Here is a 57671-nt window from a genome sequence, read left to right as displayed (position 1 = left end):
CGAATTACTTGCCATATATGGCAGAAGACGGGTAGGCAAAACCTTCCTTATAAAAACCTATTATAAAGACAATCTTACCTTCTCTTGCAGTGGACAATACCAGGGGAAAACAAATGAACAGTTAATCAATTTTGCCATTCAGATCGGAACTTGTTTTCCCGAACATAAACCGCCAGTTACACCCTCCAGTTGGCAAGCTGCTTTCCAGTTATTAGAAAATTGTCTGGATACCAAAAAAGACCGCCAAAAGAAAGTGCTTTTTTTTGATGAACTGCCCTGGCTCGACAGTCACAAATCTGGGTTCCTTTCTGCTTTTAGCTATTTCTGGAATATGTATGCGTCTAAAAGAACAGATATATTGGTTGTTATATGCGGCTCAGCAGCTTCCTGGATTATCGCTAAAATACTCAATAACCGGGGAGGCTTACACAATCGTGTAACGCAACGCATTCGGTTACTCCCATTCACATTGGGTGAAACTGAAAAATACCTAGCCCATAGAAATATAAAACCCGACAAATACCAGTTACTTCAATTATACATGACTCTGGGTGGGATACCACAATACCTGAATGCCATTGAAAGAGGCAGGAGTGCGGCACAGAACATTGACAAAATATGTTTTTCCAAAGACGGTGCTCTGACCAATGAATTTGACAATCTGTACCAAGCTCTTTTTAATAACCCGGAAAAGCATATTCAGATAATAAAAGCACTGGCAAAGAAAAATAAAGGACTTACCAGAACAGCATTACTTGCAACAGGTAAGCTAACCACGGGTGGCGGTATCACCACAGCACTCAACGAACTGACAGAAAGTGGATTTATCCTAAAAATTTACCCCTATGGCAAACAGGAGAAGAATGCCTTATATCGTCTTACAGATGAATTTTCGCTCTTTTACCTGAAGTTCATGCAACATACCAAAGCCAATGAAAAAAACAACTGGCAACAACTCCACACCACTACAGCTTACCAGTCGTGGTGCGGATATGCATTTGAAAATCTCTGCTTCACACATATAGAACAGATTAAAAAAGGGCTGCAAATAGCGGGCATTCACTCATCTTACTATTCCTGGCAGGTAGCAGGAAGCAGCGCTGAAACAGGTGCGCAAATTGATTTGCTGATTGACAGGGCAGACAATTGCATTAATATTTTTGAAATGAAATTTAGTAATACTGAATTTACTATTACAAAAAAATACGCCGATGAACTATCCAACAAACTAACCAGTTTTCGAAAACAAACAAAGACCAAAAAGGCATTACTACTCTGTATGATTACCACCTATGGTGTGTTTGAAAACGATTATAAAACACAGTTGATGGAGAATGAGTTAAAGATGGATATATTGTTTGATTGAAGCCAGTAACCTTTCACATCTCACCTCAACATCTTCACCTCTACCTTACTTTTCTCCAGAAATCCTTTGTAATCGCTGAGATGAAGCATGTCGTAGATCGCCTGCTTTTTGTCGCTGGCTTCCTCGAAATAGGCTTTACAAATCTGATAACCTACCCAGTAACCCAGATCAGCGGGCCAGTCTGGCCTGTTCTGACTACTATTAGCGATCCAGTTATTATATCTGTCGAGGTACATTTCTTTTTTAAAGGCCTCCCAGATACGTTTCTCATTCCCTTTTGCCCAGTTAATCTGAAATTCATTGGCGGTTTTACCGGAGATCAGTTCACCTATAAAATCTGCCATGCCTTCTACTATCACATATTTAAGCAATGTTGTATCTGAACGCATGCTGTTTTGCTGTGCATGAATTAATTCATGTGCCACTACATATTTCAGGTTACTGAATAGCACGGAATTATTTTTTTGCCAGTCGTCCAGCTCCGATTTGTCGGTATCTGGATTGTTGGCATACATATCTGCACCAACGTGTAATCCGTAATCTGATACGGTACCGCCCGAACTCCATCCACCAATATGAAAACTGAGTGTTGGGAAAATTGCATCCGGGTACCATACTTTCAGTTGCTGATAAATGGCTCTGATACTATCGGTAAGTGAAGCGACTTTTTTTGTGTTTTCTCTTATGCCCGCATAGAATCTGGGCATTTTTTTCATGTTATTCGCAAATCCTCTGACACCTCCGATATTTTTTGTTTTAACCCTGTAATATTCCTGTAATGCAACGGTACCTTTTTCGAAATATTCAGTTAAAAAAAGATTTGCTGCCTGCGATGTATCTTTTATAAAACGGTCATACACTTTCCAGAATAAACTGATATCACTGGTATTGATTGTAGCTGTTAGCGGGTTCTTTTTTGTTGCTTCATTTTTTTTCAACCTGCTGATTATTTTTTTATACAATCGTTTATCAGCAAGTGATAACATTAGACTATCGCTGGTTAAAAATTCTACACCGGCAAAACCATATTTCCTGGTAGCGAGATCAAGTGCATACAATGCACTGTCGGGCATTTGCACCATGCTATAATAATAAGCCGCATTAATAAGCGCCGACTTTTTGAAAGGCTTCATGGTTCTTGCCTGAAATTCTTTCATATATAAACCTGCGGCGGCCCTGTAAGCATTCTTGTCTGCCAGACTATCAGCAGAAACCTTCAATGCAATAGCCCTGGCATTACTACTTTGTGCAGTGGCATTGTTCGTATAACAAAGATGAAATAAGGTTAGTAACACTAATAAAAAGTACTTACAGGATTTCTGAAACATACGAATGGATTTCAATGACAATATAATCTGAAAATTCAAACTGAATAGCTCGAATTTAAAATTAATTGGCAGACCCTGATTATGCAAAGCCTAGATTCTGCGATTAACTTATTTATGTTAAGTGCACTACACTGAAAAAAATATTGAATTTCGAAGGATGAAAATTTTAAAGCCACAGATTCACAGATTAAAGCGGATTAATCTGTGAATCTGTGGCTTTAAGATTTTATTACTTTTATATTTCAAAGGTAACAGTAATAACAGATTTATTTTGTTACCATCAACACAGTATAGGTTTTAACCACACCCTTATAATCTAACTTCACCACTGCCTTTCCGGATAGGGAAGTTGATTGGGTTACGGATACTTTTACCGAAGGATTATTGGTTTTTGCTGTAACAACCGGAATACTGGAAGTACCTGCAGGCAGCGGATAGCTCACTTCATATTCCCCATAGTTTACCAAACCATTTGTATTATTTGAACGTACGGGTGTTTCAGGTAAGCTGAGGTCAGTTCCATTTACTGTAATGGTTACCACTGGTGGAACAGGACGGGTAATTTTCTTTTTTAAAGAACTAAAACCTAAACCCTGTATATCAAACAGCAGTTCCGATTCTGCTCCTTCAGCAACCAGGTAAATAGCATGTTTTTTATCAAGATGATCTACAAACGCAGCAACATCTATCGTAAACTGTGTACTCTCTTGCTTTGCATTTTCAGGAACTACAATCTCACCTATTTTTTTGCCTTTCCAGGCTGCATTGTCCCATGGACCATCCAACCAAACATTTACTTTAAATGATTTGCTTGTTTTAGGTGTGAGGAAAAGATTGAACGCTGTTTTATTTCCTTTTTTTGTTCCCTCAAAAGCCGGCAATCCTTTGTTGTTTTTGGTTAATCCGCCAAAACCAAAATATTTATAGCCGATGATATGTCCATTTTTCACTTTGGTAATGGGCATGTGGTTATCCCAAATATCCCATGAGTCTTGTTGAATACTGTTATCGGATAGATAGCAAGCATAACCCGCAGAATAATATCGGTATGGGTCCAGTCCATAAAAATGAAAACCTTCAGAAGTTACTTCTGCTCCTTTGTATTCTTTTCCTGCACTGTCTTTTACTTCATGTATTTTGTTAGGTGCATAAGGGTCAAAAGCACGCATATATACCATACCACCTTCTGAAACAGGTTTCTCATCCCATGTTATTGAAATTGGCGCAACCATTGCCTGACGTGCAAAACCAAAGCCACGTGGGGGACGGTGATAAAACACATACCATTGTCCATTGATCTCCTGAATACTGCCATGTGTATTGTGTCCGGCATTAGTGGTTTGGATAGCAGACCCTGTTTTATTTAATACAGGTGCACGTGAATCAACCAATACACCACCACTTTTCCATGGACCTAATGGCGAATCACCTACAACATAACGCAAAGTGGAGTTAGAACTTCCTACCCCATATTCCGGTCCTGAATAACCGCTATAGATCGACACGAATTTATTACCCACTTTACGGATAGAGGAAGCTTCAAAGAAGTTGAAAGTACCCAGGTCTTCGCCTGGATAAATTTGTGGATATACAGTACCCTGCGGATCGCGAAGCATCCCATACCTTGAACTGGCAGGTAAAAACCGATCGATGATTTTAGTACCTGGTCTGAGTGAATACATTGTATTCTGATCCAATTGCGCTGCTAATGATCTTTGAAAACCCCAGTATGCATAGGCACGAAAGCCTATTTCATAGTCCGGGTCTTTCGGATCAGTCACATATTCAATATAAATGGCGGGATCGAAACCTAAAATGCTTCCAGGTACTGTACGCTTTCCGTCTTCTGTAAGATTAACAGGTGTGAATGGTCCGTCTGGGCGACTAGATTTTGCAACCATGGGTTCTCTGTTTGGACCACGGCTATGCGGATATAAATAGTATTCCTTCTTACCATTCTTTCTTTTTACTTCTACCAGATCAGGTGCATACATTACATCCCATTTATCCTCTGACTGATAAGTAAAAACAGCACCTTCATCGCGCCAGCTTGATAGGTCTTCTACTGGTGCAGACCATATCCTGATATCAGGACCACAATAACTGGTAAATCTTAAATCATGTGAGCCAATAATGTATGCTCTGTACTTTCCCGGTTTATCCGGATCCTCAAATACCCTTGGCTCACCATCAGGTAAATGCTCCCACAGTGGCAAATAAGGATTACCCATGGCATGGTGCACAAAGCGTTGGCTAACTTTGCTGTTTGGAACTAGATTTTTTTGGGCCTGTAAACCGCTAAGGGTAATCAGGAACAACACCATACTCAACAACATCCTGTTCGGGATGCCTATGGTAGGTCGTGTGTTTTTCATCATTGGGATAACTCATTTGTGGCGCTTTGGTTATTAGAATACGTTGGTTGGGTTAAAAATAGTGTTTATTCGGAAATAATTGTCATCCTTACGTTTATTATACCAAAGCACGACCCAGTTAAAGCCGTGTTTATTTAAGCGTAGTATTCCGTTTTCCCATAAATTATTGCATCCGCAACACCACATGCCTGATAACAGCTCTCTTCGCTGTGTAAACAATATGGATATTATTTTTCGCATCCACTATAATTGCCGGATAGCTATACTCACCTTCTGGATGATCTTCCAGTGTATAGACATCTTTCCAGGTTATACCATCCGTTGAAGCGGCTACTTTGAGTACACTTCTTCCCTCCCACCAATTGGCCCCTGCCTTAAGCGGATTGTACACCAACAGTTTTGTGCCATTATCTAAGCTTACTGCATCAATACCCGAATTAGGATTAGGTAAACCTGTGGCAGTTGGCACCGACCAGTGTTTACCACCATCGGTCGACCAACTCTGCACAATCATATTTTGCCGGCTACGAAATAGTGCCTGTATGCGTTTGTCTTTGTACTGCAACAATGTAGGTTGAATGATGCCAAATTCGGTAGGAGGTAAAGAATAGCTTCGCCAGTTCAAGTTATCGGCCGATGATTGTTCAAAATGAGCTGTCCAGTTTTTTTCATCTTCACTCTCTCTACTGGAAGGATAAAGTATATCGCCATTTGAAAGTATTAGTGGCTTGTTTCTAATAGGCCCTAATAAACTATCCGGTAATTGAGAGGCTGTTGACCAGGTAAGTCCATTGGTTGTTGAAGTTTTATAAAATGCTTTCCAGTGACGTGGGTCGGCGCCTACTTTATAATGCAGGAAGAGTTTCCCATTTTTACCAGTAAACAATACAGGATTCCAGCAGGCATATTGTTTGCCATTTAAGCTACCGGTGGCAATTTGAACAGGTGTGGTCCATTGGTTGTTCTTATAAAAGGAACCCCAGATGGCTACTGATGAGTCACCTTCAAAATTGCCCCCGAACCAGGCGGCCATTAATGTGCCGTTGTTGAGAGAGCAGATGGTTGCTGCATGACAGGATTTGAAGGGTGCGTTTGCGAATATATTTTCTGCTGTTACCAGACCCAATACTTTTTGCCCATGCAAAGCAGCAACGGGTATACTAAACACAAAAATGGTAATAATCCGAAAAGGTAAGCGCATGAGATAAAAATAAGTATTTGCTCCTTTTAACCGGTATTATTCATTACACCATTTGACTGTTTATTTTTTATTAAAAAGGATTAAACGATATTCCTAACTGCATATTTAATCCCTTATCATCTATTCTTCTTACAGGTTCGGCTCTTTTACCAACGGGTATGGTGATGATGGTCCACGGAGTCTCCTGTGTGTCGTTATAAACCCTGTATGATTGTTTCAGGTTCTTACCTGCTCCAATTCGGATATGCCATGCACGGCTTAAGCGATATTCCATTAAAAATAAACCTGTCCATTGTTGCGCCTGTATAAACTGATTGTTTTTTTGTGCTGCTGATAAACGATAGCTGGAAGCCTCCCCTGCAATTTCAAGTCCCAGGCTTATACGCTTATCAGCATGATAGAGGATTTTTGGTCTTACAGGAAACTGTCCGGAAATTGTCCATTTATCATTTGGATGATAATCGATATCTATAAACGGAATGATTTGATGTCCGAAAAACTGGCGGGAATAGGCAAGCCCCCATCCTGTACTTAAATTTTCCCTGTGTTTTATGCGATATCGCACTGCAAATGTAAAACGGGTATCTTTTGCACTGATATCTGTCATATCAGAAAATAATCCTATCTGCGCCATTACTGCCAGGCTCTTTTTTGCAGATCTTTTGTACAACCAAATTGATTGTGCTGTAATACCGTAAAGATTTTTTGTAAACAGATCCGGAAAATGATTTAACTGCAATTGCTTATATCCCATTGTAGCCATCAGTGTATGTTTACTATTTGCCCACAATGGCAATCTTAAACGTAAGTCAAACGACTGAACACTTGCGCTTGTATCATTGTAATCAAGTTTTGAACGGCTTTGCTGAACTGTCAGCAAATCTCTTTCCTGTGCAACCGCAAAACAGGGTAGTAATAAAAACACTAAAATACTAATCTTCATTTTTATTTTTTTTAGTGGCAACAGAAAATCCCAGCCCAATATTTACCGACCATCCTGTAAAAGCAGTCACTGAGCCAAGTGGTTGTTTCAGACCAGCTATCATAAACTGAAGCTGTGAAGTGAGATAAAATAACCTGCTTAACTTATACTCGATACCAGTTGTTGGTCGGATATAATGCGTGTATTCTTTTTTCTGGATAATATTGGTTGTGTTTCCGCCACCTCCACCACCGATGGTACGTGTGGCAGTACCACCTCCTGCAATGGCTGTTAACCTGCCTGCGGACAGGTTCAAAAAAACGCTAAACCGTTCTTTCTGAATTGGCAACCACCCGACTGTTATGCCATAGCGAATCATTGCACCCGCCTGTCCAGAACCTCTTACGGTAACACCACCCCCGCTTCCCCAGTCGATATTGTTGATTCTTTTTTGCTTACCTGAATACATGATACCTATATCGAATGCTCCATGAAAGTGTTTAGCGAAATAATACCCTATTTGTATACCCCATAGTGTCTTAAGTTTAGTAAAATCAACCATGGTAACGGTATCCGTAGCTGTTTTGTATTGCTTGTCTATCTGATGTCTGCCAATAGTTAAAGCAAAAAACAGGTCCCCTTTTCTATGTTTATATGATTCCAGTATTTCCCTTCTGTTTTCTTCTTTTGTTTTCTCTTCCATATCCTGCACCCTGGGAATTGTGTACTGTTTTTTTGTTTGCTTATCTCTAACTGATAACCATACCATTTGCGCTGTGAGGATGGGTTTTATTATTGTTTCGCTACTAACCAATGAATCAATTGTAGCTGTTTTGTGCAGCAAAGTATCTGCCAGTTTATCGTTCTGCCATACCAAATGAACCCTGTTTCTGTCGATAAGATCCTGTTCATAAAAAAACCCAATCAGTTGCGTTAAAAAAGGAGCCAAAGGTTCGTTATTTAAAAACGCATCTTTTTTCAGGAAATAGAAACAACTATACGAGTTCATATCTTTTGCAGGGTATCTATGTATTTCATCTGCGTCAAAAATTTCTTTGAGTGTTTTTGCACTATCACCTATAATGATAAAAACCTGCATACCCGGAAATGAAAAATGTTCCTGCATCCGGTTGTTCCATGCCATCATGGTAATATCATTACCATTGTACGGCATTACCCTTGTTACCTGCGAATAAACGGTAAGCGTTCCAAGCAAAAAAAACAGGATGCATATCCGGTATTTCATGATCTGATAATTTGTCCGTCCAGCATTTCAATAATCCTGTCGCTCCTTTTAGCAAAATCATTGTCGTGCGTAACAGTTATGATGGTTTTATTGTGTTCAGTGGTCAGTCTTCGGAACATATCAAACACGATACCGGCATTCTTACTGTCAAGGTTACCAGTAGGCTCATCTCCCATAATAATGGCAGGTTCATTTATCAGTGCCCTCGCAATTGCTACACGCTGTTGTTGTCCACCGGAAATTTTTGATGCATCCTTTAATGCCTGGTCTCCAACTCCAAGCAGTTTTAATTTTTCATACGCCCGGTGTTCTATTTCCTGCTTGTTTATTTTACCTAATCGTAAAGCAGGAATCATCACATTTCTGAGGCAACTGAAATCTGGTAACAGGTAATGAAACTGAAACACAAATCCCAGGTATTCGTTTCTAAATGCTGCAAGTTTATTCTGATCCAGGCCTGTAACATTTATTCCATTCAGTTGAAGTTCTCCTTCATATTTTGTATCCATTGTTGAAAGAATATAAAGCAGGGTTGATTTGCCGCAACCAGATTTACCTGTAATTGAAACAAATGTTCCCTTTTCCACTTCAAAGCTTACCTGTTTTAGTGCCTGGAATTTTTCGGGAACAAAGAAATATTTATCGATTGCGGATGCTTTTAAGGCTAGTTCCATAAATACCTGATTTATTTTATCCTCTTATGATGGCAACAGGGTCTACCTTCGCCGCACGTACAGCAGGTATATAACCTGCAAGAAATGCCGTTATCATTCCAAAAATTGCTCCCTGTACATAATGTTTTGCATGAAAACTGATGGGCAGATAGGTGAGGTTGCCTAATCCGATATACATTTTCGAGACTGAATAAGACAGTAACCAGCCGGCTAATAACCCTGCACAAACCCCTATTATCCCTATAAATAATGCCTGACTAATAAATATTTGTATTACATGTTTTCCTTGAAAGCCTGTTGCTTTGAGAATGGCGATCTCCTTGATTTTTTCATAAATAACCATATTCAGGATATTGTAAATACCAAAGCCTGCCACTATTAATATCGTAATTACTACTGCATTGGCAATTATGTCTCGTATTTTCTTTCCGGCCAGTGATTGTTCGTTACTGTTTTGCCATGTTTCCACTGCATAACCGCTCTGCTTTTTTATACTGGCAGAAAGATTAGCAGTTTGATTGTAATCATTCGTATGAATGTAGATATCTGTGATAAAATTCCTGTCCTGGTGCAGCAACTGCTGCACTATCGGAATAGCTACATAACTTTTGGTATTATCTACCCCTTTAATAGTGGTTTTAAAAATACCCACCACTTCCAGTCTTTTAAAAGCATTTTGTCCAACAGTAATGATCACATAATCGCCTTTCTGTACGTTGAGTTTTTCAGCCAGGCCGATACCAAGTATGATACCATTCTGGTTGGCGGCTAATGCCGCTGTACTGCCGGATATCATGGTTGATGATATATCGAACATTTTGTCTTGTTCTAAAATATTCACACCAAACACAGTTCCGTTTTCGGTGATATTGCCGTGCGAATAAATAACACTACTGTTTACCTGTTTACTCACCGACATTACCTCTTTATATTGTGTGAGCATATTTACTACACCATCCGGGTTAATAATTTTGTTGGTAGTATTTACCGGCTGAGGGTTACTGATGAGATTAACCGTTCGGTCACCTATAAACCTGTTCAGCATTCGATGATCATTCATCTGATAATCGCGGTATAGTCTAAGGTGTGGTGTACTACCCAGCATTATTTTTTCCGACCATTCATTACTACCGGTAATCAATGAATTCATAAAGATGAACATGCTGATACCAAAAGTTACCCCGAGTGCAGCTACTATTGTCTGTTTACGCCTGCTTATCAGATAGGTAAAAGCGATTGAGGTATTTATATTTATCTTCATAATATCAGGTATCTGCTTTCCATATCTCAGTATCGGGATGAAATTCTTTCCAGCCAAACCACCAGTGTTGCTGAAAATTGAGCGGCTTCCCGGAAAAAGTTTCCCAACCTCTTATCGTATTACTAGCTAATACATATTCGATTTTAACAGGAACCCCCGCTATAAAATCGTTAAAGCTGTTTCGCTTTTCCAGTTCAGTCAAAGGATAAGCTTTCGATCCTTGTGGCAGCGTTGTACCCCAAACAAATGCCCTTTCCGGGAGTCCTTCCAAATCTGTATAACCAGGAGCAATTATTTTCTCTGTAACTTTTAGCAAACGCATCAGATATTCTTTTGAAAATAATCCCTTAGGCACATTTTCGGCCTCCCTAGCAACCATGGTTAAGGGGTATTGTTTCGACCATTCAAGTAAACTGGTTTGCTGATAAGACAGGTATTTCAATTGTTTACCTTTTAATTTCCCATATACAGCTTCACCTGTACCCTGTTGCCAGATGGTTCCTGTTTGACGGTCACGCATGATCATATTTCTCCTGTAAACCCCGATTACTTCAAAACTGAGGTGCATACCATTTACTACAGGATAAAACACCATGGCACTTTTACAGGCAGCACAGTAGGAAATTAAAAGGGGTGTTTCACACCAGACATCATTCAGAATATGCCTGGGTATTACCATTTCCTGAACCGGATAACAAATTGCCTGGTTATGATCGTTTACAAAACCTATTACTTCTGTGGAAATATAATAGGGAGATGATTTCTCTTTGACAATCATTTCTTCTGATAAGTCGATAAATACTTTCGGGTTTGCATTCACCATCGATAAACCAAGAAAGAACAGAAAAGGCAATAGTGTAAGCAATATCGCCCATAATGGTGGTTGTTCATATAAAAACAGTACCAAAAAAATTACTGCCCCGATCCTGAACAACCATCTTTTCCATTCAAACTGGTGAGACCAGCCATATCCCAGAAAAAGTAAGAAAGTAGGTATCTGCAGATAAGCGGCTGCAATAATTGCCAGCAGAATACTAAGAAAACAAAACAGGAAAATCATGCTTATTATAATTTATAGGATAACCCGACAAAAAATCCATTACTATCGTGTGAGGGGTTTCTTTCTACCCCCTTTTTATTGCCATTAGAAATATGCAGGTGTCTTGCCCCGAACATTAATGCATAGGATGGATTGATATTCAGTTCTGTCCCTATTCCATATTTTGTTACGCCATTCCATTTTGTACCAAGTCGCGAATCCTGATCTGTAGGCTGAGGAAATTCATTCAACATATAAATGATTCCACCACCTGATTCAAAATACATCCGCCATTTTTGATTGTTAACCGGATAAAACCGGGCGAAGGGTCTGATTGCAAAACCTGTGGTTTTATTAAAATCATCCCCCGGGGTATATACACCGAATTCAACACCCACAGACATATATTTTCTCAACTGAAAATTGATGCCGGTATTATTCTGTGGCATGAATGTTTGCGGGTATTTATACCCCCATGATAACCCGGTTTCGTTATACACAGTTAAACGATGCCTTAAGCCTGTATCTTTTTTTGTGAGAAGAAGAGTTACACCTACCGCAGTAGCAGGAACCAGAAAGCCCATTCCGGTATGCAGTTCAAGTGGTTTAAATCCTAATGGGTTATTATACCATTTATCGCCATAAGCAAATTGTGCTTTAGACTGAAATACCATTGCCGATAAGAACAGCATTAATACGATTCCTTTTTTGTACATATACTAAAAATGTTGCGTTATTTTATTATGGAGTTCAAGACCCGACACTATTTCCACCCATTCATTGGATATAATTCCTGTGGTAACAGGTATCGTATCCGTTATTTTATTTTTTTTTATCCTTACAAGATTATCAGGCCCAAGGCTACTTCTGGGTATCAGCATAACATTTGCTTTTTGTGCCACAATAATATTGGCCTGAGCCATTGTGCCATTGATTACTTCCGGTGCCCCATTATCGAATTGCACTTCTACTTTATAAGACTGAGACGACTCATCAAAAACCGGGTATATATGTGAAACCTTTGCTTCGAATATTTTACCTTTCGCTGTATTCATCTCCACCAGTGTTTTCTGACCACTTTTAATTTTATCTATACTAGATTCATCTACATTCAGTACAAGCTTTTTACGTTTCGGATCGCCAAGAATTGCCAGCGGATCTCCTTTTCTTACCAACTCCCCCCGGGTTTTAAAAAGACGATAAACCCTATAATTTCCCATTGATCGAACCTGGTAATAATTTGTATTCTGCCTTGCTATCTGTTGTTCTCCCTCAGCACTCACGATTGATTGTCTTAGGTTTTGTTGGGTTGTGCCAATGGTATGCCTGATGGTTTTAACTTCACTGGCACTGGCTTCATACAATAATTTTGCATTCTCCACATCTGTTTTTGCTACAGAACCCGTTACATACAAACGCTCCATTCGCTCAAACTGGGTTTTATTAATTTCTAGTTTCTTCTTGGCCAGTTGCTCCTGTTCGTATAATTGCTGCATCAGGGATGATTTTTCGGAAGCCTGTTCATGCATAATACCAAGTAAGGAATCTGCCATTGCAGCTTGTATGTCTGCATTGGTTTTATCTACCAGGAATAATAACTGATTAAGTTTTACGCAGTCATTTTCTTTTACAGGCAAAGTGGTAATGTAGCCATCTACTGATGCCTGTAGTGTAAACTGATCTTCAGCCTCTATATAGCCAGAGGCGAATACTGCTTCTGTTACAGGCGCCATTACGGGTGATACCCATGTTTCTTTTTTCTTCTTGCAGGCCGAAAATATCACCCCGAGAAAAATAATTCCCAATAAAATTCTGTTCATTGTATACTAGTTATCTGCCTTATTTTAATCCGGTATTGTTGAATAAAAAGATCACTAAGTTGTTGCAGGTACTCTTGTTCTCCCTGATTCATATCGGTATAATATTTCAAGCGCTCATCAAGAGAAATAATCCCTTCTTCCAATCGCTGGTGGGCATGCTCATCATTGTTCTTATAAAGCGCCAGCATCTTTTCTGTCCGCTGCAATGACAACTGTGACTGTTGCATGGATAGTTTTAAATTTTCATTTTCAATCCGGGATTCCTTTTTCACCTGTTGATATACTACATTGCTGGATGCAAAGTCGTTCTCTGCCTTTTTAAGCTGGTTCTTCTTCAGGTTACCGGAAAAGATGGGAACAGATAACCTTAAACCCCATAACTGCTGAGGTAAGGTGTTACTATTATTAAATTTTAGAAAATCATCTGCTGCTATTTGTGTATTATATTGATAAATGGCACTCAGCGTGGGCGCAAACGAAGATTTGGCAATCTTTAACTGTTGTTCAGCTAATAACATTTTCTTTTGTGCGATTGCTGTTTCCGGATCTGCACCGGTTAATGCCGTATCAATTATTAGCAGCGCTTTCATCTGATCACCAATTGTTATCGTATCAGTTATTCCGAGCATTAGTTTCAAGTTGTTTAATTGTACTGCTTTGTTATTTAATGCTTCTTCCAGATTTTTTGCGGCCCTTTCCCTGTTAATGGCTGCTGTATTTATGGTTAATGTGTTGATTACTCCTTCCCGCAATTTTTGAGTAGCTATTTCATAAATTGAATTTGCAGAAGACAGGTTTTCCCTGAAAAGTTTCTCTGCTTCAACAAGCAACTGGCAGGAATACCAGGCACTGGCAAGCTGCTCATAAACAGTACGCTTTGTTTTAATTATATTCAAAGCCTCAATTTCATCATTCAACCTGGCCGCTTTTATACTAAACCAGTCTTGCAGGTTTAACAGGTTCCATTGCACCGAAAGACTTCCATTATACAGGTACCTTTTCCCGAAGCTGGCTTCCGAATAACTGTTTGAGGGAGCAGCCGGATTAAAAAGGCTTGCGGGAATCAGTGTAGGCTGGATATTTACATTGTCTGTAAACCCACCATTGGCCTGCACTGTTGGCAGGAGTGCTCCATAAGATTGCTGAACTGAAATACCGGATGTAATTTTCCCTGCCCTTGCTAACCTGATCTGTACTGCGTGCTGATCTGCATACTGCCATACATTTTCCAGTGAAGCAAAATGTAATTGTGTATAAGCCAGTGTTTGTGAGATCAAAAGCAAGGCCAGGCATATCCAAAATTTAAGCTTCTTCAGTGCGGACATTTCTTTTGCTTTTTTTTAGAACATTTCATCTCACTCTCGACCATACCTGGCTTCTGCTTACAAACCCTGCTTTGGCCGCTAGTTCAAGATTACCGGTGCTGGTAATACGCAAAGTGCAGGGTAGATTTTTACCGCGTTTTGGTAGATATACTTCTCCTTTATAGAGTCCATTGTTAAACAAAAGCTTTGTGATTTGTTTTTGTCCTATCAGGTCTTGATCGGGGGCCTGCCTGATAATAGCTTCATACGCATTGCCATTTTTTACAAACTCGATGATACGAGTTCTGTCTTCATTGGTCCATTTACCCAACAGTGTATCAGCATTTGCTGTCTGTGCTTTGCCTTCCTGTATAAATCCCGTTAAAAGGAGAAGCAGTACCAGGCAGCTTAAGTTAATCAGATGTTTCATGTCGTTCAATTTATACCCAAAATTGAGGCAGACCGCTGTGTGAAGAAAGAGAATATGCAGTGAAGCGGGCAAATCGGGGGTTGATGCGGGCGAAGCTATTATAGGTATTTCCGAATAAAGCTGCCGGAGACATTTTCAACAACAGGCATACTGTTCAGATTCCAGACAACCACTGGAGGAATTCAGATGCTTTAGCCTTGCTGATCACAACTGTTTCTGGTGTTTGTACCGTTAATCTTACCACCAGTTTACGCGCAAAAAATCTTTCGGCATTAGCAACAGAGGTTCTGTTAATCAGGAACTGCCTGTTTGCCCGATAGAATGAAGACGGATCTAGTGATTTTTCCAATTCATCCAGGCTTGAGGAGAGATAATACTTTTTATTGGCAGAAGTAGTAACAGACAGCAATGATTTATCAAGATAAATGAATGCTATATCTTTTACCTGTAAAGGGATAATCTTATCTTTTTCATGTACCAGCAATGCTGTTTTATATTGATTGCGCAACTGTTCGAGCAGCACATTAAACCCTGTATCCTGTTGTTTATTAAAAACAGATCTGAGTGCATAAAATTTATCCAGTGCTTTTTCCAGTTTTTGTTTTGTGATGGGTTTCAGCAGATAACTAACCGTATGCATATCAAAAGCATTCATCAGGTATTCATCAAATGCAGTACAGAAAATAACAGGACTTTGTACCTGAACCTTATTATAAATATCGAAACAAAGACCATCTGCAAGCTGTATATCTGAAAAAATTAAATCGGGATGATGATTACTGTTCAGCCACTGAACCGACAGTTCAACAGAATCGAGTATGGTAAGGATTTCAGCATCTGGATCTACTGCAGTAAGCATAGATGCCAGCTCTCTGGCAGCTCTTGCTTCATCCTCTATAATCAGTATACGAGTCATACAATAGGAAGTTTTACCGTAAAAAATAAATCAGATTTTTCGATAATAATTTCTTTTGAAAACAAAAGATGGTAACGCTGCATTACATTACTCAATCCGATGCCTGTTGAAAAAGGCACTGATGATTTTGGCTGAATATTATTTGTTACGACCAGGTATTCCTGTTTTTCATTCCTAATGCTGATTTTTAATTGTCTGTTGGTAGAAGCAACATTATGTTTAATAGCATTTTCAATAAGTAATTGCAGTGTTAAGGGTGGAATAGCAGTTGATAGCACAGAATCATCAATATTTAGTTCTACCTGTATCGCTTCTTCGAGTCTTGCTTTTATAATATAGAGGTATGATCCGATAAATGCAATTTCCTGCTGAAGTGTTGCTTTATCAATATCCCTGTATTGTAAAACATAACGGTATACACTTGCCAGTTCAGCTACAAAATCTTTAACCGGTTGTTCTTTTGTAAGTGAACTTAATGTATTTAATGTATTAAAGAGAAAATGAGGGCTTAGTTGTTCTTTTAAAGAAGAAAGATTTGCTGCCAGCTGCGCCTGTTTGAGTTTTTCGATTTCCAGGCTGTTTTTTTGCTTTTCAGCCCATACATAGAGATAATAGGAAATAAAAAAATAAAGGCCGCTGATTAACATCCCGCGCAACAGCAACAGATACGGTCTTTTATTACCGATTACTTCCGGAAACTGCAAAATATGGTCGGAAAAAAATGAAAAAAGATAATCGTAGATAAACGAGTATAACCCGATACTGATAATAACTGTAGCTGCAATAAAAAACCTGAGCCGTTCCGTTTTCAACCATTTGGTATAATTAAAAAGATACTGGTAAGATATCCAGCAGGTAAAACAAAAGAAAAAATTATAAAAGATACCTATCGTAATAAAGCCAGTGTCCAGGCTTTCCATCCGGATAAGTCTGGGAGATAAAGCAATCAGGGATATACCTAAGGATATCACCAGACCGACTATCCAGTTTTGTTTTTTCACCCGGTAAAGTTAAAAAGAAAGATAAGGTCTCCGACAGTTTAGACCCTGAAACAGGCATTTTAACAGTTAAAACAGGCAGTCTTTAGTATACATACCGTTTTTAAAATTCTATAGCGGTCTTTTACAACTATAGTAGACTATATAAACAAAACAAAAAGAACCAGCCTTGTACTGGTTCTTTACCTATAAAAAACGAACGGGGGATTAAGAATACCGGTCTATCAACTCTTCCAGTGCCGGTTGAAAAGTAATACCAATGGGCAAATTCTGACCGCCGATCTGTATCTCTTTCCTACCCACAACATCAATCTGAGCAACGGATACGATATATGAACGATGCACCCTGATGAATTGATTAACCGGTAATCGTTCTTCAAAATATTTAAGGTTCAGCAAAGTAATAAGGGGCGATGTTTTACCGCGCAGGTGAATCTGTGTATAATCCCGCAACCCCGATATAAACAGGATATCATTCAGCGAAATTCTTATCCGTTTATATTCCGACTTAATGAATAAAAAATCTGCGACAGGTGTTTGTATACTTGTTTCTAATATTTGCATTTCCATAGTTACCTGTTATGACCAATCAAAACTATACAAACGCTGTACGGGTAAATGCAAAATGCGATGAACGATGTTTTTTTGTAGACCAGTGTATCGCTTTAACAGATGATTAGGAATTGAATTATTTGCTCAAAATAGCAGATAAATATGCCCTATGACTATCGCTTACCGGTAAAGCTGTCTGTTGATCAGTTAACAGAATTGTATCTTTCTTTATTACACTTATTGATTTAAGTGCTACAATATAAGAACGGTGGATACGAACAAACTGAGAAACAGGAAGTATCTCTAAAATACCCTTCATGGTATTTCGCGTTAGCAGGTTTTTTCTGGGATCAGTAAAATGAATTTTAATATAATCTTTCACCCCTTCCATATAAAGTACATCACTTAACACCAACTTCACCAAATTATATTCAACATTAATGAATATAAATTCTGGCTCTGCAATAGTAGGTTGAATATGATAACTTGAAAAAGATAATGCCTTATTAGTGGCTTGAAGAAAGCGTTCGAATGAAACCGGTTTTACCAGATAGTCAATTGCATCTACACTAAATGCTTTCAGGGCATAATTATCAAATGCGGTGATGAATATTACCAGGGGCTTTACCGGCATTGATTCAATAAACTGCAAACCACTCATGCCAGGCATTTGTATATCAATAAAAATCAGTTGCACAGAATTATTACGAAGGGCCTCTGCTGCTTCTTTTGCATTCTTACAACTGGCAACCAGGTTAAGGTAGGGCACCCGATTGATATTGTCTACCAATAGCTCAAGCGCATACTTTTCATCATCTACTGCTATACAATTCAATTTCATATTAAAGTTTCCAATTTTATTTCCAGTGACACAATAAACAGATTATCTCTTTTTTGAATCGTAAGATGATGACTGTCAGGATATAGTATTTCAAGTCGCTTAGCTACATTTGTCAATCCAATACCGGAAGCTTTATCTGCCTGTTCTGGTTTAGTAACACTACAGCTATTAATCACCGAAAAATGCAGTTGATTCTCATGCACATACAGGTTTATCTCTATGAATGCGTCGGTTATCTCCTGGGCTGCAGTATGTTTAAAAGCGTTCTCTACAAAAGGTATCAATAACATTGGAGCAATTACAGCCTGTTCATTGTTATTCTGGAAATTACTTTTTACATTCAATTCCTGATACCTGAGTTGTTGTAGTTCGATATAATCTGTCAGGTAACTAATTTCTTTATCGAGTGAAGTGCCATTTACATCTGTTTCATACAACATATACCGCAATAAAGAAGACAGTTTAATTAAAGCAGGCTCCAGGATTTCCGATTTTTTCCTGGCAAGAAATGTCAATGAATTGAGTACATTAAAAAGGAAGTGGGGACTTACCTGCGATTTTAAAAATTGTAACTCTGAAGCAAGGGAGATTAGTTTGAGTTCCTTTTTTTGTTTATCAAGTTTAAAGCTTTCCAGAATATAGTAAAATGCCAGACTTGCTGTAACAGCCAGCGCAAAAGGAAAAATGGTTATCCAGTTAAAGGGCATTCCTCTCCTGATAAAAAATTTCGTTTGCACCCCCCCCGGCATTTTATTAAAGCCTGGAAATTCCATTGGGGGAGGTCTGAGAGGGCGTATAAGTATATTATCTGTTAAGCTGGAAAATGCATAATCAACGCCATTCACATAAAGGCATAACAATACTATTTGCAATACCACAAAAAGCACCCATTGTCTGGCTGTTTTCGTACGAGGCAGCAGATAATACACATTGATGTAAAAAACAATGGCCAATACCAGCACGCTCACTGCCCGGAAAGTAGTAAGCACCATTTTATCCTGTCCTAGTATATTAGGTCTTATACTAACACTTTCCAGAAAGAAAATAAGGGAAAAAATACCTGCCCAAACAGCGATATGTAGTATTACATTACGACAGGTGGTATTTCTTCGAAAAGAAAAATTCATGCCGCAAATTGTATACTTTTCTGCTTAACAAGCTGTTAATAAAGTTGAATGGGGCGTTTTTGCCGACGAATAAGCAAAAAATTGGGGGAGCAAGACTACTCCCCCTCAAACCTTATTCAATACTAATCCTGGTTGCGATACAACCAAGTTTCTTTAAGCCATCAGGCTAATCATATCTTCTGCCCAGTGTATTCCAAAAATCGCGGTATGAAATAGTTAGACTGAATGATGTAAACTTCTCTTTAATTAATCCATTATTCACACTCCCCCTGCTGCCCAGTTCAATACTACCGTTTAGTCCTAACCCACTTCTGTTTAATTGCTTGCCAAAACCTACTGTTACTCCATATTCAGTAAGTTGATGTCCTTTATAGGTTAGATAGGTTTGCTGGCGATACAAACCAGCCTGCAATTGGTATGCATCATATTCAATATCCCTAAATTGTTTTTTGGGGGCGTATTCGAATCCTAATGAATAACGATTGCTGTTATTCAATGAATAACCAAAGCCTTTATACTGTAAACTGTTCCAGGGCTGTTCAGCATAATCGAATGCAAGTGTGTACGCTTTTTTATAGGTAAGTGCCAATCCCCCTGCATAAGTTACCGGTATGGTAAAATAATTGGGGACGTCTTCTTCATTCTTTGAAATTGGCGTTGATCCTTCTGTTACCTCAAGACTGTATACGGCATTCATATTTGTTTTACCGGCAAATGTTGCGCCGGTTGAAAGTTGTAAATCTCTACCCAGTTTCTTTTGCCATTGCATCCCTAATTTAAAAGAAGGGCCACTCATAAAAATATTCCTTTTGGTTATAAGTGATGCCGACACATCACTTAACACTTCTTCTTCTTCGTTTTTTTGTCCGAATAAATATGAAAGTTCCGCACCGACCGACAAATTTTTCCCAACTTTGAAGGCATTGGCGAAGTAAACTTTATTTATACTTCCGGTGCCTTCATAATAAGTGCTGGCAAAAAGATTGCTTCCCTGGATATTTTTATTCCCATTAAATGAGTAGTTGGAACTACTCACTGGCATTAATCCGAAACTCATCCCCCATTTTGGTTTCAACTTGATGGCCAATGCTGCTTTTTTAAATTGCATATCACTTGATTGTGCATTGGTACCATCAATTATAGCATCCCCAGAATAACCAACTGCTCGAAACCTGGTAGACAATTCAAAGTGAAAAAACCGATCAGCAAGGAAGCTGTATGATGCAGGATTACTATTATTCAGGTATACATACGATGGCAATGCCAGTCCGGCATGCCCCATGCCTGTTGTACGATCAAAGCTGCTTTTTTCCAGGTCACCGATACCTAAAATAGAATAAGGAGATGTGTTGTTTTGTGCCAAAAGACTCCCCATGCACAAGCAGCAGGAAATACCTAAAAAGGATTTTATAAAAAGCAATTTATTTAACTGTTGCATAGTAAATCTGTAGTTCAATTTTATTCTGCCCATGTTGTCTATCGCCAAGTATCACCCTGTTAAATGCATTGATAAATGAAGGAGAAGGGGGCAATGCAAGCAAACCATCTCTATTGATTGTGGCAGTTTCCAAGACTGTTTGTATATACTCCGTAACATCATAGCTATATTGGGTAGACTTTCCATACAGGTAATCAATCTGCAGATCTCCTGTTTGTGAAACTGCTTCTCCGGAACTATTTCTGATCGTAATATCAGCGCCTATTTGATTCAATGCATTTGTTTGTGCCAAACTTAATGTCGGAGGTAAATTAAAATACCCCTGATAAGTTCCATGTACAGGTCGAAGAATAAGTTTTGCTTGTAAAATTTTTACAAAGTTGGGCACTTTTAAAATTTCGCGAATGGTAGGAAACCTGATTTTAGTCATTACACCAGATAGGTATTGTACATAAGACTGGTGATTAGTTTGTGTACTCAGCATTTCATTGTTAAGGCTATTTAATAATTGCAATGGAGTGCCCGTTCTGTCTGTAGAAATAGCATTGAACTGATGGCTGGTATTATTCAAAACAAAATCAGTAAACAACTCTTGTTTATAGAGGCCAGGTTTTGAGTAGTGTATGCGCATCTTTACGCTATCTTTAAATCCTGCCATCAAATGCGCACTGGAAGTACTGATGCGAAATCCTTTCATGTATTGAAGAAAGCCATCAACCGTATTAATTTCAGGATCGGCAGGATCCTGGAGTTTGCTGAATATTGCATTACCAAACTGGTCGCTCAATCTTATTGAAATGGTATCTGCCCGTAGTGGTCGTACCATTGCAGATGTTTGTCCGAGCGCATTGGTAAATACTGAAAACCTTTGGGTATTGTAGATTACAGCACTTTCATTGTATGCGGTAATTGGTTCAGAAAGTTGGTGCACAGAAATATTTAAAGGAATACTCGTATCACCATAATAATATTGGTTAGGTGTTATAATGAGTTCAACAGAATCGTAAGATGCTTCGCGGTATATGTCGCTATAGGATGGCAAAGCCAGTTCTAAATAAGTAGATGACCTGATTTTCCCAAATTCGGGATCGTTATAACCGCCGATAAAAGCAATACCCGATCCTGATGCGGCGAATGAATCTACCTGAATATTTGAGAGCGATACATCAAATGTGTCGCTCAATACAATTTGTGTGTTACCGTTATCAAGGTATTGGTCACCAAACTTTATATCAACTTTGGTACATGACACCACCGACAACAGCAGGAACAAAAAACAGCTTGTAAATAAATTTCGAAACATGTACCTGGTACTATTAGGATTTAAACAGGTACAATGTTAGCAGCCGGCGCTGTTACAAAATTGTTAGTATAGACCGCACTCAATACAAATACGGCGAGTTGGTTTTTTCTTTCTGCAAACAGATTCTTTGGCAATTATCTTATGTAATGATGTTAAGAGTAAGGCATTTTTCATACGCCGAATAAATAAGGGCATTCATCTATAAAAAAGAATCCTAAATCCATTTTAACGATTTGGCGATGCCTTGGGCAGATAATTTCAGCAAAATTTTTTTCATGAAGCAACTGAAATACTCCCTTCTTTTACCTCTTAGTGTTTTATTATTAATTGCATCCTGCACCAAAAGCAGCGACAGCAGCGATGAAGAAAGTGGCAACTGGATTAAGCGTTCCGATTTTGAGGGTAATGCCAGAACAGAAGCTGTTTCATTTGTTATTGGCGATACCGCCTATATTGGTACCGGCTTCGATGGTACCAATCGCTATACCGATTTCTGGGCCTATGATCCGGTGAAGAATTTTTGGGTTCAGCGTGCACAGTTTGGAGGTAAAGCCAGGAACTCTGCTGTTGGTTTTACCATTGGCACCAAAGGATATATTGCAACAGGTTATGATGGGGTAAATCGTTTGAAAGACAACTGGGAATACGACCCAACCACCAATAGCTGGACGCAGAAAGCCGACTTTGCAGGCACCGCACGTTACGATGCAGTAGGTTTTGGCATTAACGACAAAGGTTATATAACAACCGGGTTTGATGGTGGCTATACCAAAGATTTCTGGGAATTTGTGCCTACAGGTGGAACCAATAATGCTGGTGTTTGGACACAGTTGATCAGTCTTGGCGGAACCAAACGTTCTGGTTCTGTTGTATGGGTATATAATAATAAAGCCTACATAGTAGGAGGTTTAAACAACGGTGCATCTATCAATGAGTTTTGGGTGTACGACCCTGCTGCAGCCAGTTGGCAAGAACTAAGAAAAATCTCCAATGTCAGTGATGATACTTATGATGATGATTATTCAGACATCATCCGTTACAACGCAGCTGGATTTGTACTCAATAACAAAGGATATTTAACAACAGGTGAAAATGGTTCTTATATAAGCAAAACCTGGGAGTATGATTTCGCCAGCGATGTTTGGACGCGTAAAACAAGCTATGAACGTGCAGAAAGAAGTGGTGCACTCGGATTCGCTGTAAAAGGCCGCGGATTTATAGCCTGTGGCAGAAACAATTCCTACTATTTTGATAACCTAGATGAACTGCAGCCAGATGTTACGTATAACTCAAACGATTAAATCATATTGGGTTTATGCATTCTTTATGTTTGCTGTAAGCTTTTTTGTATATCGCTTTTTTTTACAGCAGCAGTCGGGCACAAATTATGAGTTGTTTAAGATGAATGCGGGTTGGGGATACAGGATTGTTCAAAATGATACGGTCTTTATTCAGCAGGAGCAGATTCCGGCAGTAGAAGGATACAAATATTTTCAAACCAGCAGGGATGCCGAAGCAACGGCAAAACTGGTGATACAAAAAATGAAAGCGCATTCACTACCCATAATTAGTGTACATGAACTGGATAGTATGGGCGTTCAATATTAAAATAACAGCCCCCGATAAAAATCCGTGGCTGTTATTCATTGTTGTCCAGGGAAATTTGACCACAAGCTGTAGGTGTCGTGTATGATGGAACACGGATCTTCATGATTTTCAGGATTTATCATGATATATCTTGAAAATCATGAAGATCTGTGTTCTAGTAATAGCAGATAGTGCATTTACGGCAACCAAATATTTCTTTAAGCAACTGACTTTGAATTTTTAAATTGGCAAGCCCCCTTTAATTCCATTAAAAGCAGAAAGTCTATAATATGCACCCATCAAGGCTTGTAGCTTGCGGCTTGAAGCTTGAAGCCAATTTTCCCAGGACAGAAATGGCTGTTATTTATTAATCATCTATATCAACCACTTTTTTGTTTTTCAGTTGTTGCATGGTTTTAGGAATCATTTGCAGTATTTCTTCCCGCAGGGTCTGGATCAGTTTGTTCTTAATGTGATCGCGGTGTGTTACAAGACTTACTTCGCGGGCAGGACTCGGGTCTTTCAGTCGCTTTACCAGTTTCATCTGGTTTTTATTGAATTCCATTACTGCCAGTTCGGGTAGAATGGTTAGGCCATTACTTTTATCGACCATTCTTTTCAGGGTTTCAATATTACCTGTTGCATATTTAAAATGGGTATCGCCACTTTTGCGCAGTTCACAGAGGTTCAATACCTGTGAACGAAAACAATGACCTTCTTCCAATAACCAGAGTTGGTTAGGATCTATATCGTCTGCCAGCACATATTTTTTATCGTACAGTGCATTTTTGCGGGATACATACACAAAGAGTTCTTCATAAAATAAAATATCTTCTCTGATAGAAGCATCTTTCAACGGGGTTACTACCAAACCACAATCAAGCCTGTTGTTTTTTAGTTCATGCACCACTTCTTCAGTAATGGTTTCTTTAATTACCAGTTCCAATTGCGGATACTTTTCCCTAACCTGTTTAAAAAGTGAAGGAAGCAGGTAAGGTGCCAGTGTAGGAATAATACCAATACGCAATTCTCCCGTCAGCATATCCTTTTCATCGGTAATCAGTTGACGTATCAGGCCAGACTCACGCAATACCACCCGCGCCTGTGCAATAATGCGAACACCTATTTCAGTAGGTATGACAGGCTGCTTGGTTCGATCAAAAATTTTCACCCCAAGTTCATCTTCCAGTTTCTGTAGCTGCATACTGAGCGTGGGCTGAGTTACAAAGCAGTTTTCTGCAGCAATAGCAAAATGCCGGTATGTATCTACCGCAATCATATATTCCAATTGTGTTAACGTCATAGATAAAATCTATTTTAGTATAAAAATAATCAATTTGAACTATTAAACATTTCGATGTAATCTTGCCTTCCGGACAAATGTGATGGTTTTATTAAATGATTATTGTCATAGAATTTGATCGTCAGCTTTTGTACTTTAACATCTTGTCAACCTATAAAAATCATCAACATGGAAAATAACCCAAATGCCAGTGGCGACATCAGTAAATGTCCCTTTCACAACGGCAGTCTTAAACAGGCAGCAGGTGGCGGTACACGTAACCGCGACTGGTGGCCTAACCAACTAAACCTCAACATCCTGCGTCAGCATTCTGAGCTCTCTGATCCCATGGATCCGGATTTTGATTATGCTAAAGAGTTTCAGTCGCTGGACCTGGATGCTATCAAAAAAGACCTTACCGCTCTCATGACCGATTCGCAGGAATGGTGGCCGGCTGATTATGGTCATTATGGCCCTTTCTTTATCCGTATGGCATGGCATAGTGCAGGTACTTACCGTACTTATGATGGACGTGGTGGTGCCGGAGCAGGTATGCAACGTTTTGCACCACTCAATAGCTGGCCCGATAATACCAACCTCGATAAAGCTCGTTTACTCTTATGGCCCATCAAACAGAAGTATGGTAAGAAAATTTCCTGGGCAGACCTGATGATTCTGGCAGGTAATGTGGCACTTGAATCAATGGGCTTCAAAACATTTGGTTTTGGCGGCGGTCGCGCAGATGTTTGGGAACCAGATGAAGATGTATACTGGGGCAGTGAAAACGAATTCGTGGCAAGCCACAGAAATCCCGAAAGCCTGGAATCTCCATTAGGTGCTACTGAAATGGGGTTGATATATGTAAACCCCGAAGGACCGGATCGTAATCCGGATCCAATCCTCGCAGCAAAAGCCATCCGTGAAACATTTGGTCGTATGGCCATGAATGATGAAGAAACAGTGGCTTTGATTGCTGGCGGACATACATTCGGTAAAACCCATGGTGCTGCTGATCCGGGTAAATATGTGGGTAAAGAACCTGCAGCTGCGGGTATTGAAGAACAAGGTATGGGCTGGACCAACAGCTTCGGTTCTGGTAAAGGTGTTGATACCATTACCAGTGGACTCGAAGGTGCATGGACCACCACACCTACGCAATGGAGCAATAACTATTTTGAAAACCTGTTTGGATACGAATGGGAATTAACCAAGAGTCCGGCAGGCGCCCATCAGTGGCAACCAAAAAATGGTGCGGGTGCAGGCTTAGTGCCTGATGCACACGATGCAAGCAAACGTCATGCTCCATTTATGCTGACTACCGATTTATCTATGCGTTTTGATCCGGCTTATGAAAAAATCTCCAGAAGGTTTTATGAAAACCCCGATCAGTTTGCAGATGCTTTTGCCCGTGCATGGTTTAAACTTACACACAGAGATATGGGCCCACGCGCTCGTTACCTCGGTAAAGAAGTACCAGCAGAAGAACTGATCTGGATGGATCCGATTCCAGCCGTAACACATGAACTGATTAATGAAGCAGATATTGCTGCATTAAAATCACAGATACTTTCATCCGGATTATCCGTTAGCGAACTGGTATCTACAGCATGGGCATCTGCCTCCACTTTCCGTGGATCAGATAAACGTGGCGGAGCAAATGGTGCACGTATTCGCCTTGCACCTCAGAAATTCTGGGAAGCCAATAACCCACAACAATTATCAAAAGTACTAGACGCCCTTACTGCTATCCAGTCTAGCTTCAATGCTACCGGTGGCAACAAACAAGTGTCCCTGGCCGATTTAATTGTGCTGGGTGGCGCTGCTGCAATTGAGAAAGCTGCGAAGGATGCTGGTCATACAATCACTGTTCCATTTACACCTGGTCGTGCAGATGCATCACAAGATCAAACAGATGTTGAATCATTTGCTATTCTTGAGCCTCAGGCCGATGGTTTCCGCAACTACCTGAAACCAAAACAAATGGCAACCGCTGAAGCACTGCTGATCGATAAAGCGCAATTACTTACCCTTACTGCACCTGAACTTACTGTGCTGTTAGGTGGTATGCGTGTACTGGGTACCAATTATAATAACTCGAAACATGGTGTATTCACCAGCAAACCTGGTGTGCTAACCAATGATTTCTTCGTGAACCTGCTTGATTTTAGCACAACATGGTCAGCAACCGCTGATAGCCATCAGCAGGAATTCGAAGGCCGCGATCGCAAAACAGGGGCTGTTAAGTGGACAGCTACCCGTGCCGATCTGATCTTTGGTTCGAACTCAGAACTTCGCGCTATTGCAGAAGTTTATGCTTGCGCCGACAGCAAAGAAAAATTCGTAAAAGATTTTGTTGCTGCCTGGAATAAAGTGATGAACCTGGATCGTTTTGATCTGGCTTAATTAATACACCATCAATATGGATATAACCCCCTTACTTTCTTTGTAAGGGGGTTATTTTTTTCAGGTACTATTTGATATGCGCCTGCTTTGTTGCAAACAACCTGCTTACCAATTCCGGGTAACGCAGTGCGGCCGATACCCAAACCAATGATTCAATTATAACAGGAACCAGTATGGATTGCTGGTGTTGTAAATGGGTAGCAATTGCTCCGCCCATGTAGGCAATTAATAATAAACTACCTACTATACCTGTTCGGGGAACTAAGTATAAGATTAACGACACCAGTTCAACCACACCAATTAATTGGTATTGGGCCGGACTGATACCCATAAACTTTGCCTGTGTAATAGCCATTTCGTTTTGACTCAGTTTTAAGAAAGCACTAAAAGCCAATAAGAGGGCAATGATTATGGCGATTACCCAACCTGCTCTTTGCTGAATTTTTTTTGACATACTCCTAAATTTTATTTCAGGAGCAAAATTCAAACAGATTGATATACTTTTGTTACTAGTTACATATAGTATACCGATTACAAAAAGAATACCATGCATACAAATGAATCATGCAAAAAAGCTCGTTTGGCCATCCAGGATACATTAGACATTGTAGGAGGAAAATGGAAACTGGTTCTTTTGAGCATACTGATGGATAACAAAAAAAGGTTTCGTGAGCTTTCAAGGGAAATTGGCATCAGCCCAAGAATATTATCGAAGGAACTTCAGGAGCTTGAAATCAATGGGCTTGTTTCCAGAACAGTTTGTAATACCCGACCAATAACGGTTGAATATGCAGCCACCCCTTACAGTGAAACTTTAAAAGAAGTGTTGTATACCATGAATAAATGGGGGGAACTACACCGGGAAAAGATCATTAAAAAAGCTGGTTAACAGTCAAATCTATCATATTAGAAAATTTTTTATACACAACATTTCATTTTAATAATTCTTCCATTTGCTGTATATTCAATAATTATTTATTTTTTTCTTGTAAAAATCTTCTTCGACTGCCTGCTTCATTATTAATATAATATTTGAAATATATTAATGTGAAGAATCTTTCACGCAGACAATTTCTTAGTCGCTCAGGAATGCTTGCCGGAGGTACCTACCCGGCAATGATGGCCATGGGCATGTTGGCCGCAGCCCCCGTGCGGGCATTTAATCTTGAGCAACACCACCAGGGTAAAAAAGTATTGATACTGGGCGCAGGTCTGGCAGGTTTGGCCAGTGCTTATGAACTTGAGAAACTGGGTTACCAGTGTACCATTCTGGAAGCCCGCAACAGATCTGGTGGCAGGTGCTGGAGTGTTAGAAAAGGCGACCTGCATGAAGAAACAGACGGAGGTTTACAAAAAGCAGGTTTTGATGAAGGACTGTATTTCAACGCAGGCCCTTCGCGCATACCACATAACCACCAGCTTACTCTTCACTATTGCCGTGAATTAAAAGTGCCGATTCAGGTTTACAATAATATCAATGAATCGACCTACTTTTTTAGCGAAGGAACAGGCAAGCTTAATAACAAAAAACTAAGGGCCAGGGAAATTCACAACGATATACGCGGCTATATGTGTGAGATGCTGGCTAAAGCCATTGACCAGCGCCAGTTAGATAGCGCCATGACCAATGAAGACAGTGAAAAAATCATTGCTTACCTGCGCGCTGAAGGCGGACTCGACCCGGATAAATTGTACAAGGCTTCTGCCAGGCGTGGGTACCAGGTTAACCCCGGAGCAGGCAATAAAGCTGGTGTAATCAGTAATGCCTATGCCCTTTCTGATATTATAGGTGCCGGCTTTATGGAACCCGATTTTTATAATGTTGCCGAATACACTTACGAACTACAGATGACCATGTTTCAGGCCATTGGTGGTATGGATAATATTGCCAAAGCATTCGAAAAGAAATTACGTAATCCAATAAAATATGAGCAGGTAGTAACCGCAATAAAGAATACAACAGATGGCGTTCGTGTAAACGTGAAAACAAAAAATGGCACTCAAAGTTTTGATGCAGACTACTGTATCTGTACCATACCACTTCCTGTACTCAGCAATATTGACCACAATTTCTCATCGCAGGTTAGCAGGGCTATTGATTTTGGTAATTATATCACTACCGGCAAAATTGGCCTGCAGTTTAACAGAAGGTTTTGGGAAGAAGACGAACATATTTATGGTGGTATTACCCATACCAACAGCGAGCTCACACAAATCTTCTACCCATCCAATGATTATTTAAGCGATAAAGGGGTATTGATTGGCTATTACAACTTCAACGAAAAAGCAAAGAGAACAGGTGAGTTGAGTTATGCGGCAAGAGAAGCGCTGGCACTGGAAAAAGGAGGTAGTATTCACCCGCAGTATGCAAAAACATTTGAAAAATCTTTTTCGGTTAGCTGGCATAAAACAAAGTACAACATGGGTGGCTGGGCCTTATACAATAGTGAGGAAAGAGCTTCCACCTATCAGGCTATGTTAGAACCAGACAAGCAGGTATATTTTGCCGGAGAGCATCTTACCTACCTGAATGCCTGGATGGCCGGTGCTTTTGAATCGGCACGCGAAACCGTAAAAGCATTGCATTCACGTGTAGGAAAATCATAACGCTTCATTCATTCACCATAAAACTGTCTTATGTCAAACAAAATAAATCGCCGCAAATGGTTGAGAACCGGTTTACTGGCTGCTGGTACGCTCCCTGCATTGCCTTCCCTGCTGAAAGCTATGCCTGCACCACAATTTGCCTGCTACGAAAATTTATCGGACGATTCCGTTGCTTTCGAAAATGTAGCAGCAGAAATAAAGGCAAGGCTATCGGCCAACGAAAATCCTTTCGGGCCTTCTGATCTTGCTAAAAAAGCTATTGAAGATGCATTGGCAAGCAGCTATCAATATTCATTTGGACAAACAGCCGTGTTAATGAAAAAGATTGCTGACTTCGAAGGACTTAAGCTGGAAAACATCATGCTGGGTTCGGGTTCTTCACCCCTTTTACTGGCAGCTGCCATTCATTTCAGTAAGCAGGGTGGTAATATTATTTCAGGAGACCCCAGTTACGACGACCTTCCATCAAAAGCTGCGCGTTTAAATGGCAAATGGGTTAAAGTACCACTCACAACTGACTACCAGCTCGATCTTGTTGAAATGGAGAAAAAAGTAGATGCCAATACTTCACTGGTTTATATCTGCAACCCCAACAATCCAACCGCCTGTGCACTGGATACCGCTGCATTAAAATCATTTTGTGAAAGGGTTGCTGATAAAGTACCTGTATTGATAGACGAAGCATATATTGATTACCTGCCCGACCCTAAAGCGGCCAGTATGATGGATTTAATTACCAGGGGTAAAAACATCATCATTGCAAGAACTTTTTCAAAACTGTATGGCTTTGCAGGATTAAGGGTTGGCTATTGTGCCGCGCAACCTGCCATGATCAAACAACTTTCTTTGTATACACCCGGTGCCATGGGATTATCAAACACTTCCTTACAAGCTGCTATTGCTACTTACCAGGACACTGCTTTCCTGAATGATGCTTTACAAAAAACAGCCGCTTCCAAAAAATACCTCTACGATGTATTGAAGCAGGAAGGCTATGAATATATACCATCGCATGCCAACTTTGTATTGTTCCCCATTAAAATGGAAGGGCGACAGTTTGTTACTGAAATGTCGAAGCGAGGTGTTAGCATACGCGCATGGCAATTCAACAATAAAAACTGGTGCAGGGTAAGCATTGGCAGAATGGATGAAATGCAGGCATTTGCCGCAGCCTTCAAGGAAATATCTTAATCATCATCAAACAAATCATTTAACCAAACCAGCAACTACACGCCTTATGCTTCGCTTTATTCTTGCTTTTTGTTTGTTTAGCTTTTGCACCGCTGTTAATGCGCAGGATGCTCCGAGGAGCATCAGCTTATCGGAATACGAAAAAGCCAGGTCCTTCGATGTGAAAGACCTCGACAACGATACTTATGTAAAATTTGAGAATACCTATGTGCTCGATCGATATGAATCGCGTAAGCCTTATTTTATAACTGGTGATGACGGCAAAAAGAAACGAATAGACCTGTATCGTTTCCTGCTCAAAGAAGGTATGATTGAACTGGGTACCCTTATTTTTTATACCAATGAAACTGGTAAAATATACAAAGCCTGTTTACCTGGTTTCAGGGCCGATGGAAAAATATGGGAGAAATACTTTGCAGACATACATGCCATCGATAAAGTAGAAAGCAATTTTGTATTAAAGCTTTCTTATGTTTTGTCGAAAGAGTTTGGCTTTCAGCTTTACAAAGCTGCCAACCAGGGTAAGGATCTTTCAAAGGAATCTGGAACTTACGGTTCAGACATTTGTTTTCCCGGCGATGTTCAGGTAACCATGGCAGATGGTAGCCATAAACCAATGCAGGAGGTTAAATCAGGAGAAAAGGTTATAACCATAGACCCTATCACAAAAACCCCGGTTACCGTTACCGTTAATAAACTGGTGGAACATGAACAACGTAATTACGCCATAACCAGGCTCACCTTATTACACGCAGAAGAATCAATTGAAAACAATGTCAACATTGTTTCATTGAAAATAAAATCAATTACAGCTACTCCAAATCATCCCGTGCTGACCAATATGGGAGATAAAAAAATCGGACAAGTAAATGAAGGCGAATGGATACTTTGCTTCGACAACAACAAAGGCGAGTACCTGCCATTCAAAGTCTGGAACAAACAAGAAACTCCTGAAGGGAACCAAAAAGTGTACAATCTGGAAACAAGTAATGGAGACACATTCATCATCAATGAGGTAATGGTTTTAGCGAAGGAAAGAAAGCACTAAGCATTTATAACAGTTTAATGACAACGCATTTCTTTTAGCATACAGCAGCTCCCTAAATGCTTTGTACCTTTGTAAAAAATATACGAATGGAACTGGGTATAGGCATGTTTGGAGATGTTCATGTTACTGAAGCGGGAGTGAGTATTCCCGCTGGTCAGCGTCTTAGAGAAATGATCGAAGAAATCAAACTTATGGATGAGCTTGATATTGATTTTTTTGGAATAGGGGAACACCATCGGCCGGAATATGCGGTTTCCGCACCTGAAATTATCCTTGCCGCAGCCGCCACGGTAACCAAAAATATAAAGCTGGGTAGTGCAGTGTCTGTATTAAGTTCTGCAGACCCAATTCGCTTATACCAGCAATATGCCAGTATCGATCAATTATCGAAAGGCAGGGCCGAACTGGTTGTCGGAAGGGGAAGTTTTACAGAGTCTTTTCCGCTATTTGGTTTTGATCTTGCAGACTATGATACTTTATTCGAAGAAAAACTAGACCTGCTGTTTCAGGTAAACCAACAGCCAACCATCAGTTGGAAAGGTAAGTTCAGGACCCCTGTTGTAAACCAATCTGTTTACCCGCGTGCTTTCAATGATTTATTGGATATGTGGATTGCAGTTGGTGGCACACCAGAGTCGGTTTTAAGGGCCGGCAGATACGGACTCCCCATTATTTTTGCCATTATCGGTGGTAGTCCGGCGCAGTTCAAACCCTTATTCGATTATTACCAGAAAGTATATGCGCATTTCAAACATCCAGAAGAAAACCTGCAGATGGGTGTTCATATGCATGCTTTCTTTGGAGAGAACAGTAAAACGGTTTCAGATAAATACTTCCCACTCTATGCAGGTCAAATGAATCGAATAGGCCGCCAGCGTGGATGGTCGCCATTTACGAGAGAACAGTTTGAATTTGGAAGGGGTGCGAGCGGTGCATTAATTATCGGGGAGGCAAATGAAGCCATCGATAAAATATTACAACTTCATGAAACCCTTGGTTTCACACGCTTTGCTGCACATATGGATGTTGGTGGACCTTCGCATGCAGATTTGATGAAGTCGATCGAAATTTTTGGCAGCCGCATTGCTCCTGCTATCAGAAAGGCCCTCGGTAGGTCTGCCTAAACTATTGGAGATTATACATCTTCTTCTTTAAACGATAGTAAGATATTGGAGAGTGATGTATTTACTTTTCGATATTGTACGCCTGCTTTATCCAGCATAAGCTTTGATGCTTTTGAGGCATCCGTACCATCATATTTATCTGAGAGGTAAACTACTTCTGTTATTCCTGACTGTATAATGGCTTTGGTACATTCATTACAGGGAAATAATGCCGTATAAATTTTGCAGCCTTTCAGATCCATGCCTATGTTATTCAGGATGGCATTCAATTCTGCATGACATACAAAAGGATACTTGGTATCGAGAAAGTCTCCTTCTTTACTCCAGGGAAATTCATCATCATGACAACCGATGGGGAGGCCATTGTAACCTGCGCCAACTATCTTGTTCTTGTCGTTCACAATACAGGCGCCTACCTGCGTATTTGGGTCTTTACTGCGTTTAGCCGATAATAAGGCCACACCCATAAAATATTCATCCCAACTAATATAGCCCTGCCTTTTTCCCATGTTTAACAATTAACGCTTTCCTTCAAAAAATCCCTGTTCTTTCAATATTGCTTTCAATACATTCATACGTGCGGCAATCATTTTAGCGTCTTTATCTCCTTCCGTATTAAGCACAAAGAAATAAGGATGTTTGTTTTCTTCAATCCAACCAACGACCCATCCCAACAGATTTCCATTTTCCCTGAATCCCAGTCCTGTTTTATAAGCCAACTGATAATTAGCGTTGGTTTCGCGTATCATCAGTTTTTTCACGATCTCCTGTGTTCGTTTCTGGAAGGGCAATTGTGCAAAGTAGAGTCTTTTTACTAAGCCCATTTGTTCATCCGGTGTAACTTTCAAAGTATTGTTGATCCAGAAAGAATCAACTGCGCCACCAATTTGTTTGTTCCCGTACTGCAGGCTGTCTAACCAACGCTGCATCGTATCTTTTCCTATTCTTCTGGCTACTTCCTGAAAATAAGGCAGTGCTGATGCTGCAAAAGCCTCTTCCATATTCATATCGCGGTTCCAGTCGTAGGCAGTATCTCCACCCGGGAAAACACGTACCACTCCATCCCATTTGATCGGCATTTTCTCGTTGGTAATACGCCCTGTTTCAATACCAATCAGCGAGTTCACAATTTTAAATGTGGAAGCTGGCAGGTAGGCTGAATCCTTGAAACGGGATAAATTATAAATCGTAAACTGTCCGGTACCATTATCAAAAAGTCCGAATGTGCCCGTTACATTATTTTCATCAAAATATTTCTTCAGACTGCTATCCTCTTTCACATTGTTGGGTGAACAGGCTATCAGCAATACACTTAAAGTAAAAAAGACTCCAAGAAAACTTTTTAGAGAACGCATAGGTTTCAATTTACACTTGTCAAAATAATACTCATCCCTTTAATACCCCAAGTTCTTTTCCAACTTTAGTGAAAGCTGCAATGGCTTTGTCGAGGTGTTGTTGTTGGTGAGCCGCACTTAACTGTACGCGAATACGTGCCAATCCTTTTGCCACTACCGGATAGAAGAAACCAATTACATATACCCCTTCTTCCAGGAGTTTTGCGGCAAAATTTTGTGCCACTACTGCATCATATAACATGATTGGAACAATCGGGTGATCACCGGGTTTGATATCAAATCCGGCTTCCGTCATTTTTGACCGGAAATATTTGGTATTGTATTCCAGTTGATCGCGAAGCTGCGTAGTTTCGGTAAGCATATCTAATACAGCAATTGACGCACCTACGATTGATGGCGCTACTGTATTGGAAAATAAATAAGGGCGACTGCGTTGGCGCAGCATTTCAATGATCTCCTTTCTACCTGAGGTAAATCCACCACTTGCACCGCCTAATGCCTTACCGAGTGTACCAGTAATAATATCAATTCTACCCATTACACCACGGTATTCATGTGTACCGCGACCGGTTTTACCAAGGAAGCCAGAGGAATGACATTCATCAATCATTACAATAGCATCGTATTGATCAGCCAGGTCGCAGATTTTATCGAGTTGTGCAATGGTTCCATCCATACTAAAAGAGCCATCGGTTACAATAATTCTATTTCTGCAGCCGGAACTTTCTTTCAGTTTTGTTTCCAGGTCCTCCATATTGTTGTGCTCATACCTGAATCGCTGTGCCTTACATAAGCGAACACCATCAATAATAGATGCGTGGTTTAACGCATCACTGATAATGGCATCCTGTTCATTAAATAAAGGTTCAAATACGCCGCCATTGGCATCGAAAGCTGCTGCGTACAAAATAGTGTCTTCTGTACCCAGAAAGTCGGCTATTTTCTTTTCCAGTTCTTTATGAATATCCTGTGTTCCACAGATAAAGCGAACACTGCTCATACCATAACCATGGGTATCGATGGCTTTATGGGCAGCTTCAATCACTTTTGGGTGAGAAGAAAGCCCCAGGTAGTTATTGGCACAAAAATTCAATACAGATTTACCATTCACAACGATTTCTGGTCCCTGCTCACTGGTAATTACCCGTTCTTTTTTAAAAAGCCCTGCTGTTTCGATTTCACGAAGCTCTTCCCCTATCCGGGCAACAAATTTTTCATTCATGGCGTTGCTTTTATGGAGTGCAAAGATAGAGGAAACAGAGAAACAGAGAAACATCGAACATCCAACTTCGAAGTTGGACATTGGACATTCCTCTGTTCGTCTGTTAAACAACAAACCTATACCCCACCCCCTTAATCGTAATAATTTCAAGACTCGGATCGTCTTTCAGGTAGCCGCGGATTTTGGTGATGTAGACGTCTAGGTTACGGCTGTTGAAGAATGAGTCGTTGCCCCAGATATGGTTTAGGAGGTCGCGGCGGTCAATTACCGCATTGCGGTTTTGGTAGAGGTATTTAAGTAGTTCAGCTTCTCTGTATGACAGCTTTTTCTCGGAGCTGCCGTTGCTGAGTAATTGTTTATTGAGATGGAAACTATATTTACCCATAACAATTGTATCGCCCATTTCGGCTGGAACATCTTCTTTCTTTACCCGCAATGCATTTTCAATCCGTACAATCAGCTCTTCCATGCTGAATGGTTTACGGATATAATCGTTGCCCCCAATTTTAAATCCATGCACTACGTCTTCCGTCTGTGTTTTTGCAGTCAGGAAAATAACCGGGATATCATCGTTCAGTTTGCGGATATCTTCAGCCAGTTCAAAACCGCTTCTGTTGGGTAACATAACATCGAGAATACAGATATCTGGCTGTTCATCTTCAAAAGAGCGGATAACATCTGCACCATCAGATTCCATAATCACTTCAAAGCCCCTTGTTTCCAGTGTTTCTTTTACGATTTTACCGAGAAACAATTCATCTTCTACGTATAATACTTTTATTGGCATAGGTACAGACAGTCTTTTATAAATCCCTTACGGGTAATGTCACAATAAATATACTTCCTTTATCCGGCTCGCTTTCAACACGGATCGTTCCTTTATGACTTTTCACTACCTGCGCAACATAGCTAAGTCCTAAGCCGTAGCCCTTGATATTATGTTTATTACCAGTAGGTACCCGGAAGAATTTATCAAATATTTTTGTTTGGTGCTGTGGTGCAATACCAATTCCATTATCCTGAATCTTTAATGAAATGGTATCCTTATCAGGCATATCCATTTCAATATTGATTTCAGCCTTCGAATTGCTGTATTTCAGTGCATTATCCAGCAGGTTATAAACAACACTGGTAAGGTGTAGTTTATCTGCTTCAATCATATAACTATGATTTCCGGCAGTAAAATGAACCTGAGCCTTTTGTTTATCGAACTGGAGTTTCATTATGCGAAGATTCTCTTCGATCAGTTCTTTCAAATCAAAAGGTTCTTTATTCAATTCAATCTGCTGCTTTTCAAACATAGACAGTTTGAGTACTTTATCTACCAGCAGACTTAAGCGCTGTAGTTCAGCAGCAGAGATATCGAGGTATTCTTTGGTTCTTTCCGGACTTTGAATCGCATTAAAATTCCGAAGTGCCTCAATAGCCACACCTACTGTTGCAATCGGGGTTTTAAGCTCGTGGGTAATATTACTGATGAAATCATTTTTTATTTCAGCCAGTCTTTGTTGTGCCAACAGGTTACGGTATAACATGATAAAAGAACCTGCTACCAATAATAATAGAATCAATGATCCGCCAATCTGCATCTGCATTTTTCCCAGCACATACATATCAGTGCCTTCAAAACTTGCCTGATATGCATAAGGTGTGTTGTAGCCTACAAATACCTTATCGGTAATAATCGCATCTGTTGTATCCCGCTTAAACTGCCATCTATTTGGAATACTGTCCTTGAAGGATTCAAACGATATCTTGAAACGTAATTTTTTATTTGTTTTTCCTAAAGCAACGCGATAGGCTGAATCAACCTGCTTAACAGGTATTGAATCGTTAATGGTTTTATTGTTGGATAAAAATCGAATGATTGGCGATGTTGTTCCTGCACCCGGCATTATCCTTTCAGTAAAATGCACGGTTTGTGCTGGTACTATCTCCAGCTTTTTTGTACTGCCGGCAGGTTCTCTGCCAGATGAAGGCTTCTTGATAACTTGTATACCTGGTTTTGATACAATATTTTGTATTCCTCTCTTACCAGCAGAATCAGGTAAATGCTTTAATGAATTACTGTCTTTAGTAGTAACGCTAATACTGTATCCTTTAGAGAATTGATGGTTTATTTTTCCGTTGATTTCTTCCTTCATCGTAGAATCGAATCGAACAATGATACGGTCGAATGAATCGCGGGCATTTGATTTTGCCTGTTTCATAATCAGCTCTATCAATGCCGGGTTAGGTGCACCTTTAAAGCTAAATCCAGATTTGAATACCGAAACAGACTGAATTGAATCAGCAGGAATATTATTTAATTCAATTGGACCGTTAATAGTCCTGTATAAAACATTGGCGGCACTGATTATTTTCCCAGAGTCTTTTTTTGGCTTTTTCCCAGTAGTTCCGTAGGCTATTACTTTAGGTGATGGTACGGTAATGTTTTGAGCAATAAGCGTGGTATCTTTTTCAAATCGTGATAACTGAAGTTTATTCATGGTTTCACGAAAACTAATGTCTACTTCTTTCTTCAGTCCTGCATGTTCATCTTTATACAGCTTATGCAGCCAGTAGCCTTCGAATGCTGCCAGCAACAGCACGGTGGCTGTCATTAATATCATGGATAGCTGTAGTTTTTTCATGTTGTTCAATCTCATTGCAAAGGTAGGGGCTTCTATGCCCTGCATCGCAAATCCATTAACCTAAATTAACCTTTAAGCAAGAATGCTTAACACTGACCCGTATTAGTTTTGATTCGTTCAAAATTAAGGGCAAGAGCCCCGTATTAAAGTTTTCAATATAAATAAACCTACATGAAGAAAGTATTTTTCCTGATTGTTGCTGTTGTTAGTTTTGGCACAATTAAGGCCCAGGTGAAACAGGGCACCATTATGTATGAGCGAAAGGTGAATGCACATCGTTCAATTACCAGTGAACAGATGAAGGCCATGATCCCTGAATTTCGTATCAGTAAACATTTGTTGATTTTCAGTGACAGTATTTCCCTTTATAAGATGATTCCTGAAAATGATGCTCCTGATCCATTTGCAAGTGGTGCCGGTGCCGGTGGTGGTGGAATGAGAATGTCTTTCTCTTTTAACACTGGCTCTGATGCAGGTGAATTGTATAAAAATTTTACACAATCCAAATCGATCCTCAGTTCAGAACTGGCAGGTAAGAATTACCTGATCAGCGATTCTATTAAACAACAACCCTGGAAACTGATCAATGAAACCAAACAGATCCTCGGTTATACCTGTTTAAAAGCAACCAGAAAAGTAACCATGCCGCCACAGCAAACCAGGATGATGGTTATCGGTGGACCGGGAGGAAATACTTCAAGAGATACCACAACCCCAGTAGGCCGCGAAATAGAAGTAGTAGCCTGGTATGCACAGGATATTATTAGTCCTGTAGGACCAGAAAGCTACGGTCAGTTGCCTGGTGTGATTTTGCAGTTAGATATTGATAATGCAGCTACTGTTTACAACGCATTAGAAATAAAAAAAGAAGTAGACCAGAAAATGCTGAAAGAACCTAAAAAAGGTAAATCGGTAACTTCTGCTGAATTCAATAAACTGCGAATGGATATGATGCAGCAACAGTTTCAGAATGGAGGCGGAATCAGGTTTGGGGGGTAGTTTGATGTTAGCAGTTAGGTGTTAGGTATTAGGTGTTAGCCATTTGCCATTACAATTTAAACCCTAACACCTAACACCTATCACCTAACCTTCTCCCACCAGTTCACTAAACCCGAAGGATTTACCAAATCAACTTTCTGACCAATCATTGGCGTGAGTATTTGGGGATCTTCGGGTTTTGTTGTTTTCAGAAGGGAAACAATGGGTTCATCCCAGGCATGATTGGCAAGGGTGAATTTTGACCAATGCACCGGTAATAATTTTGCAGCCCTCAGCTCCCTGCTTGCGGGCATTATCTGCTCTGGTAACATGTGAATGTATCTCCAGTTTTGATCATACTGACCGCATTCAAGTATGGCAAGATCAAAAGGACCGTAGCCATCACCAATAGCTTTGAAATGATCATCATACCCACTATCACCTCCTAAATAAAGATTCATTGAGGGTAAACGCAATGCGAAGGATACCCATAGCGACTGATTACGTTTAAAGCCTCTTCCTGAAAAATGACGGGCCGGTAATACGGTAACACTTATTCCTTCATCCAGGTTTGCCTGTTCATACCAATCGAACTCCATGATCTGATCCGCACTATACCCCCAGCGTTCGAAATGTGCGCCGGTTCCTAATCCGGTAATAACTTTTGCTACTTTGTTTTTTATTTTTTGAATGGTAGAAAAATCAAGATGATCCCAGTGATCATGAGATATAAAAAGATAATCGATATTGGGAAGGTCATCTGTTGTGTATTTATCTGCACCAGTAAATGCACGGGTGGTAAATGAGATAGGTGATGCTGCTCCGCTAAATACAGGGTCTACCAATATTTTTTTGCCATCTACCTGAATAAAATAAGAGGAATGACCCATCCAAACCAATACCTGCTCATAAGGGTCGAGTTGTTTTAAGGACGTTTTCAAGGCGGGCAGTTCAGTTGTTGGCCTGGGTCTTTCTTTTTTACGGAAAAAGAATTCCATTATTACACTATAATAACTGGCATCTTCTGCCAGATCGGGCGTATGACTAAGGTTCTGAAATTTACCATCACGGTAATTGGGTGATTGTTCAATTCGCTGCTTTCTAGCTCCGGCCGAAAGACTTCCAAATGGTTCTGTCCGAACAAAAGCATAAACAGCCAGCACCAACAATAATAATACACCTATAAATAGGACCATAACATATATTTCTACTCGTTTAAGACGATTGAGCTATTAAAATATTGCATAAAAAAAATCCCTTCCTAAACAGGAAGGGAGTACTGATAAATATGAGCATGAGAAAAATTAGAATGATCTGGTGATAATACGGGCTCCCCCACTTGAAGCTGCTTTATTTAACCTGAACGTAAAACTCAGGAGAAAATAACGTTGCAACACATTGTAGCGGGTATCTTCAATATAGTTCTGGTTCGCAGACCTGTTCACTCCAACGTTTTTATTTAGCAGATCATATACGGTTAGTTTCAATTCCCCGCGTTTGTTCTTCAGGAACGATTTGGCAAGGGATGCATTCCAGTAGGGTATTTTGGTATTAAAGCCATCTGCCCTTCCTGAGTTTATGGTATAATTGAAACTATTGTTCATTATTAATCCAAGTGGCAGATAATTATTCATTTCAATATTATATGTCTGCTGAAGATAGTTGGTATTCAGCCTGGATTGTAAACTGTAAGTTGCCTTACTTATATTCAAACGTGCAGATGCATTGATATCCATTAAGCCGTCTTTATTAAAGCTGTAATTAAGCGATGGCCCTACACCCAGGTTGGCAATATTGTTTCTTGCGCCATTCAGGAAAGCAATATTTCTGGTATAATTCGTATTGATCCCAATATCGATCCTTGATTTTAGTTTCTTAATGGGAAAACCTGCATTCACACTTCCAAATACGAAATATTGTCCATCAGCGTTAACCGGCATTGACACCCTGGCTCCATTGGGTTGTATTACATCGGAATTTACGATGGCATTATTGGTTTTGGTAGCAGAAATAAAGGCAAAGAGATTTCTTTGTGTATAGATATTGGTTGAAAAGAAGCTCAGGTTTAGTGATTGCACATAACTTCTTTTCAGGTTTGGATTACCAGTATACGTATTCAATGGATCACTCACATCCGCTATGGGCTGCAACTGAGCCGTTGACGGCTGAGTAGTAGATGTATTCAGTCCCAGAGATAATGTTTTCGTCGATGCCAACTTATATTGTATGTTGGCACTCGGCAACAGATCAGAGAAATGTTGTTCAATTACATTACCATTGGTATTATTGGTACTCTTAAGTATGGCAGACTGAAATGATGACCCAACAGTTAAAGAAAACTTCTTCATATTCGATCTGAAATTAAGTGTACCTCCACCATAATTATAACTACTGGTAAAATCATTACTCAACACCGTATTATATTGGTCATATTTTCCAGAACCACTGTTGTAGTCATATGTTTTTCGATCGCTCTGACCGCTATTGGTATTATAAAATGAAGTGATTTCCAGCAATGATTTTGATCCAATGGGTTCGGTATAGGTAATGGTTGCTCCGAAATTTCGGGTGATGGCATTCCTGCTGTTTTTCTGATTAGTAATAGAGTCGCGCAAAGGCACTCCTGCCGCATAGAAGGTATTACGGGTGTACAGGTCTCCTGTTTGTTTACTATCGTTATAGTTGAGGGTGAAATTACCGGAAATGGTTCTCCCCTTTTTCTTCAGACGCTGGCGGTACAAAGCAGTAGCAGATAGGTTCAGGGCTTCTGAATTTGTTCTGCTATCGCTGAAACCATCATTTATTTTTTGTCCGCTTGTATTGGTTGAGCTATAACTACTATAAGTGCGGCTATTATTCTGCTGCGCAGAAACAACAGGTGTTACCTTCAAAGAAATCAAACTGTCGAATTTATGATCGAAACCTCCGTTCCATCTTTGTTGTTGTATTCTTCTTGCTGAATTACTATTGCTTAGATAATCAAAACTGTTACCGGGTAGCAGATTCTGGCGATTGGTAGTTCGATTGGTAGCGAGGTCTATATCGCTGAACATACCGCTGGTATTTACATTTGATTTCTTGTTCCATAAATCATTATAATTTACACCACCTGCATAGGTTGTAGCCACACCCTGCTGGTTTTGTCCAAGTCCGGTTACTGGCAGTCCATTATCACCACCCCCTCCGCTATTGATACTAATACTAATTCCGCCTCCGGTATTACGCATACCTCGCGCCAGATCGCCAGTGAAGTTCATGATATCATTTAAACTGAATCCTTGCTTATTAACGTTGTTAGCCATACCCAGCAGTGATAATTGCTGATCGCCATTAAATCGGTTAATATTGGTTTGGGCATCATATCGGCCATCGTCGCCCCCGGCGCCTCCTGCAATTCTTCCGAAGGTAGATTTGTTCCTGTCTTTTTTGAGTTTCAGGTTGATGGCTTTTTCTGAATTACCATCATCAATTCCGGTAAATTCGGCTCTATCACTTTTTTTATCAAATACCTGTACTTTATCTACTGCATCGGCATCCAGGTTTTTGGTAGCGATTTTCGGGTCACCGGTAAAAAACTCTTTGCCGTTAACCAAAACGCGGTTAATCTTTTGTCCGTTAACCCTTACTGTTCCATCGGTATCGACTGTAACTCCGGGCAATCGTTTCAACAGGTCTTCCACCACTGCATTGGGTTGTGTTTTGAAATTTTCGGTATTAAATTCAACCGTATCATTGTTGATGGTTACCGGGGCCCTTCTAGCTGTAACCGTTACATCATTACTTTTAAGTACATCGGTTAGTATCAGTTGACCAAGGTCCAGCATATTACCAGCAGTTACTTCAATTGATTTCCAGACAGGCACATAACCAACATAGGAAGCTGAAATCAGGTATGAACCTTTTTCAAGCGTTTTAAAATTAAACTTACCCGTAGAATCGGCACGGGTAAAGGTAACAAGGGTAGAATCTTTGCTGTCTACAATAGAAACAGTTGCATATGCCAGTCCACGATTAGTGGCCGTATCAAATACATGCCCTTTTACGGATCCGGTATTTTGCGCCTCTGAGAAAGCGGGTAAAAGTGCAATAATCAACAGTGTAGCGACGTACTTAAACATTAGTTTTGATTTTAATAAACCAAAAGTAGGGTCGTCGAAATCTAAAAGCGGTTAATGAACTTTGGGGAAAGGTTAATAAAGGTTAATGGCTTTCCTAGGGGCTATGGGCTTTGGTCCATGGTCCATAGTCCATGGGAGAGCCATCTGGATTCATATTAAGAGCATGAAAAAAGCCAATGCGTAATAACATTGGCTTTTAAGGTTTCTTTATTGTGTGATTATTTTTCTATTGAAATAAGCTCTACTTCAAAGATTAAGGTAGATCCAGGACCAATTTTTGGTCCGGCCTGGTTATCACCATAGGCTAAATCGGAGGGCACGTATAGCTTCCATTTACTTCCTACGGTCATTAATTGTAATGCTTCCTGCCAGCCTTTGATTACACCACCTACTGAAAATACAATGGGTTCACCGCGTTCAACTGAACTGTCGAAAACGGTTCCGTCGATCAATGTTCCATGATAATGACATTTAACCTGATCAGTAGCGACCGGCTTTACGCCATCAGGATTATTTTTTATGATCTCATATTGTAAACCACTAGGTAATGTAATTACCCCCGGACGTTTGGCATTGGCATCAAGAAAGGTTTTGGCCTGCTTTTTAATCTCTCCCATCTTCGCTTCATTTGCTTCCGATATAAAATCCTGTATACATCCATCGAGTGCGATTTCAGGGATAATGATTTTCTTCTTTTGCAATTGATCCGACAATGCCCTTTGCAATATTGCCACATTCAAATTACCCATACCCTGGTTTTCGAGGTTTTGAGCAATCCTGATACCAAGTGCATAGCTGGCAGAATCTTTACTGTTTTTCAAAGGATTTACTACCGTTTTAACAGGTGCTTTAGTAGTTTTTGGCGCTGCAGGTTTAGTTGTTTTTGTTTGGCCATAAGTAGTACCTGCCACTACAAATGCAACTAAGCATGAAAATATTATTCGCATCATTTCTGGTTTAAGAGCATCAAAACAACAATATTTTAGGGATTGCGCCAAGAATGCGGTCACTATTCCACCGACTTTAATTTTCCAACAACATTTGAACGGCGTTTGCAGCTTTTTCAAACTGGAATCCTGCCATTGCTTTTTCCATCATGGATTGAATCGCATCATTACAAAGATTACCGATGCTGCCCTCATGGGTATGGTTAACCTGGGTCGCATTGGTTTCAAATTTGTTTTCTTCAATCAACATGCCGATCTGTTTGTAAGCATCTCTGAAGGGTACTCCCTGAAGTACCAACTTATTTACTTCTTCTACACTAAATGCATACAGGTACTTTTCATCTTGCATGATATTGGTTTTCACCTCAATAGATGAAAGCATCAGGTGTGCCATTTGTAAACACTGCCCCAGGGTATTAAATGCCGGGAACAAATGCTCTTTCAGCAATTGAAGATCGCGATGGTATCCGGAAGGCAGGTTGGTGGTCATCAGCATTATTTCATTTGGCAATGCTTTTATTCTATTGGCATGCGACCTGATGAGTTCAAACACATCGGGGTTTTTCTTATGGGGCATAATGCTGGATCCGGTTGTAAGCTCTGACGGAAATTGCACAAAATCGAAATTCTGGTTCAGGTACAAACACATATCCATGCTCATCCGACTAAGCGTATCAGCAATATTTGCCATCGCCATTGCTGTAATTCGTTCTGCTTTACCCCTTCCCATTTGTGCATATACAACATTATAATTCAGGTCATCAAAACCAAGCAGTTTGGTGGTAAGTGTTCTGTTGATAGGGAAAGAAGATCCATAACCTGCTGCAGAGCCTAATGGATTTTTATTTACCACTTTATAGGCTGCCTGTAATGTAGTGATATCGTCTACCAGACTCTCCGCATATGCACCAAACCACAAACCGAATGAGGATGGCATGGCCAATTGCAGGTGCGTGTAACCTGGTAATAAATGCGCCTTAAACTTCTCACTTTGAACCTGCAGTAATTGAAAAAGGTTTTGTACTTCTTCTGCCAACAGTCTTATTTCATTACGCAGAAATAATTTAATATCTACCAATACCTGATCGTTCCTGCTTCTGGCGCTATGTATTTTTTTACCTGCTTCCCCTATTCTTTCAGTAAGCATAAACTCAATCTGTGAGTGAATGTCTTCTATGTTTTTGTGAATGGTGAATGGGGAATCCTGAATTTCTTTATAGATATTACGTAGTTCCTTATTTACCAGTATAGCTTCTTCTTTTGTCAACAAACCTACTTCTGCCAGCATGGTTACATGGGCAATAGAACCAAGTACATCAAATGGCGCCAGTAACAGATCCATTTCACGATCTTTCCCTACAGTAAAATGTTCTACCGCTTCTGAAACAGTACTACTTTTTTGCCAGAGTTTCATGTGTTTACATTTAATGATTTGGTTGCCCGGTTAGGAAATACTTGTCTCCTTTAACTTCTCTGCTGCTGCATTAGTTCCTCTAACAATGCTATATACAATTCAATACCTGCTGATATTTCATGCAGGTGAATAAATTCATCTGCACTATGACTTCTCGCTGAATCACCTGGCCCCATTTTCAAGGTAAGAAAGGGCATCAGTGCTTTGTCTGATGTGGTGGGTGAGCCATACCAACTTCTGCCCAGTTTTTTTCCGGCCATAATCAAAGGATGATCGAGTGGAATACTACTTGATTTCATCCTAAGACTGCGTGGTTTTATGACAGATTGAAGATTGGCCTGAATAGTATCAATGACTTCCTCAAATACATAACACTCATTTACCCGAACATCAATTACAAAATTGCAGGAAGCTGGTACTACATTATGTGCTTTATTTTCTGTCTCGATCACTGTTACCGTCATCTTCACCGGACCTAATAGTTCTGAAACTTTTTCGAACTGGTAGTTTTCAATCCACTGAATATCTCTCATTGCCTTGTATAAGGCATTCTCTCCTTCGTTTCTAGCTGCATGACCAGGTTTACCTGAAGCAACTGCATCCAATACCAACAATCCCCTTTCCGCTACTGCCATTTGCATGAGTGTTGGCTCACCCACAATGCCAAATGCGATTTCGGGTAATAAAGGAAGCAAAGCTTCAATACCATTCTTCCCTGAAATTTCTTCTTCAGCCGTTGCAGCGAAAACAAAATTATAAGCCAACTGTTCAGCATCATAATAATGCAGAAAAACAGCCATCAAAGCTACTAATGGTCCACCAGCGTCATTACTTCCCAGCCCGAACAATTTCCCATCCTTTTCTATTGGAGAAAAGGGATCCACTGTATATGCTTTATTGGGTTTTACGGTATCGTGGTGTGAATTTAATAAGATAGTTGGTTTTGCAGGATTGAAATGCAGGTTTGTTGCCCATACATTATTCAGGTGTCTGTTAACCTGTATATTTTTTGTTTCCAGGAATTGTTGAATGCGATCCGCTGTAACATTTTCTTCCTTGCTGAAAGAAGGAATGGCAATCAGTTCTTTCAACAGTCCGACAGATTGTTCGTATAATATGTTTAATGGCGTACCCATTTTATTGTATCGTGGTTCCTGATTTAGCGCTTATGAGTAAAGTTAGTTCTTCTGCCTGGCCAATAATCACTTTACTAACTCCTGCTTCAATTGCAGCAAATGCATTATCAAGCTTGGGAATCATTCCTGCAAATATTTTGCCTGCTGATTTCAAATGCTCGTAATTCTTTCTATCTAATGTATTTATAACCGAATTATCATCATTTACATCTGTCAAAACGCCTTTTTTCTCAAAAGAATAAACAAGGTTTGTTTGATATTGTCCACTTAATGCCTTGGCAATTTCCTGTGCAATGGTATCTGCATTGGTGTTTAATAATTGTCCATTGGCATCATGTGTAATCGGTGCAATTATGACGGTCGTATTTTGTTGTAATAATTGATCAAACAGGTTTGCATTAACCATATCAATATCTCCAACAAAACCATAATCAATCGTTGCATGTTGCCGCTTATGGGCTAGTATGGCGTTACCGTCTGCACCAGTAATACCTAATGCATTGGTGCCCATCGACTGTAATTTTGCTACAATCTGTTTGTTTATATAACCCGCATAAACCATTGTTACTATTCGCAGGGTATCGGCATCTGTTATACGACGGCCGTCGATCATTTTTTGCGGGATAGCCATTTGTTCGGCCATTTTGGTGGCCAGTTTTCCGCCACCATGAACCAGTATTTTATTGCCCTCCAGTTTTGCAAACTGCTTAAGAAAAGCATCAAGCCTTTGTTCATCATCAATGATGTTACCGCTGATCTTTATGATATATAGAGGTTCCTGCATCATTATTTTGAGGTAAGCATTTCATGTAATACAGCCTGTGCCGCCCATACGCGGTTTCCGGCCTGCTTTGTAACAAGGCTATGTGGCCCATCAAGCATTTCATCGCTCAATTCAACATTTCTTCTTACGGGTAAACAATGCATCACTTTCGCCTGATTGGTCACTTTCATTTTCTCTTCTGTAAGCATCCAGGCCGGGTCATTTTCGTATACTTTACCGTAGTCGGTATAAGTGCTCCAGTTCTTCACATAAACAAAATCAGCTCCCGCCAATGCCGCATCCTGGTCATGTGTAATGGTTGCGCCTTTGGTAAACTTTTCTGCCAGTTCATAATCCGCCGGATGGGTAATCACAAAGTCTGCCTCACCCCATGCATTTACCCATTCAGCAAAACTATTGGCCACACATTGCGGCAGGGGTTTGATATGTGGTGCCCAGGTTAATACAATTTTGGGCTTACGTTGTATAGGCTTAGCTTTTAATTCTACAGTGATGGTTACCAGATCAGTTAAAGATTGAAGAGGATGTAGTGTGGCACTTTCCAGACTAACCACCGGAACACCCGCATATTTAATGAACTGGTGTATAAACATTTCACTATAATCATCTTCCCTGTTTTTCAGTGAAGGAAAGGTGCGGATACAAAGGATATCAAAATACTGACCCAATACCGGTGCTGCGTCTTTTACATGTTCTACGGTATTGCCACTCATGATTGCACCTTCTTCAAATTCAAGGGCCCAGCCTTCTTTGTCTACATTAAATACAATAGCTTCCATACCCAGGTTTCTGGCAGCTACTTGTGTGCTTAATCTTGTTCTAAGGCTTGGATTCAGAAACAATAACCCGATACGCTTACCTGCACCCAGTTGCTGGTATTGCAGTGGGTTAGCCTTACAACTGATGGCTTTACTGATCAGTGCATTGATATCGGCTACATCATTTACAGAAATAAATTGTTTCATGGCTTACTTGTTCTCTGTGGATGGCTCTGTGTTCCCCTGTTCACGGTGATGGTTTTGTTTTCACCGCAGAGAACAGGAGATAATGGAGTTTACGCAGAGGGTTTATTTAAAAAAATGATTGCTTGTTTAATGGACGCTATACATTCATCAATTTGTGCTTTTGTCAATGCAAGTGATGGCAACAGTCTGATTACGTTTGGCTTTGCTTCTCCGGTAAAAATCTTGTACTCCTGCAGCAATACTTTTTTCAGGTCTTTGATATTTTCCGGTACATCAAAACCAATCATAAAACCTAGCCCTCTTACATTTTCTATTTCCGGTATTGTTTTCAATTGTTCCATTAAATAACTTCCGTTTTCTGCTGCAGCCTGAACAAGGGCTTCATCTTCCATCACTTCCAATACTGCCAGTGCTGCAGCGCAGGCCAGGTGGTTTCCGCCGAATGTAGTACCAAGCATTCCATGTTTGGGTTGTATATGTGGTGCTATCAAAATTCCTCCGATTGGAAAACCATTGCCCATTCCTTTGGCCATAGAATAGATATCGGCATTTACGCCTGCATGGTCGTGGGCAAAGAATTTACCGGTTCTTCCATAGCCACATTGTACGCTGTCTGCAATAAATAACGCATCATACTGATCACATAAAGAACGAATGGTTTGCAGGAATAACGGGCTTGCAACGTTAATACCTCCAACACCTTGTATGCCTTCTGTAATAACTGCTGCAATATTTGCTCCTTCTTCTACAAAACACTGGTGCAAGGCATTTACATCATTAAATGGAAGAAAAATGATATTATCGGTTTCGTTCACGGGCGCTACAATAGATGGGTTATCTGTTGCAGCCACAGCCAATGAGGTTCGACCATGAAATGATTTTTTAAACGCAACAATTTTTTTACGCCCTGTATGAAACGAAGCCAGTTTCAGTGCGTTTTCATTGGCTTCGGCACCGCTGTTACAAAGGAATAACTGGTAGTTTTCTTTACCGCTTAAGGTTGCGAGTTTATCTGCCAGTTGTTGCTGCAGTGGTATGATCACTGAATTAGAATAGAAAGCAATTTTATGGAGTTGTTCCTCTATTCTTTTTACCCAATGCGGGTGGGTATGTCCAATACTGATTACAGCATGGCCGCCATACATATCGAGGTATTTGGTTCCATTATTATCCCAAACAGTGGATCCTGATGCTTTCTCGATGGTAATATTATTGAGCGGATATACATCAAAAAGTTTCATAGTTCAATTAGGTTGTCGCTTTTGAGCGATTTAGAAATAGTTTGCTTTTAAACCGAGCCCGGTTTTTTCATCCAGACCAAATAACAGGTTCATGTTTTGTACGGCCTGTCCGCTGGCTCCTTTCAACAGGTTATCGATGGCACTGTGCACCACCATTTTGCTTCCCTGCTTTTCAATATGCACCAGACACTTGTTGGTATTAACCACTTGTTTAAGGTCTATCATCTGCTCACTGAAGTGGGTAAATGCCGCAGTTGCATAGAAATCGCGGTATAGTGATTGAAGCTCTTCAATCGTTAAACTACTGTCTATGATGGAGCTGGTATAAATACCCCTTGTAAAATCGCCGCGCCATGGTACAAAATGTACGCCCTTGCCTTCACCATTAATAGTTAATGGATCATTGGACTGTAACTGATTCAGCGATTCGGTTATTTCTTTGATATGCTGGTGGCTCAAAGATTTATACGCCTGTATATTATTGGCGCGCCAGCTAAAATGTGAGGTATTGCTTAATGACTGCCCCGCACCTGTGGAGCCTGTTATACCGGTAGTATGTACATCTCCTAATATGCCAGCTTTTGCCAGAGGGAGTAATGCAAGTTGAATGGCAGTTGCAAAACAACCTGGATTGGCGATATACTGCGCCTGCTGTATAGATTCCCTGTTTAATTCAGGCAGGCCATAGACAAATGATTTATCCTGGTGCTTTGAAGTAGTATTTAATCGAAAGTCTTGTGAAAGATCAATGATTTTTATAGAGGAGGGTATCGAATGCTGGTCGAGGAATTTTTTAGCATCTCCATGTCCAACGCAGAGAAACAACACATCAGCATCTGCAAGAGGTTCGCTGCTAAATTGCAGGCTGGTTTCGCCCAACAGGTCTGCATGTACTGCATACAAAGGTTTTCCGGCATTACTGGTGCTGTGTATATTTACCAGTTCAACCTGTGGGTGTTTTAATAACAGCCGTATCAATTCTCCACCTGTATAACCTGCTGCTCCTGTTATAGCTACCCTTATCTGCTTCATGACTGTTCATTTTTGATGCTGTGATAAATAGAAGTCTGGTTGCCGAATATTTTAGAGAATCCTCTAACATCTTCACCTGTCCAGCCGCTGTTCATTTCACCGTATTTGCCAAACTTGCTGCTCATGAGGTCGTTGGGCGATTCAATACCGATGATGGTAAAACGGTAAGGTTGTAATTGAATAAATACATCTCCCGTAACCTGTTCCTGAGAGTGTTGCAGGAATGCTTCAATATCGCGCATTACCGGATCCAGTATTTGTCCTTCATGCAACCAGTTGCCATAAAATTGTGCAAGCTGGTCTTTCCAGCTAAGCTGCCATTTGGTGAGAACATGTTTTTCGAGTGCATGGTGTGCTTTGAGTATCACCATGGGTGCAGCAGCTTCAAAGCCTACACGGCCCTTGATGCCTATGATGGTATCGCCTACATGTATATCTCTTCCTATGCCAAACGGACCGGCAATAGATTGTACATATTGAATGGCTTCGGCCGGATGGCTAAAGTGCTGGTCATTAACGCGTCGCAGTTCACCTTTATCAAAACCAAGTTTTAATTCTTCTGCATTTGTTTTTGTTACCTGGGTCGGCCATGCTTCTTCTGGTAGCATACCTTTTGAGTGCAGTGTTTCTTTACCGCCAACACTGGTGCCCCAGAGTCCTTTGTTGATGGAGTAGGCTGCTTTTTCAAAATTCATTTCTACCCCTTTCGATTTAAGGTAGCTGATTTCTTCTTCTCTGCTCAGTTTCATATCACGGATGGGTGTAATGATTTCAACACCGGGTATCATGATATGAAATACCATGTCGAAACGCACCTGGTCGTTACCAGCGCCGGTACTACCATGCACCACTGCTTTGGCGCCCAGTTTCTTAGTATGTTCGGCGATATGAAGTGCCTGGCTAAGTCTTTCGGCACTTACGCTTAAAGGGTAAGTATTGTTTTTGAGTACATTACCATATATAAGGAAACGAATGATACTATCGTAATAGCTTTTTACTGCATCTACTGTTGTGTGCGATTTTACGCCTAGTTTATAGGCATGTGCTTCGATCTGTTCTAATTCTGCCGGAGAAAAACCACCGGTATTTACAATTACACTATGTACTTCATAGCCTTTTTCATCGGTCAGGTATTTTACACAATAAGATGTGTCGAGTCCGCCACTAAAACCCAATACTACTTTGGTGCCTGCGGGAAGTGATGTAGGAAGAGTGCTCATACGATGCTTGCTTTACTGGTACTATGATCCTGTATAATCAGAGATTAAACAGGTGATGAAAAAATGATTTTGGTTTGATGGCTGCACCGCCATTTTCTTTTTTACGAAACATACGCAACAGTTTGTGTTGTTTCAGTTTCATAAAGCGTTCATATATTTTAGAATTCTTTTTAAACTCTGAAGAAGTTTCTTCCGGTTCAAAATGATCGGCAGGGTCGTATAACATAGCGGTACAGAAGCAATTTTTTCTTTCTTTGCTCATCAGTACATCATAGTTTACACAGCTTTTGCAGCCTGCCCAGAATTCTTCATCATCGGTAAGTTCGCTATAGGTTACCGGTTCATAACCGAGGTCGCTGTTTATTTTCATAACAGCCAGTCCGGTGGTTAAGCCGAAAATTTTAGCTTTCGGATACTTAACCCTTGAAAGGTTGAAGATGGTTTGTTTAATAAGCTTGGCTACTCCGCTTTTACGGAAGGCAGGCGAAACGATGAGGCCGCTATTGGCTACAAAGGAATCGTGTCCCCATGCTTCTATATAGCAGAACCCTACCCAGGTTCCATCGGGTAATAAAGCGATAACGGCTTTACCTTCATCCATTTTCTTTGCTACATATTCCGGGCTTCGTTTGGCGATACCTGTTCCACGTGCTTTGGCCGATGATTCCATTTCATCGGTAATGGTTTGTGCATATCCTGTGTCGCCACTATTGGCTACACGAACAATGATATTTTGTTCCAACTTATAAAAATTAAATAACGTAAAGGGAACGACAGCTACCTGTCAGAAAAACAATTCCGGGGAGTTTTCCACTGATAGGGGCAAGTGCCAGTTGCTCGTCCTATCAGCAACCACGTCGGGGTCGCGGGAGGAAGTTAAAAGCAGCTTCTATTGAAAACACCTGTTTAGGGGTATTCAGTAGGAGGTAAAGGTAATTGATCAGTATCTGCTTCACTTTGAGTGGTCTATTGATTTTTGAGGCTGTAAAATTATAACAGTTTGGGTTATAGTGGTGTATTTTTTTATGAAAGGAATATTAAATCGGGGGCATTTGCTTACAGTTGTTAGTTTTTAAAGGGGATTTTGGTTTTAAATTCCGACTGCCCCCACCTGCTTCGGGACGTCATTCCGACGAAGGAGGAACCTCTACGCAGTTCGGTAATTTTTTTTTCTGAATGGTATTCGTTTTAAAGCGTCCTTTTTCAATGCATGCCCACCCAAGAAAGTTTTCGCAGAGTTTATGAGGAGCGGTAATCGTATTTTAGGTTGAGCCAATGAGAACTAAATACTTATTGATATACATCCATTAGATTCCTCCTTCGTCGGAATGACGGAAGGCTAACCGTCATTTCGACGAAGGAGGAACCTCTACGCAGTTCGGTAATTTTAGTTTTTAAAGGGTATCCCAACCCTGGAGAGAAGAAATTTTTACCAGTTTCGGAACTTTCCAAAAGTGATGGTGACCCCCATTTTTTCAGTAAAAAACACCAGTTTCTAATTCGTTCATTATTAAGTACTTACCAGGATCATCAACACATCATCAACACATCATCAACACAGCAGAACACTATATTGGTGTTTTGCCCTGTTTAAGTACTGTTGTTATTATGAAGATGTATTGAGTATAACCTTGTTCATACTTGAAAGTTCTTCGGAGTCTCTGAGTCCCATGGACATTGTACACGCTGAGGAGAAAAAAACTCATTTTACAAGGTTTATTATTTTATCATCTACATTGCATTTGCTGCGAAAAGTCTTGCCATTAAGATTTAAGGCATTGCCGTTGATAATAAGAATATCGCTTCTATCTTCCTGAACTATTTTAATTTGATAATTCATTATGAACTTCACTGGTTCAGCCTTGGCTTGATTGATACAATCGTCAAAAAAACGGTTTATTATTTCGTAATTATTAACAAGTAGATTCAACCCACTATCTAATCTGCTAGTTATTTGAAGTTCTTTAATTTTAGACGTATCAAATCGCAGTTTTTCCTCAGTAGAGCATGAGCATGTTAAAACCATTAAGTAGAAAAAAAGTAATTTCATATATTAAGTTTAGGTTATCAGCCTTGGGTCTAGGATAAGACATACTTCTATCTTTTGCTTGCATTTCATTCTCCGCAGAGGCAACTTTATGGCAATTTCCCCCGCATATGTCTCTCGTAGAGGTTCTTCGGCCACTTACACATAGGAAAGTTAATCATTAATTTTAAGGCTCAACTTTTCTGTAAGACATTAGTAAGTTTAAAAGTAAATGGTACACGCTGGCTGTGTAACACTCAGCGTCCTTCGTGCCTCAGAGACACTGCGATGAACTTCGCTGGATTAAGAACACCCTGAGGATAAAAAAAACAAGAGGCTGCCCTTTTCAAACAGCCTCTTTGATTGTTGAATAAACGAATCTAACTATTTATTACTGTATCATTTAATTTACCTGTAGCAATAGCTTTCTCAAGATGACCTACTGTTAATGGTTTCTTGTCCATTCCATTAAACAAAAGGTGAGGCTCGTAATTAAAGTATTGCGAAAACATGAAATTTGAAATATCGACGTTAAAAATTTTAGAGAATTCATGAATAAGCTCCTCTGCTTCTTCGCCTGTTACACCTAAATCTTTTTCAAATTGTGTCGATTTGTCAATCGACATTTTAAACTCTCGAATTTGTTTTCTAATGAAATCAATCAACGCATCGTTTGTTTTGAAACTACTGTTATCCATTTTGACGCTATTTAACGTGATAAATCAAATTACCAGATTGAGTTATTCTTCGCTGTAGGGTATTCCTCTTTGAGAATTCTTCGCGGAGTCTCTGAGGCGCTGCGACGAACTTTTCTTGATTAAGTACACGCTGAGGTAAAAAGAAAGTGGTTTTGAATTTTGAATGAGTTTAATAAAACCAGATAATTTGATACATTACCCATTACCCTTTTGGCTATTTCATTAGCCTTTTAAAAGATAACTCTTTTTCTAAAAATTCAAGCATCGATTCCATATTCATCGCCTCCTTAAATTCTGTCTTATAGCTATCTGGTTGCCAGTATGAATAAAATCTATACCCTTCCTTTGTAGCAACTTCAAGACTGTAAGTAGCCCCATCAGCTCCAATTATATCTTTATAACCCGCAACCTTAGACTGATCAGGTAGTTTCATAATATTAAAATCCATTAACCCTTTAATAAAAGAAGGCCAACCCGAAGCAGGCAGTTTACTGATTTTCTCTTTTAATGTCAGTCTCCTCATGTACGAACTGTCATTTTCATCATATTGCAATGTCAACAACTCTGCACTCCACCGTTCACTATCCTTCTTAATTATAACAACATTTTGAACATCTAATAGCCCGTAATTATACCAAATACGTATTTGTAGAGAATCATACCCAACCTCTAAAGAATCTAACTTAAGTTGGCTCGCTTGGTAGTTATATGATTTGTAAAAATAATCAGGCTGCCCTTTTTTCGTTAACGGAATATCCTGCCTGACGTTTTCCACTTGACGAGAAGTATCATTTCTCGATTTTGTTTTACAAGAAAAAGAAATCATTAATAACAATAAGACTATAATATATCTGTTCTGCATAATAGCTACTTTTTCTTCTCTGTAAGGTGTTCATACTTGAAAGTTCTTCGCAGATTCTCTCGTAGAGGATTCTGCGGCCACTTACACATAGGAAAGTTAATAATTAATTTTCAGGCTCAACTTTTCTGTAACGCATTAGTAATTTTAAAAGTAAATGGTACACGCTGACTGTGTAACACGCAGCGTCCTTCGTGCCTCAAAGACACTGCGATGAACTTCGTTGGATTAAGTACACGCTGAGGAGAAAAAAAATTGCGAACCTCTTTGTTTATATCTTTTGGCGATGAACATCTCTTAATTAAGTACACCCTCAGGAGGAAAAAGATATACGTTACAACGTTTTTTATTTTTCAAAAATCGCAACCTCTTCAAATATTTTTTTCCTACCGAGTCTATATTTTAATATGCGTTCTATAATCTTATTGATTAATTCAGTGCTTGACTCAATCGTTCCCTTGTACTTAAAATTTTCAGACTTAGACACAATTGTTGTTGCTGGTGAAAAGATTGTCCAACTAACATAAACTTGATGTTCATTTTTCCAATGAATATCAATTGTGCCAGTACACCTAATCACTTCGCCATCAATATTGGCTTTCACTAAAATTTTCATACCACATTGACCTCCTTTTCATTTTATATTCTTTCGTATGGTCTACTTTTTTGAAACGTTCCCGCGTCCTCCAAAGGAGTCTCATTGACTTCGTGCCTCAGACACACTGCGACGAACTTCTCTTGATTAAGTACACGCTGAAGGGAAAAAAGTTTTCCATTATACTTCTTTTAATTCATTCAAATGCACACTTGCCGAATATTCAAAAGATTTTCCTTTAGAATATACAACCAATTCATTTACAGCCTTTTCAAGATCAGGAGATTTATCCTTTTTGAGTAAAATTGTTAGGTATTGCAATCTTTCAAATTCTGTAATGCCAGTCGCTTTACCTTTTAACCATTCTTCTTTTAAAACGCCTTCAGATATTTTAATAAGAAATTGGGGGAGTAAAAGTTTCAATCGAACTTCAAAATCAGTTATTATATCAAAGACATCTGATTCGTTTTCTATAATCCACCAAACATCATTTCTTTCTTCCATGAACTGTCCAATCCGTATTTTCCATTGACATTCATCAAATTCCGGTTCTTTACGAGCACTTTCATAAAATTGTCGTATAACATTTAAACTCACTCCGAAATTTAAAGTGAACTTAAAGCATCCAAGTGTTTCGGTTTTGGCATTTTGGATCATAATTACCCCACAAGAATCATTCTTGAATAGATAATAAGTATTTCCTGAACCCGCAAAACCGTTTATCCGCAAAATATTAGCTATTTTTTTTCCGAATTCTTTATGAAACTTTTTATTACCCATTCCGATTATTTTGGTTTTCTTACAAGGTTTACAGGATAACCCTTGACTTTTTCAAGATACAAATTCTTTAATTTTTTCTTCTCCGCAGGTTGTTCATACTCGAGGGTTCTTCGCGGAGTCTCTGAGGCACGAAGGACTCCGCGTGCTACACTTTTCATTTTATTCCCCGCAAGGTATACATTATGGCAGATTTCCCGCAGATGTCTCTCGAAGAGGACTCCTCGGCCACTTACACATAGGAAAGTTAATCATTAATTTTAAGGCTCAACTATTCTGTAACACATT

At 39.8% G+C, this 57671-nt stretch carries 52 protein-coding genes (1 of these 52 cut by a window edge); 10 read left to right on the top strand and 42 right to left on the bottom strand.

Going from position 1 to position 57671, the window contains the following annotated elements:
• Positions 1–1366, top strand: partial view of an AAA family ATPase gene (locus tag ACH30E_RS03950; RefSeq protein WP_490823726.1) — the 3' portion only. 71 nt of this gene lie to the left of the window's left edge; only the last 1366 of its 1437 coding nucleotides appear in the window; the start codon falls outside the window, past its left edge; the stop codon is at positions 1364–1366.
• 20 nt (positions 1367–1386) lie between these two features.
• Here ACH30E_RS03950 and ACH30E_RS03945 read toward each other — a convergent pair whose 3' ends face one another.
• The 19 genes from ACH30E_RS03945 to ACH30E_RS03855 form a co-directional block, all read right to left on the bottom strand.
• Positions 1387–2694 (bottom strand): gliding motility protein GldB-related protein, encoded by a 1308-nt coding sequence (locus ACH30E_RS03945; protein ID WP_490823725.1) that lies wholly within the window; start codon positions 2692–2694, stop codon positions 1387–1389.
• A gap of 266 nt (positions 2695–2960) precedes the next feature.
• Positions 2961–5072: a hypothetical protein gene (locus tag ACH30E_RS03940; protein ID WP_490823724.1), complete on the bottom strand. Its 2112-nt coding sequence runs from the start codon at positions 5070–5072 to the stop codon at positions 2961–2963.
• 160 nt (positions 5073–5232) lie between these two features.
• Positions 5233–6270 carry a sialidase family protein gene (locus tag ACH30E_RS03935; protein WP_490823723.1) on the bottom strand — a complete coding sequence of 346 codons (1038 nt, stop codon included), beginning with the start codon at positions 6268–6270 and terminating at the stop codon, positions 5233–5235.
• A 70-nt stretch (positions 6271–6340) separates the two neighbouring features.
• Positions 6341–7213: a DUF6268 family outer membrane beta-barrel protein gene (locus ACH30E_RS03930; protein WP_490823722.1), complete on the bottom strand. Its 873-nt coding sequence runs from the start codon at positions 7211–7213 to the stop codon at positions 6341–6343.
• Positions 7203–8438, bottom strand: coding sequence for a hypothetical protein (locus ACH30E_RS03925; RefSeq protein WP_490823721.1), 1236 nt, complete (start codon positions 8436–8438; stop codon positions 7203–7205). Before ACH30E_RS03925 ends, ACH30E_RS03930 begins: the two co-directional genes overlap by 11 nt.
• Positions 8435–9112, bottom strand: a complete 678-nt coding sequence (locus ACH30E_RS03920) for an ABC transporter ATP-binding protein (RefSeq protein ID WP_490823720.1) — start codon at positions 9110–9112, stop codon at positions 8435–8437. The genes ACH30E_RS03925 and ACH30E_RS03920 overlap by 4 nt, the downstream gene beginning before the upstream one ends.
• A gap of 16 nt (positions 9113–9128) precedes the next feature.
• Positions 9129–10373 (bottom strand): ABC transporter permease, encoded by a 1245-nt coding sequence (locus tag ACH30E_RS03915; RefSeq protein ID WP_490823719.1) that lies wholly within the window; start codon positions 10371–10373, stop codon positions 9129–9131.
• A gap of 4 nt (positions 10374–10377) precedes the next feature.
• Complete coding sequence (locus tag ACH30E_RS03910) at positions 10378–11433, bottom strand: DUF3179 domain-containing (seleno)protein (RefSeq protein ID WP_490823718.1); 1056 nt, start codon at positions 11431–11433, stop codon at positions 10378–10380.
• A gap of 5 nt (positions 11434–11438) precedes the next feature.
• Positions 11439–12128, bottom strand: coding sequence for an acyloxyacyl hydrolase (locus ACH30E_RS03905; protein ID WP_490823717.1), 690 nt, complete (start codon positions 12126–12128; stop codon positions 11439–11441).
• Positions 12129–12131: 3 nt separating this feature from the next.
• Complete coding sequence (locus ACH30E_RS03900; RefSeq protein ID WP_490823716.1) at positions 12132–13232, bottom strand: efflux RND transporter periplasmic adaptor subunit; 1101 nt, start codon at positions 13230–13232, stop codon at positions 12132–12134.
• A complete protein-coding gene (locus ACH30E_RS03895) occupies positions 13229–14557 on the bottom strand; it encodes a TolC family protein (protein WP_490823715.1) in 1329 nt (442 codons plus the stop codon). Before ACH30E_RS03895 ends, ACH30E_RS03900 begins: the two co-directional genes overlap by 4 nt.
• A gap of 25 nt (positions 14558–14582) precedes the next feature.
• A complete protein-coding gene (locus ACH30E_RS03890; protein WP_490823714.1) occupies positions 14583–14966 on the bottom strand; it encodes a DUF2147 domain-containing protein in 384 nt (127 codons plus the stop codon).
• A 154-nt stretch (positions 14967–15120) separates the two neighbouring features.
• Positions 15121–15882: a LytR/AlgR family response regulator transcription factor gene (locus tag ACH30E_RS03885; protein WP_490823713.1), complete on the bottom strand. Its 762-nt coding sequence runs from the start codon at positions 15880–15882 to the stop codon at positions 15121–15123.
• Entirely contained in the window at positions 15879–16883 is a 1005-nt protein-coding gene (locus ACH30E_RS03880; protein WP_490823712.1) for a sensor histidine kinase, read from the bottom strand. The genes ACH30E_RS03885 and ACH30E_RS03880 overlap by 4 nt, the downstream gene beginning before the upstream one ends.
• A 204-nt stretch (positions 16884–17087) precedes the next feature.
• Positions 17088–17450, bottom strand: coding sequence for a LytR/AlgR family response regulator transcription factor (locus tag ACH30E_RS03875; protein WP_490823711.1), 363 nt, complete (start codon positions 17448–17450; stop codon positions 17088–17090).
• Between the two features lie 118 nt (positions 17451–17568).
• Positions 17569–18273 carry a LytR/AlgR family response regulator transcription factor gene (locus ACH30E_RS03870; protein WP_490823710.1) on the bottom strand — a complete coding sequence of 235 codons (705 nt, stop codon included), beginning with the start codon at positions 18271–18273 and terminating at the stop codon, positions 17569–17571.
• Entirely contained in the window at positions 18270–19400 is a 1131-nt protein-coding gene (locus tag ACH30E_RS03865; RefSeq protein ID WP_490823709.1) for a sensor histidine kinase, read from the bottom strand. The genes ACH30E_RS03870 and ACH30E_RS03865 overlap by 4 nt, the downstream gene beginning before the upstream one ends.
• Before the next feature lie 166 nt (positions 19401–19566).
• Positions 19567–20838, bottom strand: a complete 1272-nt coding sequence (bamG, locus tag ACH30E_RS03860; protein WP_490823708.1) for a BamG family beta-barrel-assembly machinery protein — start codon at positions 20836–20838, stop codon at positions 19567–19569.
• The gene (locus ACH30E_RS03855) at positions 20822–22141 is read right to left on the bottom strand and encodes a DUF4270 family protein (RefSeq protein ID WP_490823707.1); all 1320 of its coding nucleotides are present in this window, start codon (positions 22139–22141) and stop codon (positions 20822–20824) included. The genes bamG and ACH30E_RS03855 overlap by 17 nt, the downstream gene beginning before the upstream one ends.
• 275 nt (positions 22142–22416) lie before the next feature.
• On the opposite strand from ACH30E_RS03855, the gene ACH30E_RS03850 reads away from it, so the two are divergent.
• Both ACH30E_RS03850 and ACH30E_RS03845 read left to right on the top strand, forming a co-directional pair.
• Positions 22417–23442, top strand: coding sequence for a Kelch repeat-containing protein (locus tag ACH30E_RS03850; protein WP_490823706.1), 1026 nt, complete (start codon positions 22417–22419; stop codon positions 23440–23442).
• A complete protein-coding gene (locus ACH30E_RS03845) occupies positions 23417–23749 on the top strand; it encodes a DUF4907 domain-containing protein (RefSeq protein WP_490823705.1) in 333 nt (110 codons plus the stop codon). The genes ACH30E_RS03850 and ACH30E_RS03845 overlap by 26 nt, the downstream gene beginning before the upstream one ends.
• Before the next feature lie 346 nt (positions 23750–24095).
• On the opposite strand, the gene ACH30E_RS03840 is transcribed toward ACH30E_RS03845, so the two are convergent.
• On the bottom strand, positions 24096–25031 hold the full coding sequence (locus ACH30E_RS03840; protein ID WP_490823704.1) for a hydrogen peroxide-inducible genes activator: 936 nt from the start codon (positions 25029–25031) through the stop codon (positions 24096–24098).
• A gap of 168 nt (positions 25032–25199) precedes the next feature.
• Here ACH30E_RS03840 and katG point away from each other — a divergent pair, with 168 nt between their 5' ends.
• A complete protein-coding gene (katG, locus tag ACH30E_RS03835) occupies positions 25200–27413 on the top strand; it encodes a catalase/peroxidase HPI (RefSeq protein ID WP_490823703.1) in 2214 nt (737 codons plus the stop codon).
• A 67-nt stretch (positions 27414–27480) separates the two neighbouring features.
• Here the strand turns inward: katG and ACH30E_RS03830 are convergent, their stop codons facing one another.
• Positions 27481–27867, bottom strand: coding sequence for a DoxX family protein (locus ACH30E_RS03830; protein WP_490823702.1), 387 nt, complete (start codon positions 27865–27867; stop codon positions 27481–27483).
• Positions 27868–27960: 93 nt separating this feature from the next.
• Here ACH30E_RS03830 and ACH30E_RS03825 point away from each other — a divergent pair, with 93 nt between their 5' ends.
• The 5 genes from ACH30E_RS03825 to ACH30E_RS03805 all read left to right on the top strand — a co-directional run bounded on the left by ACH30E_RS03825 (position 27961) and on the right by ACH30E_RS03805 (position 33383).
• The gene (locus ACH30E_RS03825) at positions 27961–28302 is read left to right on the top strand and encodes a winged helix-turn-helix transcriptional regulator (protein WP_490823701.1); all 342 of its coding nucleotides are present in this window, start codon (positions 27961–27963) and stop codon (positions 28300–28302) included.
• A 143-nt stretch (positions 28303–28445) separates the two neighbouring features.
• On the top strand, positions 28446–30020 hold the full coding sequence (locus ACH30E_RS03820; protein ID WP_490823700.1) for a flavin monoamine oxidase family protein: 1575 nt from the start codon (positions 28446–28448) through the stop codon (positions 30018–30020).
• Positions 30021–30050: 30 nt separating this feature from the next.
• Positions 30051–31211 (top strand): pyridoxal phosphate-dependent aminotransferase, encoded by a 1161-nt coding sequence (locus tag ACH30E_RS03815; RefSeq protein WP_490823699.1) that lies wholly within the window; start codon positions 30051–30053, stop codon positions 31209–31211.
• 46 nt (positions 31212–31257) lie between these two features.
• Complete coding sequence (locus ACH30E_RS03810; protein WP_490823698.1) at positions 31258–32259, top strand: Hint domain-containing protein; 1002 nt, start codon at positions 31258–31260, stop codon at positions 32257–32259.
• An 86-nt stretch (positions 32260–32345) separates the two neighbouring features.
• Positions 32346–33383 (top strand): LLM class flavin-dependent oxidoreductase, encoded by a 1038-nt coding sequence (locus ACH30E_RS03805; RefSeq protein WP_490823697.1) that lies wholly within the window; start codon positions 32346–32348, stop codon positions 33381–33383.
• A gap of 11 nt (positions 33384–33394) precedes the next feature.
• Here ACH30E_RS03805 and ACH30E_RS03800 read toward each other — a convergent pair whose 3' ends face one another.
• The 5 genes from ACH30E_RS03800 to ACH30E_RS03780 form a co-directional block, all read right to left on the bottom strand.
• Positions 33395–33892, bottom strand: coding sequence for a deoxycytidylate deaminase (locus tag ACH30E_RS03800; protein WP_490823696.1), 498 nt, complete (start codon positions 33890–33892; stop codon positions 33395–33397).
• A gap of 9 nt (positions 33893–33901) precedes the next feature.
• Entirely contained in the window at positions 33902–34738 is an 837-nt protein-coding gene (locus ACH30E_RS03795) for a penicillin-binding transpeptidase domain-containing protein (RefSeq protein ID WP_490823695.1), read from the bottom strand.
• Between the two features lie 31 nt (positions 34739–34769).
• Positions 34770–35960 (bottom strand): glycine C-acetyltransferase, encoded by a 1191-nt coding sequence (gene kbl / locus ACH30E_RS03790; RefSeq protein WP_490823694.1) that lies wholly within the window; start codon positions 35958–35960, stop codon positions 34770–34772.
• Positions 35961–36063: 103 nt separating this feature from the next.
• Positions 36064–36747, bottom strand: a complete 684-nt coding sequence (locus ACH30E_RS03785; protein WP_490823693.1) for a response regulator transcription factor — start codon at positions 36745–36747, stop codon at positions 36064–36066.
• A gap of 16 nt (positions 36748–36763) precedes the next feature.
• On the bottom strand, positions 36764–38593 hold the full coding sequence (locus tag ACH30E_RS03780) for a sensor histidine kinase (RefSeq protein WP_294988279.1): 1830 nt from the start codon (positions 38591–38593) through the stop codon (positions 36764–36766).
• Positions 38594–38764: 171 nt separating this feature from the next.
• On the opposite strand from ACH30E_RS03780, the gene ACH30E_RS03775 reads away from it, so the two are divergent.
• The gene (locus tag ACH30E_RS03775) at positions 38765–39592 is read left to right on the top strand and encodes a GLPGLI family protein (protein WP_294988282.1); all 828 of its coding nucleotides are present in this window, start codon (positions 38765–38767) and stop codon (positions 39590–39592) included.
• 80 nt (positions 39593–39672) lie between these two features.
• On the opposite strand, the gene ACH30E_RS03770 is transcribed toward ACH30E_RS03775, so the two are convergent.
• The 16 genes from ACH30E_RS03770 to ACH30E_RS03695 form a co-directional block, all read right to left on the bottom strand.
• Positions 39673–40767 (bottom strand): MBL fold metallo-hydrolase, encoded by a 1095-nt coding sequence (locus ACH30E_RS03770; RefSeq protein WP_294988284.1) that lies wholly within the window; start codon positions 40765–40767, stop codon positions 39673–39675.
• Positions 40768–40875: 108 nt separating this feature from the next.
• Positions 40876–43689 (bottom strand): outer membrane beta-barrel protein, encoded by a 2814-nt coding sequence (locus ACH30E_RS03765; protein WP_490823692.1) that lies wholly within the window; start codon positions 43687–43689, stop codon positions 40876–40878.
• A 218-nt stretch (positions 43690–43907) separates the two neighbouring features.
• Complete coding sequence (gene bamJ, locus ACH30E_RS03760) at positions 43908–44636, bottom strand: BamJ family beta-barrel-assembly machinery protein (protein ID WP_490823691.1); 729 nt, start codon at positions 44634–44636, stop codon at positions 43908–43910.
• Between the two features lie 76 nt (positions 44637–44712).
• Entirely contained in the window at positions 44713–46050 is a 1338-nt protein-coding gene (gene argH / locus ACH30E_RS03755; protein ID WP_490823690.1) for an argininosuccinate lyase, read from the bottom strand.
• Positions 46051–46100: 50 nt separating this feature from the next.
• Positions 46101–47186, bottom strand: a complete 1086-nt coding sequence (locus tag ACH30E_RS03750; RefSeq protein WP_490823689.1) for a M20 family metallo-hydrolase — start codon at positions 47184–47186, stop codon at positions 46101–46103.
• Position 47187: 1 nt separating this feature from the next.
• The gene (argB, locus tag ACH30E_RS03745) at positions 47188–47973 is read right to left on the bottom strand and encodes an acetylglutamate kinase (RefSeq protein WP_490823688.1); all 786 of its coding nucleotides are present in this window, start codon (positions 47971–47973) and stop codon (positions 47188–47190) included.
• Complete coding sequence (locus ACH30E_RS03740; protein WP_490823687.1) at positions 47973–48935, bottom strand: N-acetylornithine carbamoyltransferase; 963 nt, start codon at positions 48933–48935, stop codon at positions 47973–47975. The genes argB and ACH30E_RS03740 overlap by 1 nt, the downstream gene beginning before the upstream one ends.
• 89 nt (positions 48936–49024) lie before the next feature.
• Positions 49025–50176 carry an aspartate aminotransferase family protein gene (locus ACH30E_RS03735; protein WP_490823686.1) on the bottom strand — a complete coding sequence of 384 codons (1152 nt, stop codon included), beginning with the start codon at positions 50174–50176 and terminating at the stop codon, positions 49025–49027.
• 30 nt (positions 50177–50206) lie between these two features.
• Positions 50207–51208 carry an N-acetyl-gamma-glutamyl-phosphate reductase gene (argC, locus tag ACH30E_RS03730; RefSeq protein ID WP_490823685.1) on the bottom strand — a complete coding sequence of 334 codons (1002 nt, stop codon included), beginning with the start codon at positions 51206–51208 and terminating at the stop codon, positions 50207–50209.
• Positions 51205–52428, bottom strand: coding sequence for an argininosuccinate synthase (argG, locus tag ACH30E_RS03725; protein ID WP_294988312.1), 1224 nt, complete (start codon positions 52426–52428; stop codon positions 51205–51207). Before argG ends, argC begins: the two co-directional genes overlap by 4 nt.
• 37 nt (positions 52429–52465) lie before the next feature.
• Complete coding sequence (locus tag ACH30E_RS03720; RefSeq protein ID WP_294988315.1) at positions 52466–53170, bottom strand: GNAT family N-acetyltransferase; 705 nt, start codon at positions 53168–53170, stop codon at positions 52466–52468.
• Positions 53171–54130: 960 nt separating this feature from the next.
• Positions 54131–54478 carry a hypothetical protein gene (locus tag ACH30E_RS03715; RefSeq protein ID WP_490823684.1) on the bottom strand — a complete coding sequence of 116 codons (348 nt, stop codon included), beginning with the start codon at positions 54476–54478 and terminating at the stop codon, positions 54131–54133.
• 356 nt (positions 54479–54834) lie between these two features.
• Entirely contained in the window at positions 54835–55152 is a 318-nt protein-coding gene (locus tag ACH30E_RS03710; protein ID WP_490823683.1) for a DUF1493 family protein, read from the bottom strand.
• Positions 55153–55366: 214 nt separating this feature from the next.
• Complete coding sequence (locus ACH30E_RS03705; RefSeq protein WP_490823682.1) at positions 55367–56014, bottom strand: hypothetical protein; 648 nt, start codon at positions 56012–56014, stop codon at positions 55367–55369.
• Between the two features lie 343 nt (positions 56015–56357).
• Positions 56358–56627, bottom strand: coding sequence for a hypothetical protein (locus ACH30E_RS03700; RefSeq protein ID WP_490823681.1), 270 nt, complete (start codon positions 56625–56627; stop codon positions 56358–56360).
• Positions 56628–56786: 159 nt separating this feature from the next.
• Positions 56787–57386: a DUF4304 domain-containing protein gene (locus ACH30E_RS03695; RefSeq protein ID WP_490823680.1), complete on the bottom strand. Its 600-nt coding sequence runs from the start codon at positions 57384–57386 to the stop codon at positions 56787–56789.
• Positions 57387–57671: the final 285 nt, after the last annotated feature.

The sequence above is a fragment of the Sediminibacterium sp. FW305-C-61 genome (genome assembly GCF_058231065.1).
Note: the sequence above shows the minus strand (reverse complement) of the source record. Positions and strands in the feature narration are given on the sequence as shown.

What these genes read in the sequence shown, in the direction of transcription:
- ACH30E_RS03945 (WP_490823725.1), bottom strand. Translation starts at nt 2,694, where the DNA reads ATGTTTCAGAAATCCTGTAAGTACTTTTTATTAGTGTTACTAACCTTA.
- ACH30E_RS03940 (WP_490823724.1), bottom strand. Translation starts at nt 5,072, where the DNA reads ATGATGAAAAACACACGACCTACCATAGGCATCCCGAACAGGATGTTG.
- ACH30E_RS03935 (WP_490823723.1), bottom strand. Translation starts at nt 6,270, where the DNA reads ATGCGCTTACCTTTTCGGATTATTACCATTTTTGTGTTTAGTATACCC.
- ACH30E_RS03930 (WP_490823722.1), bottom strand. Translation starts at nt 7,213, where the DNA reads ATGAAGATTAGTATTTTAGTGTTTTTATTACTACCCTGTTTTGCGGTT.
- ACH30E_RS03925 (WP_490823721.1), bottom strand. Translation starts at nt 8,438, where the DNA reads ATGAAATACCGGATATGCATCCTGTTTTTTTTGCTTGGAACGCTTACC.
- ACH30E_RS03920 (WP_490823720.1), bottom strand. Translation starts at nt 9,112, where the DNA reads ATGGAACTAGCCTTAAAAGCATCCGCAATCGATAAATATTTCTTTGTT.
- ACH30E_RS03915 (WP_490823719.1), bottom strand. Translation starts at nt 10,373, where the DNA reads ATGAAGATAAATATAAATACCTCAATCGCTTTTACCTATCTGATAAGC.
- ACH30E_RS03910 (WP_490823718.1), bottom strand. Translation starts at nt 11,433, where the DNA reads ATGATTTTCCTGTTTTGTTTTCTTAGTATTCTGCTGGCAATTATTGCA.
- ACH30E_RS03905 (WP_490823717.1), bottom strand. Translation starts at nt 12,128, where the DNA reads ATGTACAAAAAAGGAATCGTATTAATGCTGTTCTTATCGGCAATGGTA.
- ACH30E_RS03900 (WP_490823716.1), bottom strand. Translation starts at nt 13,232, where the DNA reads ATGAACAGAATTTTATTGGGAATTATTTTTCTCGGGGTGATATTTTCG.
- ACH30E_RS03895 (WP_490823715.1), bottom strand. Translation starts at nt 14,557, where the DNA reads ATGTCCGCACTGAAGAAGCTTAAATTTTGGATATGCCTGGCCTTGCTT.
- ACH30E_RS03890 (WP_490823714.1), bottom strand. Translation starts at nt 14,966, where the DNA reads ATGAAACATCTGATTAACTTAAGCTGCCTGGTACTGCTTCTCCTTTTA.
- ACH30E_RS03885 (WP_490823713.1), bottom strand. Translation starts at nt 15,882, where the DNA reads ATGACTCGTATACTGATTATAGAGGATGAAGCAAGAGCTGCCAGAGAG.
- ACH30E_RS03875 (WP_490823711.1), bottom strand. Translation starts at nt 17,450, where the DNA reads ATGGAAATGCAAATATTAGAAACAAGTATACAAACACCTGTCGCAGAT.
- ACH30E_RS03870 (WP_490823710.1), bottom strand. Translation starts at nt 18,273, where the DNA reads ATGAAATTGAATTGTATAGCAGTAGATGATGAAAAGTATGCGCTTGAG.
- ACH30E_RS03865 (WP_490823709.1), bottom strand. Translation starts at nt 19,400, where the DNA reads ATGAATTTTTCTTTTCGAAGAAATACCACCTGTCGTAATGTAATACTA.
- bamG (WP_490823708.1), bottom strand. Translation starts at nt 20,838, where the DNA reads ATGCAACAGTTAAATAAATTGCTTTTTATAAAATCCTTTTTAGGTATT.
- ACH30E_RS03855 (WP_490823707.1), bottom strand. Translation starts at nt 22,141, where the DNA reads ATGTTTCGAAATTTATTTACAAGCTGTTTTTTGTTCCTGCTGTTGTCG.
- ACH30E_RS03850 (WP_490823706.1), top strand. Translation starts at nt 22,417, where the DNA reads ATGAAGCAACTGAAATACTCCCTTCTTTTACCTCTTAGTGTTTTATTA.
- ACH30E_RS03845 (WP_490823705.1), top strand. Translation starts at nt 23,417, where the DNA reads ATGTTACGTATAACTCAAACGATTAAATCATATTGGGTTTATGCATTC.
- ACH30E_RS03840 (WP_490823704.1), bottom strand. Translation starts at nt 25,031, where the DNA reads ATGACGTTAACACAATTGGAATATATGATTGCGGTAGATACATACCGG.
- katG (WP_490823703.1), top strand. Translation starts at nt 25,200, where the DNA reads ATGGAAAATAACCCAAATGCCAGTGGCGACATCAGTAAATGTCCCTTT.
- ACH30E_RS03830 (WP_490823702.1), bottom strand. Translation starts at nt 27,867, where the DNA reads ATGTCAAAAAAAATTCAGCAAAGAGCAGGTTGGGTAATCGCCATAATC.
- ACH30E_RS03825 (WP_490823701.1), top strand. Translation starts at nt 27,961, where the DNA reads ATGCATACAAATGAATCATGCAAAAAAGCTCGTTTGGCCATCCAGGAT.
- ACH30E_RS03815 (WP_490823699.1), top strand. Translation starts at nt 30,051, where the DNA reads ATGTCAAACAAAATAAATCGCCGCAAATGGTTGAGAACCGGTTTACTG.
- ACH30E_RS03810 (WP_490823698.1), top strand. Translation starts at nt 31,258, where the DNA reads ATGCTTCGCTTTATTCTTGCTTTTTGTTTGTTTAGCTTTTGCACCGCT.
- ACH30E_RS03805 (WP_490823697.1), top strand. Translation starts at nt 32,346, where the DNA reads ATGGAACTGGGTATAGGCATGTTTGGAGATGTTCATGTTACTGAAGCG.
- ACH30E_RS03800 (WP_490823696.1), bottom strand. Translation starts at nt 33,892, where the DNA reads ATGGGAAAAAGGCAGGGCTATATTAGTTGGGATGAATATTTTATGGGT.
- ACH30E_RS03795 (WP_490823695.1), bottom strand. Translation starts at nt 34,738, where the DNA reads ATGCGTTCTCTAAAAAGTTTTCTTGGAGTCTTTTTTACTTTAAGTGTA.
- kbl (WP_490823694.1), bottom strand. Translation starts at nt 35,960, where the DNA reads ATGAATGAAAAATTTGTTGCCCGGATAGGGGAAGAGCTTCGTGAAATC.
- ACH30E_RS03785 (WP_490823693.1), bottom strand. Translation starts at nt 36,747, where the DNA reads ATGCCAATAAAAGTATTATACGTAGAAGATGAATTGTTTCTCGGTAAA.
- ACH30E_RS03780 (WP_294988279.1), bottom strand. Translation starts at nt 38,593, where the DNA reads ATGAAAAAACTACAGCTATCCATGATATTAATGACAGCCACCGTGCTG.
- ACH30E_RS03775 (WP_294988282.1), top strand. Translation starts at nt 38,765, where the DNA reads ATGAAGAAAGTATTTTTCCTGATTGTTGCTGTTGTTAGTTTTGGCACA.
- ACH30E_RS03770 (WP_294988284.1), bottom strand. Translation starts at nt 40,767, where the DNA reads ATGGTCCTATTTATAGGTGTATTATTATTGTTGGTGCTGGCTGTTTAT.
- ACH30E_RS03765 (WP_490823692.1), bottom strand. Translation starts at nt 43,689, where the DNA reads ATGTTTAAGTACGTCGCTACACTGTTGATTATTGCACTTTTACCCGCT.
- bamJ (WP_490823691.1), bottom strand. Translation starts at nt 44,636, where the DNA reads ATGCGAATAATATTTTCATGCTTAGTTGCATTTGTAGTGGCAGGTACT.
- argH (WP_490823690.1), bottom strand. Translation starts at nt 46,050, where the DNA reads ATGAAACTCTGGCAAAAAAGTAGTACTGTTTCAGAAGCGGTAGAACAT.
- ACH30E_RS03750 (WP_490823689.1), bottom strand. Translation starts at nt 47,186, where the DNA reads ATGGGTACGCCATTAAACATATTATACGAACAATCTGTCGGACTGTTG.
- argB (WP_490823688.1), bottom strand. Translation starts at nt 47,973, where the DNA reads ATGATGCAGGAACCTCTATATATCATAAAGATCAGCGGTAACATCATT.
- ACH30E_RS03740 (WP_490823687.1), bottom strand. Translation starts at nt 48,935, where the DNA reads ATGAAACAATTTATTTCTGTAAATGATGTAGCCGATATCAATGCACTG.
- ACH30E_RS03735 (WP_490823686.1), bottom strand. Translation starts at nt 50,176, where the DNA reads ATGAAACTTTTTGATGTATATCCGCTCAATAATATTACCATCGAGAAA.
- argC (WP_490823685.1), bottom strand. Translation starts at nt 51,208, where the DNA reads ATGAAGCAGATAAGGGTAGCTATAACAGGAGCAGCAGGTTATACAGGT.
- argG (WP_294988312.1), bottom strand. Translation starts at nt 52,428, where the DNA reads ATGAGCACTCTTCCTACATCACTTCCCGCAGGCACCAAAGTAGTATTG.
- ACH30E_RS03715 (WP_490823684.1), bottom strand. Translation starts at nt 54,478, where the DNA reads ATGAAATTACTTTTTTTCTACTTAATGGTTTTAACATGCTCATGCTCT.
- ACH30E_RS03710 (WP_490823683.1), bottom strand. Translation starts at nt 55,152, where the DNA reads ATGGATAACAGTAGTTTCAAAACAAACGATGCGTTGATTGATTTCATT.
- ACH30E_RS03705 (WP_490823682.1), bottom strand. Translation starts at nt 56,014, where the DNA reads ATGCAGAACAGATATATTATAGTCTTATTGTTATTAATGATTTCTTTT.
- ACH30E_RS03700 (WP_490823681.1), bottom strand. Translation starts at nt 56,627, where the DNA reads ATGAAAATTTTAGTGAAAGCCAATATTGATGGCGAAGTGATTAGGTGT.
- ACH30E_RS03695 (WP_490823680.1), bottom strand. Translation starts at nt 57,386, where the DNA reads ATGGGTAATAAAAAGTTTCATAAAGAATTCGGAAAAAAAATAGCTAAT.